General features: G+C 34.1%; 57 protein-coding genes and 1 pseudogene (2 of these 58 running past the window's edge). 44 read left to right on the top strand and 14 right to left on the bottom strand.

What is annotated here, in order from left to right:
- From LBU54_RS05300 to LBU54_RS05160, 29 genes and pseudogenes are all read left to right on the top strand, one after another.
- Window positions 1-2,037: the 3' portion of an exopolysaccharide transport family protein gene (locus LBU54_RS05300; protein ID WP_224526833.1), read on the top strand. 444 nt of this gene lie to the left of the window's left edge; only the last 2,037 of its 2,481 coding nucleotides appear in the window; the start codon falls outside the window, past its left edge; its stop codon occupies window positions 2,035-2,037.
- A 6-nt stretch (window positions 2,038-2,043) separates the two neighbouring features.
- Window positions 2,044-2,634, top strand: coding sequence for a sugar transferase (locus LBU54_RS05295; protein ID WP_224526831.1), 591 nt, complete (start codon window positions 2,044-2,046; stop codon window positions 2,632-2,634).
- The gene (locus tag LBU54_RS05290) at window positions 2,631-3,926 is read left to right on the top strand and encodes a nucleotide sugar dehydrogenase (protein WP_224526829.1); all 1,296 of its coding nucleotides are present in this window, start codon (window positions 2,631-2,633) and stop codon (window positions 3,924-3,926) included. Before LBU54_RS05295 ends, LBU54_RS05290 begins: the two co-directional genes overlap by 4 nt.
- Before the next feature lie 11 nt (window positions 3,927-3,937).
- Window positions 3,938-4,918: pseudogene (locus LBU54_RS05285) on the top strand (SDR family oxidoreductase).
- Window positions 4,919-5,027: 109 nt separating this feature from the next.
- Window positions 5,028-6,089 (top strand): glycosyltransferase, encoded by a 1,062-nt coding sequence (locus LBU54_RS05280; RefSeq protein ID WP_224526827.1) that lies wholly within the window; start codon window positions 5,028-5,030, stop codon window positions 6,087-6,089.
- A gap of 63 nt (window positions 6,090-6,152) precedes the next feature.
- Window positions 6,153-7,019, top strand: coding sequence for an ABC transporter permease (locus tag LBU54_RS05275; RefSeq protein ID WP_224526825.1), 867 nt, complete (start codon window positions 6,153-6,155; stop codon window positions 7,017-7,019).
- A 2-nt stretch (window positions 7,020-7,021) separates the two neighbouring features.
- Window positions 7,022-8,278, top strand: a complete 1,257-nt coding sequence (locus tag LBU54_RS05270) for an ABC transporter ATP-binding protein (protein WP_224526823.1) — start codon at window positions 7,022-7,024, stop codon at window positions 8,276-8,278.
- Window positions 8,279-8,327: 49 nt separating this feature from the next.
- On the top strand, window positions 8,328-9,137 hold the full coding sequence (locus LBU54_RS05265; RefSeq protein ID WP_224526821.1) for an FkbM family methyltransferase: 810 nt from the start codon (window positions 8,328-8,330) through the stop codon (window positions 9,135-9,137).
- Between the two features lie 42 nt (window positions 9,138-9,179).
- The gene (locus tag LBU54_RS05260) at window positions 9,180-9,896 is read left to right on the top strand and encodes a class I SAM-dependent methyltransferase (protein ID WP_224526818.1); all 717 of its coding nucleotides are present in this window, start codon (window positions 9,180-9,182) and stop codon (window positions 9,894-9,896) included.
- Window position 9,897: 1 nt separating this feature from the next.
- On the top strand, window positions 9,898-10,701 hold the full coding sequence (locus LBU54_RS05255; RefSeq protein WP_224526816.1) for a glycosyltransferase family 2 protein: 804 nt from the start codon (window positions 9,898-9,900) through the stop codon (window positions 10,699-10,701).
- A 3-nt stretch (window positions 10,702-10,704) separates the two neighbouring features.
- Window positions 10,705-11,559 carry a glycosyltransferase family 2 protein gene (locus tag LBU54_RS05250; protein ID WP_224526815.1) on the top strand — a complete coding sequence of 285 codons (855 nt, stop codon included), beginning with the start codon at window positions 10,705-10,707 and terminating at the stop codon, window positions 11,557-11,559.
- The gene (locus LBU54_RS05245; RefSeq protein ID WP_224526813.1) at window positions 11,556-12,485 is read left to right on the top strand and encodes a glycosyltransferase family 2 protein; all 930 of its coding nucleotides are present in this window, start codon (window positions 11,556-11,558) and stop codon (window positions 12,483-12,485) included. The genes LBU54_RS05250 and LBU54_RS05245 overlap by 4 nt, the downstream gene beginning before the upstream one ends.
- 6 nt (window positions 12,486-12,491) lie before the next feature.
- Window positions 12,492-13,724, top strand: a complete 1,233-nt coding sequence (locus tag LBU54_RS05240; protein WP_224526810.1) for a glycosyltransferase — start codon at window positions 12,492-12,494, stop codon at window positions 13,722-13,724.
- Window positions 13,725-13,728: 4 nt separating this feature from the next.
- Window positions 13,729-14,742, top strand: a complete 1,014-nt coding sequence (locus LBU54_RS05235) for a glycosyltransferase family 2 protein (RefSeq protein WP_224526808.1) — start codon at window positions 13,729-13,731, stop codon at window positions 14,740-14,742.
- 30 nt (window positions 14,743-14,772) lie between these two features.
- Window positions 14,773-15,570 (top strand): hypothetical protein, encoded by a 798-nt coding sequence (locus LBU54_RS05230; protein WP_224526806.1) that lies wholly within the window; start codon window positions 14,773-14,775, stop codon window positions 15,568-15,570.
- Between the two features lie 7 nt (window positions 15,571-15,577).
- Window positions 15,578-16,420 (top strand): glycosyltransferase family 2 protein, encoded by an 843-nt coding sequence (locus tag LBU54_RS05225; protein ID WP_224526804.1) that lies wholly within the window; start codon window positions 15,578-15,580, stop codon window positions 16,418-16,420.
- The gene (locus LBU54_RS05220) at window positions 16,420-17,589 is read left to right on the top strand and encodes a glycosyltransferase family 4 protein (protein ID WP_224526802.1); all 1,170 of its coding nucleotides are present in this window, start codon (window positions 16,420-16,422) and stop codon (window positions 17,587-17,589) included. Before LBU54_RS05225 ends, LBU54_RS05220 begins: the two co-directional genes overlap by 1 nt.
- A 26-nt stretch (window positions 17,590-17,615) precedes the next feature.
- Window positions 17,616-18,740, top strand: coding sequence for a glycosyltransferase family 4 protein (locus LBU54_RS05215; protein ID WP_224526800.1), 1,125 nt, complete (start codon window positions 17,616-17,618; stop codon window positions 18,738-18,740).
- A gap of 4 nt (window positions 18,741-18,744) precedes the next feature.
- On the top strand, window positions 18,745-19,740 hold the full coding sequence (locus tag LBU54_RS05210) for a glycosyltransferase (RefSeq protein ID WP_224526798.1): 996 nt from the start codon (window positions 18,745-18,747) through the stop codon (window positions 19,738-19,740).
- Window positions 19,727-20,404, top strand: a complete 678-nt coding sequence (locus tag LBU54_RS05205) for an acylneuraminate cytidylyltransferase family protein (RefSeq protein ID WP_224526797.1) — start codon at window positions 19,727-19,729, stop codon at window positions 20,402-20,404. The genes LBU54_RS05210 and LBU54_RS05205 overlap by 14 nt, the downstream gene beginning before the upstream one ends.
- Complete coding sequence (neuB, locus tag LBU54_RS05200; RefSeq protein ID WP_224526794.1) at window positions 20,397-21,443, top strand: N-acetylneuraminate synthase; 1,047 nt, start codon at window positions 20,397-20,399, stop codon at window positions 21,441-21,443. The genes LBU54_RS05205 and neuB overlap by 8 nt, the downstream gene beginning before the upstream one ends.
- A gap of 11 nt (window positions 21,444-21,454) precedes the next feature.
- The gene (gene neuC / locus LBU54_RS05195; protein ID WP_224526791.1) at window positions 21,455-22,588 is read left to right on the top strand and encodes a UDP-N-acetylglucosamine 2-epimerase; all 1,134 of its coding nucleotides are present in this window, start codon (window positions 21,455-21,457) and stop codon (window positions 22,586-22,588) included.
- Complete coding sequence (locus tag LBU54_RS05190) at window positions 22,578-23,966, top strand: hypothetical protein (RefSeq protein WP_224526787.1); 1,389 nt, start codon at window positions 22,578-22,580, stop codon at window positions 23,964-23,966. The genes neuC and LBU54_RS05190 overlap by 11 nt, the downstream gene beginning before the upstream one ends.
- Complete coding sequence (locus tag LBU54_RS05185) at window positions 23,966-25,099, top strand: glycosyltransferase family 4 protein (RefSeq protein ID WP_224526785.1); 1,134 nt, start codon at window positions 23,966-23,968, stop codon at window positions 25,097-25,099. Before LBU54_RS05190 ends, LBU54_RS05185 begins: the two co-directional genes overlap by 1 nt.
- Before the next feature lies 1 nt (window position 25,100).
- Entirely contained in the window at window positions 25,101-26,219 is a 1,119-nt protein-coding gene (locus LBU54_RS05180) for a glycosyltransferase (protein ID WP_224526782.1), read from the top strand.
- On the top strand, window positions 26,216-27,286 hold the full coding sequence (locus tag LBU54_RS05175) for a glycosyltransferase (RefSeq protein ID WP_224526780.1): 1,071 nt from the start codon (window positions 26,216-26,218) through the stop codon (window positions 27,284-27,286). The genes LBU54_RS05180 and LBU54_RS05175 overlap by 4 nt, the downstream gene beginning before the upstream one ends.
- Entirely contained in the window at window positions 27,276-28,691 is a 1,416-nt protein-coding gene (locus LBU54_RS05170) for an O-antigen ligase family protein (RefSeq protein ID WP_224526777.1), read from the top strand. The genes LBU54_RS05175 and LBU54_RS05170 overlap by 11 nt, the downstream gene beginning before the upstream one ends.
- A complete protein-coding gene (locus LBU54_RS05165; protein WP_224526776.1) occupies window positions 28,645-29,661 on the top strand; it encodes a glycosyltransferase family 4 protein in 1,017 nt (338 codons plus the stop codon). The genes LBU54_RS05170 and LBU54_RS05165 overlap by 47 nt, the downstream gene beginning before the upstream one ends.
- A gap of 44 nt (window positions 29,662-29,705) precedes the next feature.
- The gene (locus LBU54_RS05160; protein ID WP_224526774.1) at window positions 29,706-31,100 is read left to right on the top strand and encodes a sugar transferase; all 1,395 of its coding nucleotides are present in this window, start codon (window positions 29,706-29,708) and stop codon (window positions 31,098-31,100) included.
- Window positions 31,101-31,105: 5 nt separating this feature from the next.
- On the opposite strand, the gene LBU54_RS05155 is transcribed toward LBU54_RS05160, so the two are convergent.
- Together LBU54_RS05155 and LBU54_RS05150 are read right to left on the bottom strand one after the other, a co-directional pair.
- Window positions 31,106-32,266: a lipoprotein N-acyltransferase Lnb domain-containing protein gene (locus tag LBU54_RS05155; RefSeq protein ID WP_224526772.1), complete on the bottom strand. Its 1,161-nt coding sequence runs from the start codon at window positions 32,264-32,266 to the stop codon at window positions 31,106-31,108.
- 2 nt (window positions 32,267-32,268) lie between these two features.
- A complete protein-coding gene (locus tag LBU54_RS05150; RefSeq protein ID WP_224526771.1) occupies window positions 32,269-33,339 on the bottom strand; it encodes a putative type IX sorting system protein PorV2 in 1,071 nt (356 codons plus the stop codon).
- A 141-nt stretch (window positions 33,340-33,480) separates the two neighbouring features.
- Here LBU54_RS05150 and LBU54_RS05145 point away from each other — a divergent pair, with 141 nt between their 5' ends.
- Entirely contained in the window at window positions 33,481-34,257 is a 777-nt protein-coding gene (locus LBU54_RS05145) for a CDP-alcohol phosphatidyltransferase family protein (RefSeq protein ID WP_224526769.1), read from the top strand.
- Between the two features lie 9 nt (window positions 34,258-34,266).
- Window positions 34,267-35,151, top strand: a complete 885-nt coding sequence (locus LBU54_RS05140; RefSeq protein ID WP_224526767.1) for a DUF808 domain-containing protein — start codon at window positions 34,267-34,269, stop codon at window positions 35,149-35,151.
- Between the two features lie 15 nt (window positions 35,152-35,166).
- Here the strand turns inward: LBU54_RS05140 and lptB are convergent, their stop codons facing one another.
- From lptB to LBU54_RS05120, 4 genes are all read right to left on the bottom strand, one after another.
- Window positions 35,167-35,907 carry an LPS export ABC transporter ATP-binding protein gene (gene lptB / locus LBU54_RS05135; RefSeq protein ID WP_224526765.1) on the bottom strand — a complete coding sequence of 247 codons (741 nt, stop codon included), beginning with the start codon at window positions 35,905-35,907 and terminating at the stop codon, window positions 35,167-35,169.
- Between the two features lie 74 nt (window positions 35,908-35,981).
- Window positions 35,982-36,329: a carboxymuconolactone decarboxylase family protein gene (locus LBU54_RS05130; protein WP_224526762.1), complete on the bottom strand. Its 348-nt coding sequence runs from the start codon at window positions 36,327-36,329 to the stop codon at window positions 35,982-35,984.
- Window positions 36,322-37,146 (bottom strand): twin-arginine translocase subunit TatC, encoded by an 825-nt coding sequence (gene tatC / locus LBU54_RS05125; RefSeq protein WP_224526760.1) that lies wholly within the window; start codon window positions 37,144-37,146, stop codon window positions 36,322-36,324. The genes LBU54_RS05130 and tatC overlap by 8 nt, the downstream gene beginning before the upstream one ends.
- Window positions 37,146-38,111 carry a KpsF/GutQ family sugar-phosphate isomerase gene (locus LBU54_RS05120; protein WP_224526758.1) on the bottom strand — a complete coding sequence of 322 codons (966 nt, stop codon included), beginning with the start codon at window positions 38,109-38,111 and terminating at the stop codon, window positions 37,146-37,148. The genes tatC and LBU54_RS05120 overlap by 1 nt, the downstream gene beginning before the upstream one ends.
- Before the next feature lie 88 nt (window positions 38,112-38,199).
- On the opposite strand from LBU54_RS05120, the gene recQ reads away from it, so the two are divergent.
- Entirely contained in the window at window positions 38,200-40,401 is a 2,202-nt protein-coding gene (gene recQ / locus LBU54_RS05115) for a DNA helicase RecQ (protein ID WP_224526756.1), read from the top strand.
- Here the strand turns inward: recQ and LBU54_RS05110 are convergent, their stop codons facing one another.
- A complete protein-coding gene (locus LBU54_RS05110) occupies window positions 40,402-40,857 on the bottom strand; it encodes a hypothetical protein (RefSeq protein WP_224526753.1) in 456 nt (151 codons plus the stop codon).
- A gap of 113 nt (window positions 40,858-40,970) precedes the next feature.
- Here LBU54_RS05110 and LBU54_RS05105 point away from each other — a divergent pair, with 113 nt between their 5' ends.
- From LBU54_RS05105 to LBU54_RS05090, 4 genes are all read left to right on the top strand, one after another.
- The gene (locus LBU54_RS05105; protein WP_224526750.1) at window positions 40,971-41,903 is read left to right on the top strand and encodes a peptidylprolyl isomerase; all 933 of its coding nucleotides are present in this window, start codon (window positions 40,971-40,973) and stop codon (window positions 41,901-41,903) included.
- 83 nt (window positions 41,904-41,986) lie between these two features.
- Complete coding sequence (locus tag LBU54_RS05100) at window positions 41,987-42,694, top strand: tetratricopeptide repeat protein (RefSeq protein ID WP_224526746.1); 708 nt, start codon at window positions 41,987-41,989, stop codon at window positions 42,692-42,694.
- A 114-nt stretch (window positions 42,695-42,808) separates the two neighbouring features.
- Complete coding sequence (locus tag LBU54_RS05095; protein WP_224526744.1) at window positions 42,809-43,258, top strand: hypothetical protein; 450 nt, start codon at window positions 42,809-42,811, stop codon at window positions 43,256-43,258.
- Window positions 43,258-43,458, top strand: coding sequence for a helix-turn-helix transcriptional regulator (locus LBU54_RS05090; RefSeq protein WP_224526741.1), 201 nt, complete (start codon window positions 43,258-43,260; stop codon window positions 43,456-43,458). The genes LBU54_RS05095 and LBU54_RS05090 overlap by 1 nt, the downstream gene beginning before the upstream one ends.
- On the opposite strand, the gene LBU54_RS05085 is transcribed toward LBU54_RS05090, so the two are convergent.
- Window positions 43,455-44,132, bottom strand: coding sequence for an SIR2 family NAD-dependent protein deacylase (locus LBU54_RS05085; RefSeq protein WP_224526738.1), 678 nt, complete (start codon window positions 44,130-44,132; stop codon window positions 43,455-43,457). The genes LBU54_RS05090 and LBU54_RS05085 overlap by 4 nt on opposite strands.
- 25 nt (window positions 44,133-44,157) lie before the next feature.
- On the opposite strand from LBU54_RS05085, the gene LBU54_RS05080 reads away from it, so the two are divergent.
- The 3 genes from LBU54_RS05080 to LBU54_RS05070 are packed head-to-tail and all read left to right on the top strand — an operon-like array spanning window position 44,158 to window position 45,758.
- Window positions 44,158-44,814 carry a TrmH family RNA methyltransferase gene (locus LBU54_RS05080; protein WP_224526735.1) on the top strand — a complete coding sequence of 219 codons (657 nt, stop codon included), beginning with the start codon at window positions 44,158-44,160 and terminating at the stop codon, window positions 44,812-44,814.
- A gap of 43 nt (window positions 44,815-44,857) precedes the next feature.
- A complete protein-coding gene (locus LBU54_RS05075; protein ID WP_224526732.1) occupies window positions 44,858-45,385 on the top strand; it encodes an SRPBCC family protein in 528 nt (175 codons plus the stop codon).
- A gap of 10 nt (window positions 45,386-45,395) precedes the next feature.
- Window positions 45,396-45,758 carry a VOC family protein gene (locus tag LBU54_RS05070; protein ID WP_224526730.1) on the top strand — a complete coding sequence of 121 codons (363 nt, stop codon included), beginning with the start codon at window positions 45,396-45,398 and terminating at the stop codon, window positions 45,756-45,758.
- Between the two features lie 4 nt (window positions 45,759-45,762).
- Here LBU54_RS05070 and LBU54_RS05065 read toward each other — a convergent pair whose 3' ends face one another.
- Complete coding sequence (locus LBU54_RS05065; protein WP_224526728.1) at window positions 45,763-46,575, bottom strand: carboxypeptidase-like regulatory domain-containing protein; 813 nt, start codon at window positions 46,573-46,575, stop codon at window positions 45,763-45,765.
- 205 nt (window positions 46,576-46,780) lie between these two features.
- Between LBU54_RS05065 and LBU54_RS05060 the strand changes: the two genes are divergently transcribed.
- Window positions 46,781-49,162 carry a T9SS type B sorting domain-containing protein gene (locus LBU54_RS05060; protein WP_224526725.1) on the top strand — a complete coding sequence of 794 codons (2,382 nt, stop codon included), beginning with the start codon at window positions 46,781-46,783 and terminating at the stop codon, window positions 49,160-49,162.
- An 11-nt stretch (window positions 49,163-49,173) separates the two neighbouring features.
- Here LBU54_RS05060 and LBU54_RS05055 read toward each other — a convergent pair whose 3' ends face one another.
- Together LBU54_RS05055 and LBU54_RS05050 are read right to left on the bottom strand one after the other, a co-directional pair.
- Complete coding sequence (locus tag LBU54_RS05055) at window positions 49,174-50,955, bottom strand: DEAD/DEAH box helicase (RefSeq protein WP_224526723.1); 1,782 nt, start codon at window positions 50,953-50,955, stop codon at window positions 49,174-49,176.
- A gap of 241 nt (window positions 50,956-51,196) precedes the next feature.
- Window positions 51,197-51,778, bottom strand: a complete 582-nt coding sequence (locus tag LBU54_RS05050) for a non-canonical purine NTP diphosphatase (protein WP_224526721.1) — start codon at window positions 51,776-51,778, stop codon at window positions 51,197-51,199.
- A gap of 145 nt (window positions 51,779-51,923) precedes the next feature.
- Here LBU54_RS05050 and LBU54_RS05045 point away from each other — a divergent pair, with 145 nt between their 5' ends.
- Together LBU54_RS05045 and LBU54_RS05040 are read left to right on the top strand one after the other, a co-directional pair.
- Window positions 51,924-53,663 (top strand): glycoside hydrolase family 2 TIM barrel-domain containing protein, encoded by a 1,740-nt coding sequence (locus LBU54_RS05045; protein WP_224526719.1) that lies wholly within the window; start codon window positions 51,924-51,926, stop codon window positions 53,661-53,663.
- A gap of 90 nt (window positions 53,664-53,753) precedes the next feature.
- Complete coding sequence (locus LBU54_RS05040) at window positions 53,754-54,053, top strand: HPF/RaiA family ribosome-associated protein (protein WP_224526717.1); 300 nt, start codon at window positions 53,754-53,756, stop codon at window positions 54,051-54,053.
- A 48-nt stretch (window positions 54,054-54,101) separates the two neighbouring features.
- On the opposite strand, the gene rlmH is transcribed toward LBU54_RS05040, so the two are convergent.
- On the bottom strand, window positions 54,102-54,575 hold the full coding sequence (gene rlmH / locus LBU54_RS05035) for a 23S rRNA (pseudouridine(1915)-N(3))-methyltransferase RlmH (protein WP_224526714.1): 474 nt from the start codon (window positions 54,573-54,575) through the stop codon (window positions 54,102-54,104).
- Window positions 54,576-54,664: 89 nt separating this feature from the next.
- Between rlmH and nadC the strand changes: the two genes are divergently transcribed.
- Both nadC and LBU54_RS05025 read left to right on the top strand, forming a co-directional pair.
- Window positions 54,665-55,522, top strand: a complete 858-nt coding sequence (gene nadC, locus LBU54_RS05030) for a carboxylating nicotinate-nucleotide diphosphorylase (RefSeq protein WP_224526711.1) — start codon at window positions 54,665-54,667, stop codon at window positions 55,520-55,522.
- 9 nt (window positions 55,523-55,531) lie between these two features.
- Complete coding sequence (locus LBU54_RS05025; protein WP_224526708.1) at window positions 55,532-56,470, top strand: YihY/virulence factor BrkB family protein; 939 nt, start codon at window positions 55,532-55,534, stop codon at window positions 56,468-56,470.
- A 7-nt stretch (window positions 56,471-56,477) separates the two neighbouring features.
- On the opposite strand, the gene LBU54_RS05020 is transcribed toward LBU54_RS05025, so the two are convergent.
- Together LBU54_RS05020 and LBU54_RS05015 are read right to left on the bottom strand one after the other, a co-directional pair.
- Window positions 56,478-57,215, bottom strand: coding sequence for a LytR/AlgR family response regulator transcription factor (locus LBU54_RS05020; RefSeq protein ID WP_224526706.1), 738 nt, complete (start codon window positions 57,213-57,215; stop codon window positions 56,478-56,480).
- Between the two features lie 3 nt (window positions 57,216-57,218).
- Window positions 57,219-57,671, bottom strand: partial view of a tetratricopeptide repeat protein gene (locus tag LBU54_RS05015; protein ID WP_224526705.1) — the end only. It continues 1,638 nt past the right edge of the window; 453 of the gene's 2,091 nt are visible here — the last part of the coding sequence; the start codon falls outside the window, past its right edge; the stop codon is at window positions 57,219-57,221.

Genomic DNA, 57,671 nt, shown 5'->3' with positions numbered 1-57,671 from the left:
GAAATAAAACCTATTGACGATGTCAACTTTGAGCTCAGTATTGATTTTGGTGAGGCGACATCCGTGGCTTGCCAGAACTATATTACAAGACAAATAGAATCTGTCGTTCTTAATACAAATAGTGTATCCCAAAAATACGCCTATGGTGATAAAATTGAATTACCATTTTTAAATGTTGTAGTTAAGCGGAACAACAACGTAGGGTTTGTCCAAGATTCAAAACATTATTTGAGATTTTTAAATTTTGATTCTGTTGTAAATCAGTATCAAAATGCAGTAAGGGCAACGCCAAAATCAAGAGATGCATCTTCGATTTTGCGAATGATTATGACAGGTAACAACAAGGCTAGAATTGTTGATTATTTAAATGCTACTGTAGAGATACTAGCTAGAACGGAACTTGCGCGTAAAAATTTATATGCTACAAACACGATTAAATTTATAGATAGTAGTCTTGCTGAGGTAGACGCAATTTTAAAGGCTGGTACAATTGAAATGAGCGATTTTAGAAAGCGTAACAAAGTCTTTGATGTTACCGAAGAGCTTTCTCTTGTTTCAGATAATTTAAAAGGACTTGATAATTCTAGGGAAGTGGAGCGATCTAAATTACAATACTTAAATTCTTTAGAACAATATCTTTTGACGCAGAAAGATTACACAAAGATTGTGGCGCCAACTTCAGTTGGAATTACCGAAACTAACATAATTGCTAGTGTTCAAAATATTACTGCACTCGCAATTGAAAGGCAAAATCTCGAATATACAACACAACCTGGTAATGTCTTATTTGATGATCTAGATAGAAAGATTGACGCTGAAAAGAATGTTTTGCTCGAAACCATTACCGCAACAAAACGGACTATAAATTATCAGCTGAATGAAGTAAATAATAAGATTGCAAAATTAGAAGCAGAACTCAGAAATTTACCAGAGGATCAGCAAGAGTTCTTAAAGATTCAAAGAAAATTAGATATAAGTATTGAGACTTACAATGTTTATCAAAGTAAATTGAGTGAAGCAAAAATTATTAAGGCGGCAAATGTATCTGATATAACATTTATAGACAAGGCCAAAGATGTTGGTGGAGGAAAAATAGGGCCAAACACATCTCTAAATTATATAATGGCTTCCTTGTTAGGTCTTGGTTTACCAATTCTGCTTGTTTTTATATTATATCTTTTAGATAACAATATTCACAATACCAATGAGGTTGAAAAACTATCCAAAATCCCAATATTGGGATTAATTGGAAAGTTTAACCATCCAAATAATCTTGTTGTTTATGAAAAACCAAAATCAACAGTCTCAGAATCTTTTAGAGCTTTAAGATCTAGCCTGCAGTTTATCTACAGACAACAAGATGATTCAAAACAACGAGGTAAAACTTTAATGGTTACATCTTCAATAAGCGGTGAGGGGAAAACGTTTTGTTCTATTAATATTGCAACTGTTTATGCTTTATCTGGTAAAAAAACTATTTTACTTGGTTTAGACCTTAGAAAACCAAAAATATTTGGTGATTTTAATCTTAAAAACGAAAAGGGAATTGTTAATTACTTAATCAGTGAGGAAAAATTAGAAGATACTATCGCTTCTACTCATATAGAAAATTTAGATTTAATTTCTTCGGGTCCTATTCCACCAAATCCGTCTGAGTTATTGATGAGTGAAAAATTAAAAGATGCTATACTTAAATTGCGGGAAGTTTATGACTTTATTGTATTGGACACTCCACCTTTAGGATTGGTTGCAGATGCTTTAGAACTTTCACATTACGCCGATGCGACAATTTACATGATTCGATTCGATTATACTAAAAAAGGTATGCTTCAACTCGTTAATGCAAAATATAGAAACGGTGAAGTTAAAAATATAAGTTTTGTACTTAATTTCTATAAGTACAAAGCCAGATACGGCTATGGTTATGGCTATGGATACGGCTATGGTTATGGTAGTTATGGAAATGCATATCACAAAAACGACAAAGAATCCTTCTGGGAAAGGGGAAAACGACTCCTGAAAAGGAAAAAGAAATAAATTAGTTTGATTACACGTTCTCAATTAAGAGTAAAACGTTATTTTGATTTGTTTTTGGCATTAATTCTTTTGCCAATACTCCTTTTACCAATAGTAATACTAATCATCGCTTGTACTATCGATACAAAAATGTGGGGTCTATTTAAGCAAAAAAGAGTAGGTCAAAGCGCTAAATTGTTCAATATTTATAAATTAAGAACTTTAAAAAAAGAACATCACCAATTAGGAGAATTGGATAGAAGTGCAACCAGACTAGGAAAATTTTTAAGAAGCACCAAGTTAGACGAACTTCCTCAACTTTTCAATGTAATTAAGGGCGAAATGAGTTTTGTTGGACCAAGACCTGATGTTCAGGGGTTTGCAGACGTTTTGGAAGGGGAAGACCGAAAAATATTAATAGTTAAACCAGGTATTACAGGACCTGCAACATTAAAATATAAGGACGAAGAACGTGTATTAGAACGACAAAAAGATCCCGACCACTACAATAGAAATATTATTTGGGTAGATAAAGTGAAAATAAATAAAAATTATGTAGAGAATTACAGTTTTTATTTAGATTTGAAGTTCATTATAAAATCTACTTTAAACCTATGAGTTCTACCAATGAAAAAATTGCCATAATAGGTTTAGGTTATGTCGGTTTGCCCCTCGCTGTTGAGTTTGCCAAGAAATTTTTTGTTGTTGGATTTGATATCAACAAACAACGTATAAATGAATTAAATTCTGGGGTTGATTCTACTTTAGAAGTTGAAAATGAAAATCTTCAGTCAGTTTTGACAACTAGTTTAGACTCTGACAAGGGATTATACATAACTGACAGTATTAAAGCTTTAACACGTCCAAATATTTATATTGTTACGGTTCCAACACCAACAGATGCGTTAAATAAACCTGTGTTTACACCATTGATAAAAGCAAGCGAATCTGTGGGTGGCGCGTTGTCTAAGGGTGATATTGTTGTGTACGAATCAACAGTATATCCTGGAGCAACAGAGGATATTTGCATACCTATTTTAGAAAAAGTATCCGGATTGACCTACAATAAAGATTTTTTTGCAGGATATTCTCCTGAACGAATTAATCCAGGCGATAAGGAGCACACGGTCACCAAAATACTTAAAGTTACTTCTGGATCAACACCAGAAATTGCAAAAAAAATAGATAATTTATATAAAAAGGTAATCACAGCTGGTACTCATATGGCACCATCAATGAAAGTGGCTGAAGCGGCTAAGGTTATCGAAAATTCACAACGTGATATCAATATTGCTTTTGTAAACGAATTATCCAAGATATTTAGAATATTGGATATTGATACTAAGGCCGTATTAGAAGCTGCTGGTACTAAGTGGAATTTTTTGAAATTTACGCCAGGGCTAGTTGGTGGTCACTGTATAGGTGTTGATCCCTACTATTTGGCACAAAAAGCTATAGAATCTGGGTACAACCCAGAAATAATTCTAGCAGGTAGAAAGATGAATGACAGTATGGGTAGTTACGTCGCTACTGAAACAGTCAAGATGATGATAAATAAGGGTGTAACTATAAAAGGATCTAAAGCTTTATTACTGGGTATTACATTTAAAGAAAACTGCCCTGATATCAGAAATTCTAGAGTCATTGATATAATCGAGGAATTAAAATCTTACCACGTCAATGTCGATGTTTATGATCCTTGGGCCTCTCAAGAAGAAGTAGCGCACGAATATGGGTTGGACTTAATCACAAATAAAGAAAAATTAAGGTCAGATTATGAAGCGATTATTTTAGCAGTCTCTCATAAAGAGTTTTTGGAAATAGATATAAATAAATTGAAATCCAATAACTGCGTTACATTTGATGTAAAATCCCTTTTACCGAGTGGTACATTTGATGCACGTCTTTAAATTCTTGAATTATTTATCTAAATCAATACTACTCTGAAGATATTTCAAAACTTAATTTTTTAATCACCGGTGGAGGTGGTTTTATCGGTTCAAATTTAGTTGAGTATCTTTTGAAGTATAATGCCAAAAAAGTTAGAGTTTTAGATGATTTTTCTAATGGTTATAGAGAAAACTTAACAGAATTTATGTCTAATCCCGCTTTTGAACTTATCGGAGGTGATATCAGGGATTTGGATACTTGCAAGCGAGCTATGGATGATATGGATTATGTATCTCATCAGGCAGCTTTAGGGTCAGTGCCTCGTTCAATAAATGATCCAGCCACAACAAACGAAGTTAATATTTCAGGCTTCTTAAATATGATGATTGCCCTGAAGGACAGTAATACAGTAAAGCGTATGGTATATGCTGCCTCCAGTTCTACTTATGGAGACAGTAAATCTCTGCCAAAGGTCGAAGATAAAATAGGCAAACCATTGTCACCTTATGCGGTAACAAAATTTGTAAATGAACTATATGCAGATGTTTTCGGTACAACGTATAATACCGATGTAATAGGTTTAACATATTTTAATGTTTTTGGGCCAAAGCAAAGTCCAAATGGTGCTTATGCTGCTGTTATACCTCTCTTTATGAAAGCCTTAAAAGAAAATAAACCTTGTAAAATTAATGGCGATGGCGAGCAAACTAGAGATTTTACATTTATAGACAATGTAGTCCAAGCTAACATAAAAAGTTTCTTTGCATCAAGCGATGCTAAGAATGAAGTTTTTAATGTAGCTTGTGGAGAGCGTATTACTGTCAACTATTTATGGGATTCGTGACGTTCTGCAGCCGGTTCGAATTTGCAAGCTGTTTATGGCCCTCCGAGGTTAGGTGATGTTAGAGATTCTCTCGCAGATATATCTAAGGCCGAAAAATTGTTAGGATATAAACCACAATTTACAGTTAGAGAAGGACTAAAGATTACATGGGATTATTTTAATCCGTAATCCTTTTTAAAAATAGACTCTTTTATTCGAGCAGTCAACGAAATTAAATCTTCAATATTTAAAGAAATATACCTAATTTTCAGAATACATTGTTTATTAATGTGAATTGATGAAGGTAAGGCAGTTATTATTAAAATTAAAGTCGTCACTTAAGGGATTTTACCTCATTGCCATATACGGTAGAAAAGTTAGCTCCGAAGCAAAGTGTTTTTTAATAGAATTACCTCAAAATAAATTTAATAGATATCTCTATCCCTTGATCTATATGATTGTAGAACAGGGTTACATCCCTATATTGAATCTTAGCTTTTCAGAGATTGCTCATTTAACCCATGACCCTTATCAAAAGTTAATTATACATAATCAACTATTGTATCTTAAACATCGAAGAAACAATATTATCAAGCACATAACTTTAGATCCAAATTACTTCTGCGCTATTAAAAATACATCTTTAAGAACTAGCATTTTACCAATAAGTATGCACCCCTTAATTTACGGAGAACATGATAAAGAAACAGGAATTTCTCAAGGTGAAAATAAATCCATTTTATTTGCTGGTACAACTGAAGGTCAAGGACATAGTAAAAATCAAATATTTGAAGGTGTTATACCTAGATTTAAAATTATAGAGTTCATTAAAACATTGAAAAATATAAGAGAAGTAAAAAACAAAAAAGAATACGATGTTTTCGAACCAGCCCAATCAGAATCTGAATTTGTAATATTTGAGAGACATAATTTTAATCTTACACAGGATCAACTTTTCAAAGAATATCGAAGACATAGTTTTTTTCTTGCTTTACCTGGAAGAGGTATGCCTTTATGCCATAATTTGGTAGAAGCTATGTTTTGCGGAAGCATACCCATTTTACAAGATGTGTATTCCAAGATGATGCCTGTAACACTAGGCCATGGTTTAAACTGTTTTGTATATAAGAACGAAGAAGATTTAAAGGCAATTTCGTCGTTAATTCAAAATTTAAGCTTGAGTGAAATTGCCAAAATGAAAAGCAAAGTTTTAGATTATTATGAATCGAATTTATCATCTAAGGCAGTTGTAGAAAAACTTTTAAACAGAAAAAAAACTAAGTTTTATTTACAGGCCGAAGGTTATAGTATAAAATTATTTCAGCAATTGCGAAAGGATGAAGCAAAGGATAACATTTGAGTTTTTAAGGGACTAGAAATCATGTCTATTTCTTATATTCGCTTTTGTTAAAAAAAGGACTTATTGAAAGTATCTGACCAAAATTGGCTTTACACTATTTCTTCCAAACAGAAATTAATTGATTTTAATTTTAAGGAAATCTGGAGGTATAGGGATCTTCTTACTCTTTTTGTAAAGAGAGATGTAATAACAGTATACAAGCAAACTATTTTAGGGCCTTTATGGTACATTATACAACCTTTGTTTACCTCAATAATATTTACACTTATTTTTAATAATCTTGCAAGCATACCCACAGGTGATGGTGTACCTGCATTTTTGTTTAACCTCGCAGGTATTACCGCATGGAATTATTTTAAGGCCTGTCTTACTGGTACTTCAGATACCTTTACCAAGAACCAAGGTATTTTTGGTAAGGTCTATTTTCCTCGCGTAATTATGCCTTTGTCTTCGGTAGTATCAAACCTATTAAAATTTGGAATTCAACTATTAGTTTTTGCTGCCTTTTACCTCTTCTTCGTTTTTGGTAAAGGTGCGACGGCGAGTCCCAATATGGGATTGGTTTTTCTCCCATTGCTAATTCTTACTATGGCAATGTTAGGACTGGGATTTGGAATGGTTATATCTTCTTTAACTACAAAATATAGAGATCTTAGTTTTTTAGTTCAGTTTGGTGTTCAATTATTAATGTATGGATCTGCTGTAATGTATCCCTTATCCTATTTTGACGAAAAACTACCAGAATATTCATGGTTGGTAGAGCACAATCCAATTGCCATTGTAATAGAAACATTCAGACATGTAGCACTGGGTGTAGACTCGCTTTATCCTTCTAAATTAATTTATGCTATTATATTCAGTGTATTGGTATTCTTAGCAGGACTTATAGTGTTTAACAAAACCGAAAAAAGTTTTATAGATACAGTCTAGACATGAGCGATATTATTTTACAAGTTGAGAATATTAGTAAGCAATACCGCTTAGGTTTAGTAGGTACGGGAACTCTCAGTCATGATTTAAATCGTTGGTGGCATAAAGTAAGAGGTAAGGAAGACCCTTATTTAAAGGTTGGCGACATAAATGACAGAAGTAAAAAAGCATTAAGTGATTATGTTTGGGCACTTAAAAATATATCATTTGAGGTAAGAAGGGGAGAAGTTTTGGGTATTATTGGGAAAAATGGCGCCGGTAAATCAACCCTTTTAAAGATTCTATCTCGAGTTACTAGCCCAACTACAGGAGAAATAAAAACAAAGGGACGAATAGCTTCTTTGTTAGAGGTAGGGACGGGTTTTCATCCAGAAATGACTGGACGTGAAAATGTATTTCTTAATGGTGCTATTTTAGGAATGACAAAAAATGAAATCCGCAATAAATTAAATGAGATTATAGCATTCTCAGGTTGTGAACGTTATATTGATACACCAGTTAAACGCTATTCTTCTGGAATGAAGGTAAGATTGGCATTTGCAGTTGCAGCGCATTTAGAACCAGACATACTTGTGGTAGATGAAGTGTTGGCTGTTGGAGATATTGAGTTTCAAAAAAAGGCTATAGGCAAAATGCAAGATATAAGTAAAGGCGAAGGACGTACTGTATTATTTGTTAGCCATGATTTGAGCGCAATCAGTACGCTAGCCCAAAAAACAATAGTACTCTCAAACGGTGAGATTGCCGCAATAGAAAATACAGATAAGGCTATAGCCATATATTCTAATATGGAAAGCCAAGCAGCTGTTTTTAATCAAGAACCATTAAAGAATGTTCCTTCTGTAACAAGAGTTGAAATTGTAACTTCGGAAGGCGGTGTATTACAGGCCAATTATAAACCGTTTAAGTTAAATTTTGATATTAATGTACCAGAAGCAGATTACAAAAACCTGTCCGTTTCATTTCAGGTGTTTAATAATTTAAATAAGGCCATGCTTTTCTCTTATATTTTTGATATTGATCAACCAATATGTCGTAAAAAAGGCATCAATAACTTGAGTTATGTATTTGAAAATCTAAGGTTATATAAAGGTAATTATTATATAAAGGTGCATTTGGCCAACTCTAAAACACGGCAAAAATTTCAAGAATTTGATTGTTGTAGTTTTGAAGTTGAGATGTTAAATCTAAAAGAACCAGAATGGGGCTGGCAACAAAACGTTTGCCAATACATTGATGACGGTAAATGGGTTTATTAGAAGGAGATAAAAAATATATTTTTAGACCTATACATTTGATAAAAGCTATATGATTCAGAAGCTAAAAAAAATTTATAGAATTCTATTTCCGAAAAAAATAGACGCCCAAAGGCTATTTGAATATAGGTTAAAAACAAACCCACTAATAAGCACTTTTCTTAAAAAAGAACAGATATACAATCTAAAGTTAAATTCTGGTTTAAACCTTAACATAAGAGGTCATAACCATAGTGACTACAATGTTTTTCAGCAGATTTTCAATAATGAAGAATATCAAATAGTAGTTGACATTTTTAAATTGAATGATTTTGATAAAAAAGGCAGGGTTTTGATAGATGCCGGAGCAAATATTGGCTTTACAAGCATTTATTTTTTATCTCATTTTAACAATCTAAAATTAATCTTTGTAGAACCTTCAGACGAGAATATGAATCTTTGTCTTTCCAATGTTAAGCGCAACTTTGACCAAAATGATGTTGTTCCTTACCATAATGCTTTAAGCGAAAACAACAATACAAAGTTTAAGGTGCATAGGGATTTCAGAGATAGTTTAGATTGGTCAATTTCGACTACACAAGATGAAAACGGAACTATTCATGGGATTACTCTAAATGAAATTGTTAAACAGAATAATTTAGAGGAAATTTCAATATTGAAAATAGATATCGAAGGCGCCGAACGGTTTATCTTCAAAGATGGTAATGATTTGAGGTTTTTGTCTATTACTAGAGTCATTGCCATGGAGATTCATGATGAATTTGAGATTCGAAAATCGATTAATCAAATATTAGTTAATAACAACTTTTTTATTTTTAACTATGGAGAATTAACTATTGGTGTAAATAAAGACTTTATATAAAGGAAAGAATGGTTATTAAGCTTTCTCATAAGTATTTTTAAAATGAGTAGAGAGGTAAATTTAAAGCGATTAGATAATCTAAAGCATATCAATACTTCAAGTAATGATTACTTGGCCTACTTGACTTTTTCGCGAGACTTGCAAAATGCTGTTAATGAATACGCAAAAGGTGAATTGCTTGACATTGGCTGTGGTAACAAACCTTACGAAGAATGGTTTAACGGCTTAACAAGTAATTATATGGGTTGCGATGTGGTTCAATCAAGCAGTAAAAAAGTTGACATTATTTGCAAGGCAAATAACATACCGCTTGATGACAATAGTTTTGATACTATTTTCTCTACTCAGGTTATAGAGCATGTGGAGGATATTCAAGGAATGCTTAATGAAGCTTATAGATTGTTAAGGCCTGAAGGTATAGCAATTATTTCTGGTCCTATGTATTGGTATTTACATGAAGAACCGTATGATTTCTACAGATTTACAAAGTATGGTTTTAAACATATATTTAATAAATCTGGATTTGAAATACTAATGATTAAGGAAAACGGTGGAGCGTGGTCTACCTTGGGTTTAATGATGAACCATACGTTTAGTTTTCAAAATCCAAAGGCAAATTGGGTAGCAAGAGGAATAAAATTCATTTATAGAAAACTGAGGTTAAGGGTATTAGTTAATAAGGTATTTGCCTATTTGGACAAGAAAGATTACAATACTATTAATACCATGAATTATGTTGTTGTAGCAAAAAAGAATTAAGATGAAACCACTTCTAAGTATCGTAATACCTTGTTACAAATCAGAATTCACCCTTCAAGAGACTTTAGAATCTGTAGTTAACCAAGACTTTGATTCCTGGGAAGCACTCATAATTAATGACGGTTCACCGGATAACCTTGAGACTATTGCCTTAAAATGGGTACAAAAAGACACTAGGTTTAAATACTTCAAAAAAGAAAATGAGGGTTTAGGAAAAACCAGAAATTATGGTATTAAAAAGGCCCAAGGGGATATTATTTTACCCTTGGATTCTGATAATAAAATAAGGCCAAATTTTGTGAAAGAAAACATCAAAAAATTTGATAGTGATTCTAAAATTGGAGTAATATACGGTAATGCTGAGTATTTCGGAGAGAAAGAAGGTGCCTGGATAGTTGGTACTTTTGATAAGCACAGACTACTATACCATAATTACATCGATGCTTGTGCCTTGATTAGAAAAAGCGTCTTGGAACAAGTAAATTGTTTTGAAGAGAATTTACCATTTCAAGGGCACGAAGATTGGGACTTGTGGCTCAAGATTATGGCATCGAAGTTTGATTTTTTGTATGTAGATAAAATAACTTTTGATTATCGTGTAACGCATAACTCAATGATTAAAAGTTTTGATGATGATATGTTAAATGCCAATATCTCATTTATCAAAAACAAGCACAGTAATCTGTATATTCAAGCTATGAGCGAGCTATATGAAGAGAATGTATTATTGAAATACGAATTAAAGAACAGTAAAAAAATTAGGTTTTTACAAAAACTGAGAAATATTAAAAAAAGACTATCTTAAGTTTTGAATCCGTTAATCTCTATATGTATTCCTACATGTAATGGCGCCACCTTTATTGAAGAAGCCATGATTTCTGCTATAAATCAAACTTATAAAAATATTGAGATTATTGTATCTGATGATGGGTCAAAAGACGAAACTTTGAAAATCGTAAATTCCTTTATTTCAAATACAAGAGTACCTATCAAGATTTATAATCATGATGCTAATGGCATTGGCGCAAACTGGAATAATACTGTAAAAAAGGCAAGTGGCGAATTTATTAAATTCTTATTTCAAGATGATGTTTTAGCTCCAACTTGTGTCGAAAAATTGGTTGGTACAGCAACCCAAGAAGAAGAAATTGGATTGGTATATTGTAAAAGGGAAATTCTTTATGACAAAACGAATGAAGGTCATTTATTATGGCTAAATAAATATGAATCCTTGCATAATCATTGGGAAAAATTAGATGTGACTATAAACAAAGTAGTTTCCGGACGGCATTATATGTGGGATTACCATTTACTTGATGAACCTTTAAATAAGATAGGAGAACCCACAGCGACACTAATCTCGAAGGTGTGTTTTGATAAATTGGGTTTTTTCAATGAATCCCTAAAGCAAGCTTTGGATATCGAATATTGGTATAGAATAATGAGGCATTTCAAGATTGGCTTTGTAGATGAAGAACTTGTTTCTTTTAGGTTGCATGATAAACAAGCCTCTAATCTCAACCAAAATAATAACTTAGACGAAGTTTCTGTGGTTATTTCAAGTGTTTACAGAAATTATTTTTCATATCTACACCCAAGATTGAAGTTGAGAAAAATAGTAAAGGCTATAAGGAGTAGGATTATTCAAATATTCGTTAGATGACGTTTAAAACAGCAACCATTATAGCTACTTACAACGGAATGCAGTGGATTGAAGAATGCATTGAATCCGTTATTGAGGATACTCAAGTAATAGTTGTAGATAATAAATCCACAGATGGTACAGTAGAATTTATTAAGAAAAATTTTACTGAGGTCATTTTAATAGAGCAAAATCAAAATCTTGGTTTTGGCAAGGCCAATAATATTGGCATTTCCTATGCCATAAATAATGATGCTCAGTATGTTTTATTATTAAATCAAGATGCTAAAATTCAATCAGGAAGTATAGACAAACTTATTGAGGCATCAAAAAACAATAAAGATTTTGGCATTTTAAGTCCAATACATTGTGATTGGGAGGGTCACTATTTAGAGTCTTCTTTTGCAGATTATATATCCTATCATAAGAATAAAGATTTTTATTCTGACTTTGTCTTGGCTAAATCTTTGAAAGAAGTTTACGAGGTACCGTTTGTTGCGGCAGCGTGTTGGTTTATACGTGCAGACGCTATTAAAGCTGTAGGTGGTTTTGATCCAATATTTAAACATTTAGGAGAAGATGTTAATCTTTCACAACGATTTAGATTTCATGGCTTCAAAATAGGTGTTTTGCCTAATTGTATTGTAATGCATGACACCAAGGAGAGGATATATGAAAAGATTGAGAAATTTTCGGATGCATATTACTACAAATTTGATTATAGAAGTAAAATGAAATATGCAAATTTGAATATTCCTAATTGGGAAGAAAAGCTGAGTTATGACAAAAACCAACTTTGGAAAGAATTGATTCTGTGCCTGATAAGATTACGAATAAAAGACGCCAAAGGTTATTTCAAACAAATCAAGTATATTGAAGATATCAAATCTCATTGTGCATCAAGTAGGGCCTTAAATGAGGTAAAAGGAAGTCATTACTTAAATTAAATTGAAATGCGTAAAAAAATTGTGCATGTAATTAATGATTTCCCTTCAAAATCGGAAACTTTTATTGTTAACCATATTGTTGAGACTATTAAAAGAGGATATGACCCAATACTATTGGTGAATAATTTAAAGCCTCTAAATTTTGCATCTCAAGAAAAATTGTTTGAAGATTACAATCTTTATGAACGGGCTATTTCTTTTAATTCAAAATTACCAAGCAGTAAAATTTTAAAGGTAATTAAGGCGTTTGCCATTTTGATAAAAAATATTGGATACGCCTCAGTTTTGTTCAGAACATTAAATAAAAAATATGGTAAAAAGTCGAGATCGCTAAAAATGTGGTTTCAAGCTGCATCCTTCTTAAACTATAAGGATGCCAATTGTTTTCATGCACATTTTGGAATATGTGGAAAACTAGTTGCTGAGATGATAGAGGTAGGAGCTATAAAAACAAATCTTATAACTACATTCTATGGCATCGATACCTTTTCAACTGAAGAAAACAGGGAGTCTTTGGCAAAAGCTTATTCGAACTTATTTCATTTTTCAAATAGAATAATTACCAGTTCAAATTACTTGGCAAATAATTTAAGGCTGTTAAATGCTCCTTCAGAAAAACTTGTTGTAAATCCAGTTGGTGTAGATGTGAATAAATTCAAATTTCAACATAGAAAAATTCATGACGAGCTAAATTTGGTCACAGTGGGGCGATTAATTAAATTGAAGGGACAACATTTGGGAATAAGAGCCGTAAAAATATTGGTAGACAGAGGGTATAAAATAAACTATACCATCGTTGGGACAGGCGATACTTATAATAACCTGAAAAATTTGATTAAGCATTTGGAGCTAGAAGATTTCATAACGCTAAAACAAAGTAAATCACAGAATGAAGTAATTGACATTTTAAATAGATCACATTTATTTCTTATGACATCAACAACTGACTATTTTGGTAGGGCAGAAGGTCAAGGTCTGGTAACTGCCGAAGCACAAGCCACAGGTATTCCCGCGGTTGGTTTTAACTTTGGTGGTGTGCCTGAAACCATATTACATGGCAAAACAGGTTTTATTGTATCCAAAGCCAATGAGGTAAATCTTGCAAATAGCATTGAAAAGTTCATAAAAGCGCCTGCTTTAATTTGCCAAATGGGTGAGAAGGCTAGAGAACTGGTTGAAAGAAATTTTAATAGTGAGATACAGAGTAAAAGAATAATAGATTTATACAACGCCAATTGAAACATTGCAACCTTTAATATCCATAATAATTCCAACGTATAATCGAGAAAAGATATTGATTGAAACATTGGACAGTATTCTTTTACAAACCTATCGTAACTGGGAATGTATAATTGTAGATGACCATAGTACGGATAGTACGGAATCAACTATAAAATCTTTTGTAGACATTGATTCTAGATTTCAATACTTTAAAAGATCAATTGAGAGACCCAAAGGTGCTAATGCGTGCCGTAATTTTGGATTTGAAAAATCAAAGGGCGACTTTATAAACTGGTTTGATAGTGATGATGTAATGCACCCAGATTTTTTAATGAAAAGAGTGTCGGAGCTAATAAGTGATACGACGTTAGACTTTTGTTGTTGTGTATACTCGACTTTTACAGATAAAACAGAAAAAAAAGACTACTCTGAGAAGGCCATAAAACCCTTAATCTTTCAATCTGAAAATTACATAGAGGATTATTTGTTAAATGGATTGTCTTTTATCACAGATTCTGTTTTGTGGCGTCGAAAGTTTATTTCAGATAAAGAATTGTTTGATGAAACACTGCATCGCGCTCAAGAGTGGGATTTTCATTTAAGGATGCTTACTTACAAGCCAAAATATAAGTATCTAAAAGATGTCCTGTTTTATTTAAGACAAGGAAATGAGAGCATAACAAAAAATGCGTCATTTAGTTTAAAAGCTCAGACTTCGATTTTCAAATTTTTTGATAATGCTTTTAATATTGTTCGAAAAAGTAAATTGAAGCATAGTAAGCAATTGAAACAATATATTTTTTATAGGCAGTGTGTAAATTATTACAATATAAATGTGTTATCAAGTGGCATCAAAGAGCGTTTTATGTTCTTTAAAAGACTTGGTGTTAATATTTTTGATTATACTTTTAATTCAGGACTAAAATTCCAAATAAAAATAAGAGTACTTTTAGGCCTATTGGTCTTGCTGTTTTTTAATAAAGGATATAAACTATTGTATAATCCAAAACTAGATTATAGATCTTACACAAGATAAACCGATTTACCCATTTTATAATTTCAAAGAATGATTGAAAGAATTAAAAGGAGAATAAGAAGAATATTGAATAATCCATATAAGCTATATTCCAACAACGAAGAACTAAAATCTTTGTTTTCAGGCTACAAACAGGCAGTGATCTTTGGCTCTTCGGGTTCTATAAAAAAACTAAATTTAACATCGTTTGCCAATGACTTTGGAATTACTGTTGGGAATTTCTTTGAACATCCGGACATTCAAAAAATAAATCCAAAAATTCACATTTTCGCAGCCTCACATCCACCCATAACTAAAGGGGTTTTAAAAGATTGGTGGACACGTTGTAACCATATATTACCAAAAAATGTACCATTACTTATTGAGAAAAGAGACAAAGAAATGGCAGATCTGGTTTTTGATAATCGTAAGGTGTATTACTATTCCTATGGAGGCCAATTGCCAATAGACTTTACCAAACCGGTTATTTCACCTTGGAGTGTTACACTTATTGCACTGCAGCTAGCAATATATTGCGAAATACCTAGAATAGGGATTTTTGGTGTTAATCACGATTGGCAATGCATTAAGCCATATACTCATTTTTACGATCATGATAAGCCTTCACTAGAATTTTATCTTCACAAGGCCGGAATTGAAATCGCATATGAGAAACAAAAGCAACCATTTCCCAAAGAAAGGCTTTACAAAGAATATGAGTTGTACCAGCAATATGAAACCTTAAAACTCGAAGCGGAGAAAAACGGAATTAAAATTTATAATTATGATCCTTTTTCAGATTTTGACGTGTTTGAATTTGATAAAAAACTAGAAATAATAAAAAAGTGATTCTCGTATGTCATGCGATCTCTTATCTATAATTACAATAAACTACAATAATGCCTTAGGTTTAAAAAAAACTATGGAAAGTTTAGGATCACAAAGCTCTAGGGATTTTGAACATATAATTATTGATGGTAATTCAACTGATGATAGTTTAAATGTTATAAAATCTTTCAACTACAAAAATTTAAATTTTGTGAGTGAACGGGATTCCGGTATTTACAACGCTATGAATAAAGGTATAAAGATGGCAAAGGGTAAATATATATTGTTTTTAAATAGTGGTGATTATCTTGAAAATAAGAAGGTGATTTCACACGTATTACCTTATCTAAAGAACGATTACGGCGTATTATCTGGTAGTTTAATATTCGACGAAGATTCAGGTCCAAGACTGCGAGAACATCCTGAAAAAATGACATTCTCCTATCTAGTGGGTAATGCTATTTCTCATCCATCTACCTTTATAAAAAGAGAATTATTTTCTAAATATGGATTATACGATGAGTCGCTCAAAATTGTATCGGATTGGGCTTTTTTCATAAAAGTTTTAGGTTTAAATAATGAGTCATTTGCAAAGATTCCGCTCACAATTTCTGTGTTTGATACCAAAGGTGTGTCGTCAAACGAGAATAATTATGATTATGTTTACAAGGAGCGAAGAAAAGTATTAGAGACCTATTTTCCACTTATTTTTAATAACGAAAATGACACGTACATATTCGAAAAATTCTTAAAAACTAATAAAAGATTTAGGTATTTGAAAATTGTAGACAAATCACCTTTTTTTAGAAAGATAGCAACAGTACATCTTGGTGTTAGTGCTAAACTTTTAAGATTATTCGGCGTAAGATAATGAGCAAAATATTGATTTTTGGACCTCTAGGTGACCATGGCGGTAGGGAACTTGAAACAGGCTTTATTGCTCATGCACTTTCTAAAGATTTTGAAGTTGAAATTTTGTCTTCAGGAAATTTAACGTTTAAATCTCAGCTTTTTGATTTTGTTCCTTTTGAAAAGGTATTTACTTTAAATCAACTTATTTACAACAAAAGTTTTTGGTTTAGATTATTGTCTGTACTAAGTTCTATTAGGTCCAAGAAAAAATTAGATAAATATGCTTTTGTGAGTAATTCTGTCGCCAAATCAAGTGGTTATAGAAAATTTGCACTGAGTCAGATTCATTCTGAAATAGATAAATGCGATTTAGTGTTGCTTTGTGCACAGATTACCAGTAATTATGTTGGAGAGATTGTTGATTACGCAAAGCGCAATTCAATACCAGTTGTATTCCGGCCCTCTACAACGATACATGAAGAAAACCTTATTCATCGAGACTGGTTAAATGATATAAATTTGTATTTACATCATTCTACATCAAATGCCAATAAGTTAAATTCCTTAAATCAACATAGGTTTGAGATTATAGATCAATGTGCTTACAATGAGGCTAAATTACTTAAGTTAGATGTTACAAACAAAGCCGAGAATTTACTTTACGCAGGCCGAATTTCAGAGGAGAAGGGCATTCTAGATTTTACCCAAGAATTCATGAAATTAAAAACCAATTTAAGGTTAAGGGTAGTAGGAGATGGTCCACAAATGAATAAACTAGAATCTGTTGCAGAATCTTTCTCGAAAATACATGTACTTGGATTTTTAGATCAAGATAATCTTGTTAAGGAAATAGAAAAATCTGATATTGTTGTTATTCCTAGTTTTGAAGAGTCAGGACCCTTAATTGGTCTTGAGGCAATGGCATCAGGAAGAATTATTTTATCTACCAAAGTAGGTGCTATGCCAGAGCGATTAGAAAATCTTAAAAATCAATTTTGGTTTCGAGTGGGTGATATGGAATCTTTAAAAAGTAACTTAGTCAAAATTCAATGTTTAAAAGCAGAGGAGATTGAGAAAATAGCATACCAAAATAGAGAGTGTTATCTTCAGAAATATACCGTTGAGCAAATTAAAAGTCAATATAAAAATGCTATTTTTAAGGCATTAAAATCTTATGAGCTACAGTAAAAAACACCCTAGAATTTTACATTAAAATGGATGCAGAGGTTATTTTAATTTCAGGACTAGCCTTGCCATTTCATAAAGTGGCTAGCTGGACTAACATGTATGGCTATTTGTTAGAGAAAAAAAAGCATCCTTTTAACTATATTATTTGTCCTGAACCAGAGGTTAAGTCACCTCATATAAAATACCAATTCTTAAGAAAAGTTTCTGTTTTTGATAAGGTGAAGAATAAATTGCCTTCGCAAAGTTCTCATGGCAATTATATCGAAGCAATAGACAAAATCATTGAGCCCAATAAAAAATATATAATTCAAATTATTGATAATAGCGGTATCGTTATTCCAATTGATAGGTACCTCAATGAAAAACATAATAGAGCAGATTTTTACATCCAATATTATTTCCAAGGATTTGCACCAATTGTTTCTAGAAAAAAAGGGAAGAGTTTTTTGTATGCCATAGATGAGTTTTTCTTTCTTTCACATTTATCGTATAAGGCCTATCTCGAATTTTATGATGATTGCCCATTCAAGGCAAGAATTTTATATAATGCGGTAGAGCTTAATAAATTTTATACGGTTGATGAAAATGAAAGAAATAGTTTAAGAACCAATCTAGATATTGAAAAGGACGACATATTATTTATGTGGTGCTCTCAAGATAGACCTAAAAAAGGATTGCACATTGCTTTAGAAGCTTTTGAAAAAGTACATAGTAAAAACAAAAACACAAAACTTATAGTAGTGGGTATTAATAGAGCGATAAATCAAAATGGTGTTATAAATATTGGGCGCGTTCCAAATATAGAATTAGCTAAATATTACCAAATGTCAGATATATACCTTTTTCCTACCCTTTGGAAGGAAGGTTTCGGGATTGTGCTTGCAGAAGCCATGCACTGTGGATGCTATATTATCGCATCAGAACAAGGTAGTGTCAAAGAGGTATTAGGAAATGGGAAATATGGCGTGCTCATAGAATATCCTAATCTAGTAAATGAATGGGTAATCGCTATGCAAAATGCAATTGAAGAGATTAGTCAAAAAGGGAATATATTTAGGGATAAGGTTCCAAAAGATCTTTACAGCTTGGATAAATGGTGCGAACAGATGAATGCAATTGTTCATGAAGCAAAACAGAAATTAAAGGATTAGTCAGATGAGAGTTGGAATGAATCCTCAAAAGCAAACTAATCAAATTGAGCTCGAATTTCAACATCGTCTCATAATTTTAGTATTTATTCCATCTTTGGAGGGCTATTACAAAAATGTACTTGAAGTATTTAAACTATGTTTAGATTCTGCGATTACCACAACCAATGCCAATTGTGCAATAACCGTTGTAAATAATGCATCATGTAAGGATGTTAAAGAGATATTAGATCAAAAATTAGCTAATGAAACAATTGATAGTGTAATACATCATACTAAAAATATTGGAAAAATTGATGCTCTAATCGGTGCCGCAAGGGCTAGTAGAGAACCAATTATTACACTTGCTGATGTTGATATTTTATTTAAATATGGTTGGCAATCTGAGGTCGAAAAGATATTTCAGAATATAAAAAATGTGGGTTCGGTTTCACCTATACCATGCAGAAATTTTAAGAATTACGAAACCTCTTCAACTTTAAGTAAAATTGTTTTTAGAAGGGTAAAATTTAATTACCAATCCATTCCAGAAAATCATGACGATCACAATAAATATCTTGATAGCTTTCATTGGGAATTGGAGAATGATAAAAATGCTAAATGGCCAGTTATTGAGTTAAATGACACAAAGGCAATCGTAGGTAGTGGGCATCAAATATTGAGTATGCGAAGAGAGCTATTCTTTTCTACAGTTCCAGAGGAACCATCATTAATTTTGGTTGGTAATAACTCTGAGTTTTTATATTGTGATCAGCCCATAAATTATGCAAAAGGAATGCGACTTTCAACTTATAATAATTATGCTTATCATATGGGTAATACAGTTGAAGCATGGATGAATGCCGTACAGGATGAGAACAGAAATAAAGCTAGAGATGGTAAGCAAAACTCATATGATTTAAAATTGCCTAATTTTAGACCAAGGCCAGTTAACTTTTGGGTTTACAAACTAAAGAAGCGTATCATTCATCGATTATTTAACTTAATGTATGGCAAAGGCTAAATCAATAATTATAATACCGGCTCGAGGAGGCTCAAAACGATTGCCAGGGAAGAATTTAAAATTACTATCAGGCAAACCACTTATTGAGTATAGTCTAAATTATGCCAGAGCTAATTCTGATGATAATACAGAAATTGTGGTCACCACAAACGATGAGGATATCAAGAATTTTGTATTGAAAAAAGGTATCGAGGTTATAGATAGACCAGAAGCCATTTCAAAGGATGACTCAACCACAGTTTCCGCACTAAAACATGTACTTGAGACTATGGGAGAATCTTATGAATATGTTATCCTACTTCAACCTACAAATCCATTTAGACCTAATACATTATTAAACGAAACGGTTGGTGTTTTCAAAAATGGAAATTATGATAGTCTAATGACCGTATCACTGAACGACAAAAAACTAGGCAAAATAAAAGATGATCGATTTATACCATATACATATAAAATGGGTCAGAGAAGTCAAGATTTAGAGCCATTATATTTTGAGAACGGATTGCTATATATCTCAAAAACCGAATTAATACTAAATAATCAAATTTTAGGTCATAAGAATTACCCCTTCATAGTAAATCATCCATTTGCGTCTGTTGATATTGACACGCAAGAAGACTTAAACTACGCAGAATTCGTGGCCAAAACCTACTCAGATGAATAATCCATCAATTACAATTGCAGGAAGAAAAATAGGACCAGATTACCCACCTTTGGTAATTGCAGAAATTGGTATTAACCATGAAGGTTCCCTGGATGTGGCAAAACAAATGGTCGATGCTGCTAAACGAGCTGGTGTTGAAGTTGTAAAACATCAAACTCATATTGTTGAAGATGAAATGAGTGGTGCAGCCAAAACTGTAATACCAGGAAATGCCGATACATCAATTTATGATATCATGGAACGATGTGCACTCAGCGAAGAAGATGAGATTGCATTAAAAAATTATGTAGAGGATAAAGGTATGATTTTCATATCTACTCCATTTTCTCGAGCAGCATCAAATCGCTTAAATAAAATGAATGTGGCTGCCTATAAAATCGGATCTGGAGAATGTAATAACTATCCCTTATTAGAGCATATTGCAAAATTTGGTAAACCGGTAATCATGAGTACAGGCATGAATACAATTGAAAGTGTGTCTAAAGCCGTAGCAATATTCGATAAATATGAAGTTCCGGTTGCTTTACTACATACCACTAATTTGTATCCTACTCCGAGTCACCTTGTGCGATTTGGAGCCATGACGCAATTGCATCTGGCTTTTCCCGATAAGGTATTTGGATTAAGCGATCATACTCTAAATAATAATGCATGTATTGGTGCAGTTGCTTTAGGGGCGTCTATTCTCGAACGTCATTTTACGGATCATATGGATCGAACAGGTCCAGATATTGTTTGTAGTATGGATGAAGACGAAACTAAAGCATTAATAACAGCAAGCAGAGAAGTCTGGTCAATGCGTGGTGGTACCAAAGAACCGGCTAAAGAGGAACAAGTGACTATCGATTTTGCATTTGCCACCGTTTGTACCATACAAGATATTAAGCAAGGAGAAGTATTTACAGAAGAGAATATTTGGGTAAAACGTCCAGGTACTGGAGAAATTTTGGCTGAGCATTACAAAGACATATTGGGGAAAACCGCTACTAGAGCAATTAAACAAGACCAACAAATTTCGTGGGAGGATATAAAACAATAATACTTTAGTAAATGAGTAGTAGAAAAATTGTTTTTTTAACCGGAACGCGTGCTGACTTTGGTAAAATAAAAGGATTAATTGCCATTTTGGAAGAAGCAAAAGCGTTTGAGCCCTATATCTTTGTTACTGGAATGCATCTTATGGAAGCCTATGGTTATACCTTGTTAGAAGTGGAGCGCTGTGGTTTTAAGCATATTCACACTTTTAGTAATCATACACATGAAACCACAATGGATCTCACTTTAGCAAAGACTATTGAAGGATTTTCAGAATATGTTAAAGCTATTCAACCTGACTTAATTGTGGTTCATGGCGATAGAGTAGAAGCTTTAGCTGGTGCCATAGTAGGTAGCCTTAACAATATTTTAGTGGCACATATTGAAGGTGGTGAAATATCGGGTACCATAGATGAGTTAATTCGGCATTCTGTTTCAAAATTGAGTCATATACATTATACCTCAAATGACGAAGCCAAGAATAGATTAATTCAAATGGGAGAATTGCCCGAGTCCATTCATACCATTGGCTCACCGGATATAGATGTCATGTTTTCGGACAGTTTGCCCTCAATAGAGGAGGTAAAATCTTACTACGAGATTCCATTCGATGATTATGCTGTGGCTATGTATCATCCCGTAACAACAGAAGTAGATCATGTTAAAGATGATGCCAAAAAATTTGTTAAGGCATTGAAAGATAGCATGAAAAACTATGTCGTAATTTTTCCTAATAATGATTTAGGAAGTCAATTTATAATTGAGGCTTATGCATCATTGAAAGAAAATGGAAGTTTCAGAATTTTTCCTTCCATCCGATTTGAATATTTTCTGACGTTACTAAAACATTCACAGTTTATGATTGGTAACAGTAGTGCAGGAGTCCGAGAAGCACCTTATTATGGGATTCCTAGTATAGATATTGGTACACGTCAAAGAAACAGAGTAAAAGTTCCGAGTGTTATAAACTGTGATTGTATTGTAGATAACATTGTTAATGCTATCCATAATATTGATGAAGTTCAATCAGAAAAAATGCAGATATTTGGTTTTGGTGATAGTGCTTCCTTGTTCTTGAAAAGTCTAAAGTCAGGTGCTGTTTGGAGCATAGATCATCAAAAACAATTTAAAGATATTGATGGCTCTTAAATCTCATGTTGTAATTATTGTTCCAGATGGTGTTGGAATTAAAAACTACCTCTATTCCAACTTATTAAGTTATCTTGACAAAACATCTATAATCACAATATGGTCACCTTTGGATGAAGGTACCTTTGAAGAAGTAAAAAAATGTCATCCAAATATTGCCCTGCAATACAGAAATCTGAAGTTATTTAAAGAACCAATTAAAACAAGACTTTACAGGGAAGCAGCAACTTATGCTCGTCTTCATTTTTTTACCAAAAAAACCAAAAACAAGACATTACTTTTAAACTGGCGTAAGCCTAAGACTAATTTCAAATTAAGAGTTTTATATGCTATTTCAGAGTTTATTGGTAATAAGGCAAAATCAGATTACCAACGTATTAAATCCCTCGAAAAAAGAAGTAAGTTAAACTGGACAACTTCAATAATAGATTATTATAAATCAGAATTGAGTGAATTGAAGGCCGACCATTTGTTCATTACGCATCAGCGAGTTGCGGGATTAATGCCCATATGTATCGCTTCAAATTCTATGGGAGTTAAAAGCACTACAGCTATCTTTTCTTGGGATAATTTACCCAAAGCTCGTCTTTGCGTCGAGACAGATTTTTATGCCTTATGGAGTGATTGGATGAAAAAGGATATGAATCTGTTCTATCCAGAAATTTTAGATTCTCAGTTAAAAATTGTAGGGACACCACAGTTTGAATTTTATAAAAACCAAAAACAGATTAAAACTAGAGAGGAATTCGCTCAATCCCATGGTTTAGATTCAAATAAACTATGGATATGTTTCAGTGGTGATGATGAATTAACCTCACCATACGATCCAAAGTATCTGCAAGATATTGCTGAGACAATTTCAAGGCATTTTGATAATATACAGTTGATTTTTAGACGGTGTCCTGTGGATTTTTCAGATCGCTATGATAAGGTACTTCAAGATTATAGAGCTGTTATCGTGCCAATAGATCCTGTTTGGGATGTAGCATCAAAGTCATGGGTTGGATATTTTTCAAAAATTGAGGATATAAGCCTACAGGTCAATCTCGCTTATCATTGTCTTGGCGTGATTAATCTTGGAAGTACAATGGCATTGGATTTTGCGTCTTTGGATAAACCTTGCTTTTATATTAATTATGATAGTGTAATAGACCCTAGTTGGAGTACTAATCTTATTTATAAATACCATCATTTTGGTACACTGGACAACTTGAATCCGGTTGGTTGGATAAACAGTAAAGAGGAAATAAAAAAAGCGCTAGAGAGATTATTAAATGGAATTGATGATATGTCGGTTGATACAAAAAAATGGATGGAACGTATCGTCTTATTCCCAATTGAAAGTAATTCTGAAAAACTATCTAAGATTTTAACGTAATGCACATTTGTTTTATATCAAGTGAATATCCTTTATGGAAATCTGGTGGAGTAGGTACTTTTCTCCAGACTTTTGGACGTGCATTAGTAAGGGAAGGCCATAAGGTATCAATAGTAGGTCTCGGAAATTCGTATGAAGAGCAATTGATCGATAAAGGTATTAAGATATATAGGCTACCACGATCAACTGTTCCAGTTGGTAAGTTTTTCTTCAATACAAGATGTATTGCAAGCAAAATCGCGATGTTGCATAGCCAAGAAAAAATTGATATTGTTGAATCAGCTGAATTGGGTTTAGCATTCCTAAAAAAGAATTCAGAAATAAAATATGTAATACGATTGCATGGTGGTCACCACTTTTTTGCTGAAAGTGAGAACCGAGATGTACACTGGTGGCAAGCCTTAAAAGAAAGACTATCATTTAAGAAAGCAGACGGCTTTGTTGCCGTTTCAAACTACGTAAGGGAGCATACGTCAAGGTTCTTATCATACCATGACAAGCCTATAGATATAATTTATAGTCCGATTAATACGGAGTTATTTAAACCGAATGCTCATCAAGAAATAGAGCCATTAAATATAACTTTTGTAGGTACGATTTGTGAAAAGAAAGGTGTACGACAACTAATTATGGCTATGGAAATTATTTGTAAAAAATATTCTAAAGCTCATCTAAATATCTACGGCAGAGAATGGTTTTATAAAGACGGACGCTCCTATACTGATATGTTACATGCTGAATATGGAGATATTATAGATAAATGTGTCACGATACACGGTGTTGTACCTTACGAAAAGCTTCCAAGCCGTTATGGTTTAGCTCAAATCTGTGTATTTCCGTCACACATGGAAACACAAGGATTGGTTGCTCAAGAAGCAATGGCAATGGAAAAACCTGTGATATTTTCAAAATTAGGACCCGGTCCGGAGACTATAGTAGAATATAAAACTGGTTTACTTTGTGACCCCTTAAATGTTAATGATATCGCTTATAAGATTATATGGTCGTTTGAAAATATGGATAGGGTAAAAGAAATGGGAAAAAATGCACGAGAATACGTGCTAAATACTTTTAATATTAAAACAAATCTTTCCAAGAATTTGGATTTTTATAGAACGTTGATTGAAGCTTAAAATGACATTTGCAATATTCACATTGGTTCAACATAAAAAACACCGTAACAAATACTATGGCTATGCACCTTATGTTCGTGAGATGGATATTTGGAATTCACATTTTGACCATGTAATTGTTGTTGCGCCCATATCTAGTTCAAATCGAATAGATAGTATTGATATAGCTTATAAAAATCAGAATATCACTTTTTTTGAAGTTCCTGTTTTAAACGTGAAATCTTTATCTGGAATTTTAAAAGTATTAGTTAAAATACCTAGCATCTTATTTAGGATGTTCAATGTTATGCGAAAGGCAGACCATCTACATTTTAGATGTCCAAGTAATATTGCTGCCATGGCTTCATTGGTGCAGCTTTTTTTTCCAAAGAAGAAAAAAACGATGCGTTATGCTGGTAATTGGGACCCGAAAAGTGTTCAGCCATTCGGGTATAGATTTCAAAAGTTCATTTTTTCAAACACATTACTGACACGAAATATAACCACCTTGGTTTATGGTGATTGGCCGAAACCTACAAAAAGTATGCGTACTTTTTTTGCAGCAACCTTTCATGAACAAGACAAAGTTGATTATAAGCCAAAGAATTATAGGGATTGTTTAAACTTTACCTTTATCGGAGCGTTAGTGCCAGGAAAACAACCATTAATGGCAATTAAAATAATGCAGCTATTAAATACTAAAGGTGTAAAATGTAAACTCAATATTTTTGGTGACGGTATTTTAAAGGATGAATTAATTAATTACATTAGGGAAAACGAGATTGAGCATATGATTAAAATAAATGGAAATGTCACTAAAAAAGAATTAATGACGAGTTTACAAAGTGCTCATTTCAATATTTTGCCTTCAAAAAGTGAAGGCTGGCCTAAGGCCATAGCTGAAGGGATGTTTTTTGGGGTGATTCCTATTTCTACAAATGTCTCCTGTGTGGAATGGATGCTAGATTATGGTAAAAGAGGAATAATAATAGAAAACAATGTTAAACTAGCAGTTGAGGATATTAGAGAGGTCATTTCTTCGAGAGATCTTAATGTAATGGCTAAAGAGGCTCAAGATTGGTCGCAAAAATACACGATTGAAAAACAATCCGAAGAAATTAATGATATTCTATCTACATGATTAGGGCAATACAGCTCATAGATTCTTTGGATGCCGGAGGTGCAGAACGATTGGCGGTTACCTATGCAAATTTGCTTGTTAGTGAAATAGATGGTTCGTTTTTGTGTGCTACACGACAAGAAGGATTACTAAAGGATTCAATAGGCAAAGGAGTTAAATATCTTTTCTTGCAAAAAAAATCGAGTATAGATTTAAATGCTGTAATAAGATTTAAAAAGTATCTCAAAACAAACGATATTAGTATAATTCATGCTCATGCAACATCCTTTTTTTTCGCCACACTAACCAAACTCTTTTATCCTCGAATTAAAATATTTTGGCATGACCACTATGGAAAAAGTGAGGAACTGAAAAAAAGACCAAAATTTATTTTACAATTTTGTTCGCTTTTTTTTCATCAAATTTTCAGTGTAAATCAAAAGCTCCTTACATGGGCAAGTAAAAATCTTTTTTGTAGTAAGGTTCAGTACTTACCAAATGTTGTGATGCTTAACGATTTAGATCAGGAAACAAACCTTTTTGGAGAAGATAACAAGCGCATATTATGTCTGGCAAATTTAAGACCACAAAAAGATCATTTGAATCTTTTTAAGGCTTTTCAATTAATCTTAAAAACATATCCAGATTGGACATTACACTGTGTGGGTAAAGATTTTGAGGATGACTATTCAAGGTCTATAAAAGAGTTTGTGTCTAAAAATAGTTTAGAAGATTCTATTTATTTTTATAATAGTAAACCAGATATAAAACATATAATTAGCCAATGCGAAATTGGTGTTTTGTCATCAAAATCCGAAGGATTGCCATTAGCTTTGCTCGAGTATGGATTGGGTGAACTTGCCAGTGTGGTAACAAATGTTGGAGATTGTGGGTTGGTATTAAGTTCAACAAATCTAGGTCAATTAGTTGAAGCTCAAGACCCATCGGGATTAGCCGAAGCTTTAACAGCATGTATTGCTAAAACGGATTATAGAAAAGAAGTAGGTTTAAACCTAAAACAAAAAGTAGAACAATCATTTTCTTGTCACTCAATAATTAAGAAGCTTAAAGATGCGTATGAAGGGTAAGAGAGGCGAATTGCATTATAAAAACTTGAAGTCTAATTATAATAAGAATAACAAGGAGAATTATCTTACCTTGGTTTTACTCCATGTAGGTTTTGCCTTTTTAATTGCCCTTATTCCTATTTTTTCAAAGATTTATTTTATTGCCTTAATCTTGTTTTTTCTTCATAGAATTTTCAATGCTCCAGAGAAGGAAAAGCACAAGGAGGTTATAATGGCATGTTGCTATGTTGTGGGGTCTGAGGTTTTGTTTAGAATGACTTCAGGTGCTTTCTTCTATGAGGGTTCAAAATATTTGGTCATTTTGTTTGCAATAATTGGTTTGTTCTATAACGGTTTCTCCAATAAAGCCTATCCTTATTTCATTTATCTTATCCTCTTAATACCCTCTATTATCGTAGCTTATATGACAATAGGTTATGATTCAAATTTTAGAACAAATATTGCTTTTGTTCTTAGTGGACCTGTTTGTTTAGGAATTTCCGCGCTATACCTTCTCAACAAAAAGCTTTATATGAACGATTTTTTAAAGGCGCTCCTATACCTAAGCTTACCAATAATTACAATGACTGTATATCTTTTTTTATACAGTCCAAGTATTAAAGACATATTAAAGGGCACACAATCTAATTTTGCAGCGTCAGGAGGATTTGGACCAAATCAGGTTGCAACAGTTTTGGGATTGGGAATGTTTGCACTTACGGTTCGGTTTTTTATGAAATCCCCAACACTTACATTAAAAATATTTAATGGAGTTCTTCTTGGTCTTATAAGCTTTAGGGGCATTGTGACTTTTAGTAGGGGAGGTATAATTACCGCTGTTTTAATTATTATACCATTTCTGTATTTATTGTTTTTTAAGTCTACCAAACAAATGAAGGGTAGGATTATATATACGTTGATACTTTTTAGCGTTTTAGGAGTAGCTGTTTGGTTTATCAGTTCTAATCAAACCATGGGATTGATTGATAAACGATATGCAAATCAAGATGTTTCGGGAAGAGACAAAGAAGATTTGTCCACAGGGCGCGTTACTCTTTTTATGGACGATCTTCAAGGATTTATCGAAAATCCTTTGCTGGGTGTAGGTGCTAATGGTGCCAAAGAGTTAAGATTAAAAAAAGGTCAAGGACTAAAAGCATCGCATAATGAACTAAGTCGATTGTTTTCAGAGCACGGGACTTTAGCTTTTTTTATATTATTGATATTAATTTTTGTTCCACTATTATATCGATTAGAAAACAAACGAAATATCTTTTTTTATTCCATGCTTGGCTTTTGGTTTGCTACTATAAACCATTCTGCAATGCGAATCGCTGCACCAGGCTTCATTTATGCTTTGGCATTACTAAATGTATATTATGACAAACGTCCTTTATGTAGGAAACGCCTTATCAAAAAAGGGTAGAACACAAACTACAATTGATACATTGGGTTACAATTTGAAAGAATTTTGTAATGTCAGAATTGTTTCTAAAAAAAGAAATAAGATACTAAGATTAATAGATATGGTTTGGGCTGTCTTCCGGTACAGAACCAAAACAGACTTCGTATTAATAGACACCTATAGCACCATGAATTTTTACTATGCATTGGTCGTGAGTCAGTGCTGTAGACTTCTGAATAAGAACTATATTACCATTTTACATGGTGGAAACCTTGAAAATAGACTAAAAAACAATCCAAAAATTTGCCAATTAATTTTTAATAACGCATTTAAATTAGTTACTCCTTCTTTGTTCTTAAAAACTATTTTTGAAAATTATAACTATACTAATCTTGTCTATATTCCCAATTCCATAGAAATAGAAAATTATACATTTCAAAGACATAAGATTGAGAATATAAACTTGTTATGGGTACGCTCTTTTTCTTCAATTTACAACCCTAAGTTAGCTGTAGATGTCCTGGTAGATTTAAAAAATAAAGGTCATGATGCAACCTTAACTATGATAGGACCTGAGGTTGATGGTTCTCTTGAAAAAGTCAAGTCATATGCAACGCATAAAAAAGTAGATGTAGAATTTACGGGAAAGCTGGAAAAGTCAGAATGGATCAAAAAATCCAAGAATAAGAATGTATTTATTAATACAACAAATATTGATAATACACCTATAAGTGTTATTGAGGCCATGGCTCTTGGTTTGCCAGTTGTTTCAACAAATGTCGGCGGACTCCCATTTTTAGTCCAAGATGGTAAAGAGGGATTATTGGTAGAGCCTAATAATAGTGAGGCTATGAGTCATGCCATTTTAAAGCTATTCCAAAACGAAGAGTTTGTTACGTTGCTAACTGAAAATGCTCGCAAAAAAGTCGAAGATTTTGATTGGACCCTAATAAAATTGAAATGGCAACTTCTGTTGCAATATAATTGTTAAATGCTTTAGACTTTTTATCTTTACATAACCCGCCAGATTAAATCATGAAGCATAAAAAAGGTATTCACTTTGAAGTATCTGAACGCAAGATTCTTTTAAGAATCATGGATCTAGTAATGGTTTATCTTGGTATTTATTGTCTTAATACTTTTACGGATTTTGATTATCTTTTATTTGTCATAGATAATATCATCCCCTTAATCTTATTGGGTATTTATGTTACAATATTTGGAACAGTATTTGAACTTTACGATCTTCAACAAGCCAGTAAATTAGACATTACCGCTCGAAACTTAACATTGGCGATTTCTGTTTTAGTGTTGTTTTATTTATTGACACCTTTTATCTCACCAGTCTTACCAGAAGAACGTATTCAAATTTTATACTTCTATTTTACGCTTATTACAGCAATATTCTTGTGGCGCATTGCCTACACCCAGTTAATTGAATCTCCTAGGTTTTACAAGAGAATACTCTTGGTTGGTGATGTTTCAAATATCGAAGGTTTAGTCAAATCACTAGACACTTCTGACCCAAACTACAAGATAGTAGGGTTTTTAAATAGTGAAGAATCCGATAGTGAACCTATAAAATATAAAGGCCTCAAAGAGTTTCCTGCAAAAGATTTTCTAGAGGTTTTACAACGGGAAAATATCTCTGAAGTTTTGGTCGCCAGCTTCAATACAGAGGCTATGGTTACTGAGGTATACCATGATTTAATACTTCTTTTAGAACGAGGATTTAAAATAAGAGATTATACTCAAGTTTATGAGGAAATGTTACAAAGGGTACCGATACAATTTGTAGGTAAAGATTTTTATAAATATTTTCCGTATAGTAGAAGTAACGAAAACAAACTTTACCGTTTTTTTCAGCGTACGTTTGATATTATATTCTCATTGTGTGGTTTGATATTTGGACTAATAATCTTACCCTTGGTTTATGTTGGAAACCTTATGGGAAATAAAGGGCCAATATTTTACATTCAAGAACGAATTGGCAGAAATAGTAAACCATTCAAAATTTATAAGCTCAGAACTATGGTCGTCAATGCTGAAGAGGATGGCGTAAAATGGGCAGAAAAAGGAGATAAAAGGATTACTCGATTTGGTCGATTTTTAAGAGGCAGTAGGTTGGATGAGATACCACAATTTTTTAATGTTCTTAAAGGCGATATGAGCATTATTGGTCCCAGACCAGAACGGCCGTTTTTTGTCAATGAACTCTCGCGAATTATTCCGTTTTATGAAATGCGACATATCATCAAACCAGGCCTTACAGGCTGGGCGCAAGTTAATGCAAGATATGGGTCTTCAATAGACGATAGTTTAACCAAGTTGCAATATGATCTGTATTACATAAAGCACAGAAGCTTGTTCATAGATTTTAGCATTATTATTAAAACTTTGAGCACGGTATTATACTATCGTGGACAGTAGTAAGTTCAGAAGGTTCTAACTAAATAAACATATCTCAAAAATAAAGCTAATAAAAGTGGTATTAATCCGATAGCAAATACTTGAACTCCAATAAACCAGTGTAGTGTCATAAGGCAAAGCATAATGATTAAAAACTTAAGATAACCCTTTACCCATGATTTCATTTTAGGCTTTAGCATCTGTCTAATTAATATAAAGTTAAGAGGAAATGCCCATAGTAAATTATAGTTATTGGCCGTAGCACTGTGATCTGTTGCAAACCAAAGTAAGAAAAGAATCAAACCAACAATACCTGTTAAGCAGAATAAGGAAACATCTAACCATTTACTTCGACTTTGATTTTTGTAATCTTTGTAGGTAATGAAAAGAATTAAAGCTGAAATCAATCCGATTACGAACAAAGGACTTATCAAGAAATTGAAAGAGGCCTCTTCTGGTCTACTTTTGTAGATTATTTTAGAACGATTAACCAAAGAGTTCATTCCATCATAGGTGGAATTTTCAAAGTAGGAATTAATGTATTTTGGTAAAAACATGTATTCATTTGGGGTGGCATTTTGATCAATAACAGAACCTAATGCTAGGTCTATGCCAAAACTGCCCCAGCTATTTTTATTCACGTGCTCGTAAATTAATTCCCTAAATGTTTTTTGAGCTAAATCATCAGGACTGTTAAATTTTATTTTATTGTTTGTAACGGTTTGTGAAACATCTCTTATCCGTGTAGCACAATTATCATAAAAGAAGTCATAGAGATAACGTCTGTTTTCAGGCTTGTAGTTGTTTTCTAGATAATCAAATAATGCTTGTTTTTCGGTTGGATCAAAATTCAGAATTTGTTCCTTAACCGTTCTATTATAACGTACATAATGTCTGTAAAAATCATCATAATTATGTCTACTGATTAAATAATTTAGCTTCCCTTGCGCAAATTTGAGATAAAAATTAGGTGCATCAAAGTCATATTCGCCGTAGCCATAGGTTACATCGATACCTCTCGATACGTCTTTAATTCTAAAGGCATTATGACCAAAAGCATCATTCAAGGATTTTCCGGGCCCAACTGTAAGAACAGAAACCTCTGCATTTGGAGTTAATGTTATTTGTTGACCAAATCCATATACAAAAATTAATAAACCAACTAGAAAAGATAATTTAAATCTCATAATTATCTGAAGACACCAAAGTCAATTTTTAATGAAAATACATTTGAATATAGCGCTGCACTTTGATCTCCTATATCTGTGAAAGCATAGTCTATTTGGAAACCTTTATATTTAAAACCAACTCCAAAATTTGGTTGAAAGGTTAGGTTTTCAGAATTATCGATTTGCAATTCGTTTTGAAAATTACCAACGCCTCCTCGAAGGAAGACAAGGTCGGTATAACCAAACTCAAATCCCAAAGCCGGATTTATACTTGCAAAAGATGTTGAAATAATATCATTATTTTCTTCAAATCTAGCAATAAGATTTGTTGCAGCTAGAAAAGAATAGTCATAATTGAAAATCCACTTTTTTGAAATGCCAAATTGAAGTTTTGGAATTGTTATTTCTGTTGTTTCTGGCAATTCTTGATTTTGACCTTCAACAGCGCCACTTATTTGTTCAAATTTTTCTTCATTTATAGACCAAGCATTAAAAGTCGTTGTTATATCTCTGGCCATTAGGCCAAATTTCCAGTCATTATCCGTCTGAAATTGAATTCCAGCATCGAGACCAAAACCCCAAGATGAGGCAAAATCGCCAATAATACGACGAATAACTTTTGCATTAACTCCAAAATTCAGACCATCTAAAGGAAGCTTTCTTGCATAAGAAAATGTCAGGCCATAATCTGCAGTAGAAAACGTATTGATTCTGTCATAATTAATATTTCCTTGGTCATCAATTAATTGCGTAGTGTCTAGAATATCGTCCACTCCAAATCGAATTAAAGATACTCCAACCGCACTTCTGTCATCAAGAGGCATTGCGAAAGCTATGTAATTGTAGTTTGCTATGTTAGCAAAATAGCTAGAGTGCATCAATGCCACTTGTTTATCTTCGACGTGTACAAGTCCTGCTGGATTCCAATAACCAGAATTTACGTCTGCCGTCTGGGACACTACTGCGTTGCTCATACCCAAGGAAGCGGCATCAACACCAATATTCATAAATTCATTTGAATATTTTCTAGCAGTCTGTCCAGCAATAGCAAAAGTGGTAAGCGTTAAGAGAATTACTAAGTAATTTTTCAACAGCAAAAATTTTTTACAAAGATGCACATTATTTTCTATCTATTAAACTTCAAATAGTGGTTCTTATTGTGTGTTTTTATAAATTGCAACATATATCTGACAGCAGTAAAATAGTTTTATATTTTTACCCAAAGATCAATAATGAACATTAAAAAACATATACCAAATACAATTACACTTCTTAATTTATTATGTGGTTGTATTGCCCTGATTTTTGCAGTTTATGGAAATTTTGTGGTGGCTTCACTTTTTGTATTTCTAGGTATCTTTTTTGATTTTTTTGATGGTTTGGTTGCAAGGAAACTTAATGTACAGAGTCCTTTAGGTATTCAGCTAGATTCACTGGCAGATTTGGTTACTAGTGGAGTTGTACCAGGCATTGTAATGTTTAAGCTGATTTCATTGACCGTAGATGCACCAAGTTTTGAGAATTATACAAACGAATGGAATTCTGTTTTTCATTGGCAAGGGTTTAAACTGTCAGCACTTCCATTAATAGGGCTTTTAATACCTTTAGCCTCAGCTTACAGGTTAGCAAAATTTAATTTAGACGAAGAGCAACAGACCTTTTTTAAAGGATTGCCAGTACCAGCAAATACGCTACTCATTCTATCCTTTCCGCTTATATTGGAGTATCAAAATAGCGATATTATGAACTCTATAATAGTTAATAAATGGTTTCTTATTGCAGTTACACTTTTAAGTTGCTATTTATTGAATTCTAAAATCAAATTATTTGCGCTAAAATTCAAAGATTGGCAGTTTAAAACTAATGCTACGCGATACATTTTTCTAATCATAAGTCTGGTAGCGCTAATTGTACTGCAATTTGCCTCAATTCCCATAATAATTGTACTTTATATAATTATATCATTGCTTGACCAGAAACAGATTAAAAAATACAAAACCTTTAATTAAATACTATTAATGGCCTCAGGATTATTTGCCTTATTAGATGATATAGCAACCTTAATGGACGATGTTGCTACAATGACAAAAGTATCCACTCAAAAAACAGCTGGTATACTAGGAGATGATTTGGCGGTCAATGCGGAGAAGGCATCTGGTTTTAGTCCATCGCGAGAATTACCTGTTTTATGGGCTATTTCTAAGGGGTCTTTTATAAACAAGGTTATTATTTTACCACTTGCTTTTTTAATGAGTGCATTTGTGCCTAAAATGGTGATTGTAGTTTTGGTTTTAGGTGGTTTGTATTTGGCATACGAAGGTGCTGAAAAGATCTATGAATTTTTATTTCATAGAAAAACAGAAAAAGTAGTAGTAGCAAAACAAAATATATCCGCTCAAGAATTACTTAAGATTGAAAAATCAAAAATTAAATCTGCGATTATAACAGATTTTATACTTTCTGTGGAGATTGTCATAATTGCACTAGGCGCTGTGGTAAATGAAAATCTTACCACTCAGATTATTGTTGTATCTATTGTTGCGCTAATAGCAACAGTAGGAGTATATAGTATCGTTGCACTAATTGTGCGCATGGATGACTTTGGTTTTAGACTCATTCAAAATAGTAATTCCAAGAGAGGGTTCGTTTATAATATAGGCCTTTTACTAACTAAGGCTTTACCCTGGGTCATAAAATCACTATCGGTAATTGGTACGCTGGCCTTGCTTCTTGTTTCAGGTGGTATCTTTGTACATAATATAGAACAGCTTCATCATGTACTTGAGGGAATTCCAGGAGTATTAAGGGATTTTTTGATCGGTCTTGCCGTCGGAATTTTATGCCTTTTGGTGGTCAAACTCACTAAGTCCATCATCCCTAGCCAGAAACCAAGAACAGAATAACTTTAGTTTGGTGTTTTAAAATTCCAATTTCTTTTTACGAAGCTCAAAGTTTTGTCCTAAGTATACTTTGCGGACCATTTCGTCGCTTGCAAGTTCTTCAGGGATACCTGCTTTAAGTATACCGCCTTCAAACATAAGATAGGTCCTGTCAGTTATGGCCAAAGTTTCTTGTACGTTGTGATCTGTTATTAATATACCAATGTTCTTTTTAGTAAGTTTTGCCACGATACGTTGAATATCCTCTACGGCAACTGGATCAACACCTGCAAAAGGTTCATCTAACAAAATAAAATTTGGGTCTGTTGCCAAGGCACGCGCTATTTCTGTTCTTCTCCTCTCGCCACCAGAAAGCAAATCACCTCTATTTGTTCTAATATGCCCTAGGCCAAATTCCTCTATGAGCGATTCCATTTTTTCGTGCTGTTCTTTTTTACTCAGTTTTGTGAGTTGCAAAACACTCAAAATATTGTCCTCGATGCTGAGTTTTCTGAAAACTGAAGCTTCCTGAGCCAAATATCCAATACCATTTTGAGCACGTTTGTACATTGGAAATTTGGTAATGTCAGTATTATCTAAATATATTTTACCACCATTTGGTTTTATGATACCAACTATCATGTAAAATGACGTTGTTTTACCAGCTCCATTTGGTCCTAGTAATCCTACGATCTCTCCTTGATTAACTTCCAAGGATACATCCTTTACAACTTTGCGTCCGCCATAGGACTTCATTAAATTTTCAGCTCGTAACTTCATTTGTTTTCCAATTACGCTAAAAATAGCAAATTCATATAGACTACTATAAAATGAGTTTTGGTTTTATTAAAAGTTTAACCTTGATTCTCTATTGCCTCCCAATATTCATGAGCTCTTCTTAAGTGTGGTATTACGATAGTGCCACCAATTAAGGTAGCTATGCCTAAAGCTTCACTCACTTCTTCCTTAGTTACACCTTCCTTGTATGAGGCTTCTAGGTGGTATTTTACACAATCATCACATCGTAATACTGCAGATGCCACTAATCCTATTAATTCTTTAGTCTTTTTGTCTAAAACACCTTCATTGAAGGCATTGGTATCTAAGTTGAAAATCCGTTTTACAATTTTATTGTTATCTGCTAGGATTTTATCATTCATCTTAGAACGATATTCATTGAATTCTTTTACGATATCAGACATTTTTCATTTTTCTTTTTTGATTTCTTACAACAACTGCAGAAATGTAAATACTTACTTGATATAAAATTAAAATTGGTATTGCCACGATAACTTGACTTGCAATATCTGGAGGTGTAATCACCGCAGCCAAAATTAAGACTATTACAAGTGCAAACTTTCGGTATTTTTTTAGAAATTGAGGTGTTACAAGCCCTGCTTTTGTAAGGAAATAAATTATTATTGGCAATTCGAATACAAATCCAGACGCAATAGCAGAACTTCTTACAATTGCAATGACAGAACTTACGTCAAACTCATTTAATATCTTATCACTAATTGTATAATTAGCCAAGAAATTAATAGACAATGGTGTTACAATATAGTATCCAAATAAGACGCCGATGAAGAAAAGAATGGATGCTGTAAACAAAAAGCCTCTTGAGTTTTTCCGTTCGTTCTCTTTAAGTCCAGGACTAATAAAGCTCCATAATTGATATAAGACATAAGGAAATGCAATTATAAAACCTGCATAAATAGAAGTCCATATGTGTGCGGAAAACTGACCAGCAACAGTACGATTTTGAATTACAAATGGAAATTTATCTGCACAAAAAGTGGTATCATTTAAACCTATTAATTTAGACATACTACAAAGCCCCTTGTAAGTTGGGAAACTCATATCTGTTGGTCCAAAAATAATAACATCAAAAATGAATTTTTTGAAAATAAAAGCTAAGGTACCAGCTATAACTATACCTAAGGTTGCTCTAATTAAATGCCATCTTAGATCCTCGAGATGGTCTAAAAAAGACATTTCATCAATATTCTTATTCGCCATTATAAAATGCCCTCTTTTATTAAATCGTGAAGATGAACTACACCGGCATATTTGCCATCTTGTTCAACCAGTAATTGGGAAATTTCGTGCGCTTCCATAAGCTCTTTAGCATCAACTGCCATGGCATCCTCCGCTATTCGTCTAGGATTGTTGCTCATTATATCTTTTGCAGTAAGATTTGCAATGTTATCGCTTTTGCTTAACATACGGCGTAAATCACCATCTGTTATGATCCCTACAATTGTATTATTTTCAACAACTGCCGTCACACCTAACATTTTTTCAGTTATCTCTACGATTACCTCTTTTATTGTTGCATTTAGTCCTACTTGTGGTTTTAAATTTTGAGAGGACAAATCATTAACTCTTAAATACAGGCGTTTTCCTAGTGAACCTCCTGGATGATATTTTGCAAAATCCCTACTTGAAAACCCTCTTAATTCTAACAAGCAAACCGCTAGGGCATCGCCCAAAACTAGTTGTGCTGTAGTACTTGTTGTAGGTGCTAAATTATTGGGACAGGCTTCCTGTTCAACGTATGCATTTAAAACAAAGTCTGCTTGCTGTCCTAAATAAGAATCTTTATTACCCGTAATGGCAATCATTTTGTTTTTAGCATTTTTAATCAGAGGTACCAAAACTTTAATTTCTGGAGTATTACCACTTTTTGAAATGCAAATAACCACATCGTCTTCGAGGATTAGTCCTAAATCACCATGGATAGCGTCTGCGGCATGCATGAAAACCGCAGGTGTGCCTGTTGAGTTTAGAGTCGCTACAATTTTTGTAGCTATTATGGCGCTTTTGCCAATTCCGGTAATGATAACTCTACCCTTGGAATTATAGATTAATTCTACTGCTTCGGCAAACTCGTCGTTTAATAATTCAGATAAGTTCTCAATAGCCTTACTTTCTATCTCTATAGTACTTTTCGCAGTACTTAAAATGGACTGTTTTGTGTTCAAAACTAATTAATATTGCTTTTTTATGTTTTAAAGAATTGTGTTATCTTTAAACATATTGCAAAAATAGATAAAATACTAATAGGGATTAATGAGTATTGCAGAAATTGACTTACACTCCGCATTAAAAAAATACTTTGGTTTTTCTGGGTTTAAGGGTCTTCAAGAAGAAGTTATAAAAAATGTAATAGAAGGTAATAATACCTTTGTAATTATGCCAACAGGTGGAGGTAAATCACTCTGCTATCAATTGCCTGCATTGATAAAGGAAGGGACTGCTATTGTGGTTTCACCATTAATTGCCTTAATGAAAAATCAGGTGGATGCGATAAGAGCTGTTTCGGATAATGATGGTGTAGCTCATGTGTTGAATTCTTCTCTAAATAAAACGGAAATCAAACGTGTTAAAGATGATATTCTCAATGGCATTACAAAGCTTTTATATGTTGCACCAGAATCTCTTACCAAAGAGGAATACGTTGATTTTCTGAGGTCCGTGCAGATTTCTTTTATGGCTGTAGATGAAGCCCATTGTATAAGCGAATGGGGACATGATTTTAGACCAGAATACCGTAACTTAAGACATATCTTAAAACGTATTGGTGACGATATTCCTATTATAGGATTAACTGCAACAGCAACACCAAAGGTGCAAGAAGATATTTTGAAGAGCTTGGGAATGACTGATGCTGTTACATTTAAAGCGTCTTTTAATAGACCAAATTTGTTCTATGAAGTAAGACCAAAAACAAAAAATGTAGACGCTGATATTATTCGATTTATTAAACAGAACGAAGGTAAATCTGGTATTGTTTACTGTCTTAGTAGAAAACGTGTTGAAGAATTAGCTCAAGTATTACAGGTTAATGGAATTAAAGCTGTTCCATACCATGCAGGTTTGGATGCCAAAACACGTGTAAAACACCAGGACATGTTCCTGATGGAAGATTGTGATGTTGTTGTGGCTACCATAGCCTTTGGAATGGGTATTGATAAACCAGACGTTCGTTTTGTAATTCACCATGATATTCCAAAAAGTATAGAAAGTTATTACCAAGAAACAGGTAGAGCAGGACGTGATGGAGGCGAAGGGCATTGTTTGGCCTTTTACGCCTATAAGGATATAGAAAAGCTCGAAAAGTTTATGTCAGGTAAGCCAGTTGCAGAGCAGGAAATTGGTCATGCATTGTTGCAAGAGGTTGTTGCCTTTGCGGAAACATCGATATCGCGTCGAAAATTCATTTTGCATTATTTTGGTGAAGCGTTTGATAACGAAACAGGTGAGGGTGGTGATATGGATGACAATGTCCGTAACCCTAAAAAGCAGGTCGAAGCTAAAGATGAAGTAAAAACCCTGTTAGAGACCGTAAAAAACACAAATGAAAAGTATAAATCAAAAGATTTAGTACAGGTAATTATTGGTAAATCAAATGCGCTTATATCGTCCCATAAAACAGATACATTGCCATTTTTTGGAATTGGAAAGAACAAGGAGCAACGTTTTTGGATGGCACTAATCAGACAAGTTTTAGTTGCTGGACTCTTAAAAAAAGATATCGAGACTTATGGTGTGCTAAGACTTACTAAAATGGGTAAGGATTTTATTAATAATCCAAACTCATTTATGATGGCCGAAGATCATGTTTATGATGAGGAATCAGATGCTGGTATAATAACAAATGCTAAAAGCTCAGGTGCTTCTGCTGACGAAAAGTTAATGACCATGCTCAAGGATTTACGTAAACGCAATGCCAAACGACTTGGTGTACCGCCTTTTGTAATTTTTCAGGATCCTTCCTTAGAGGATATGGCATTGAAATATCCAATTACCTTGGAAGAATTGGGCAATGTGCATGGCGTTGGTGAAGGTAAGGCCAAAAAATATGGCAAAGACTTCGTGGCTTTGATTGCAGATTATGTTGAAGAGAATGACATTGTAAGGCCAGATGATATGGTTGTGAAGTCAACAGGTTCTAATTCTGCATTGAAGCTTTATATTATTCAGAATGTAGATCGCAAATTACCATTAGATGATATTGCCTCGGCTAAGGGCATGGAAATGCCAGATTTTATAAAGGAAATGGAGTCAATAGTGTATTCGGGTACCAAACTTAACATCAGCTATTGGATTGACGAAATTTTGGACGAAGACCAACAAGAAGAAATCCATGAGTATTTTATGGAGTCCGAAAGTGATAAAATCTCAGATGCTGTCGAGGAATTTGAAGGTGATTATGAAGATGAAGAATTAAGACTCTATCGTATTAAATTTATTAGTGAAGTAGCCAACTAATTATTCTTCTTCCTCAGTTTGTCCAACATATTTGGTAAAACTAATATCCCCTTTATTAGTTTTTAATATAATTTGAGTAATCCGTTTACTCTGCGGTTTATTAATGTCAGATTCTTCAATCTGAAAATCAATTTTCGTAATAAAACGCTTGGATACTTGTGTTGGTTCAGATTCCAATTCAACTGTATCAGAATCCAATTCTATCTCAAAATCATTAGACTTCATTATTAATTTGGCACCATCAAAAGTTTTGAACTTAAAGTTGCCTACAACTACCGTCTGAAAAAAGTAATAGCCACCAAGTTCATTCAGACCGGCAAATAGAACATTAGATTCGCTTAGACCAAAGGGTGTATTTTCAACTTCAGCTATTATTTTTTCTGTAGTATCAACAGGTTTATTAGGTTTAGATTCACCGCCAAATGCCGCCTTTAGTTTAGAAAATGAAAATCCCATAACACAAATTTTGGCAAAACTAACCTTAATATAGGACTTCTCAAATAATCCACCAGAATTCGTAAATCATAAATCATTGACTATCTTTGCAACCTTAAATAAATGACAATACAATGCAAGACGGATTATACGCAAAATTCACAACAACAAAAGGAGAAATACTAGTAAATCTAGAATTTGAAAAAACACCTGGTACGGTAGGTAACTTCGTGGCCTTGGCTGAGGGTAATTTAGAGAATTCTGCCAAACCACAAGGAACACCTTATTACGACGGCCTTAAGTTTCATAGGGTAATTCCTGACTTTATGATTCAAGGTGGTTGTCCATTAGGAACAGGAACTGGAAATCCAGGTTACAAATTTGACGATGAAATTCATCCAGATTTAAAGCACGATGCACCTGGTAAATTATCTATGGCCAACGCTGGCCCTGGCACCAACGGTAGTCAATTTTTTATTACACATGTCGAAACACCATGGTTAGACGGTAAACATACAGTTTTTGGTAATGTAGTTGATGGCCAAGATATTGTTGATGCTGTTGCTCAAGGTGATATTATGGATAAAGTGGAAATCCTAAGAGTTGGAGATGCGGCGGAAAAATTCAATGCCATCGAAGCATTTAGAACTTTTGAAGGTGAACGGGAAAAGCGTGTAGCAGCAGAACGTGAAGCAGTAAAAGCTGAGCTGGACAAGTTAGCTGCTGGATTTGATGAAACAGAATCCGGTTTACGCTATAAAGTAATTCAAAAAGGAGATGGTAAAAAGGCTGAGAAAGGTAATATGGTTTCTGTTCACTATAAAGGTCAGTTAGCTGATGGAACTGTTTTCGATTCATCTTATAAAAGAAACCAACCGTTAGATTTTCAAGTTGGAGTTGGTCAGGTTATTCCTGGGTGGGACGAAGGCATTTGTCTATTGAGTGTTGGAGACAAAGCACGATTGGTAATTCCTAGTGATCTTGCTTACGGTGCTGCAGGAGCAGGTGGTGTTATTCCTCCTAACGCTACTCTGGTTTTTGATGTAGAGTTAATGGGAGTTAAATAAACGGCAACCGTAACAATTTTAATTTGAAATCGTCTCACTTTTAGTGAGACTTTTTTATTTTAACCAATCAAATCAACAATCAAATGAAATTCAAGATAAATTTTTATGTTCTGGTTTTAGTCCTTTTGACGTTAGGCTGTTCCGGGACTATTGAGTTTAGTGATGAATTTAAGAAGGAAACAGCAGGGAAATACCAATACAATGAAGACGAACTCATCTTGGTGTACTATAAGGATGACAAGTTAATGCTAAATTGGAAGGAAGGTGTCTTTCAACCTGTGGTCACGGATAGTAATGAAATATTTGTTGCAGACATGTATAAAAAGCTTCGTTTTGTTAAGAAGCCAGGAACTGCTGAGCGCTATCTTTCGATTGTTTCAGAAGAAAATCCAGACTCAGTTTCGTATGATTATTTAAAAGTGCCTGATTCTTATAAGACACCAAGTACGCATTTAAAGGAGGGTAATTATGAAGAAGCTCTTGCAGGGTTTTTAAAGATTAAGGAAAAAGACTCAACGAGTTCATACATACGAGAGTGGGATTTCAACAGAAAAGGTTATACGCAAATGAGAGAAAAGGAGTATGACAAGGCCATTGAAATTTTTAAGTTAAATTTGGCATTACATCCTACAAGCGCTAATGTTTACGATAGTTTAGCAGATGCTTACCTTAAAAGTGGTGACAGCCTCAATGCATATATAAATTACAAAGAGGCATATAAACGCAATTCGGATAATAAGAGGGCATTGAAATATGTGAATGCCTATAAATCCAAAGACTCTATACAATAGTTTGTATTAGTGATTATCTAACTGTATGATAAAATTTGGAAACTATCTAAATGTAAAGTATATTTGTCATATTGTAAAAATAAATTTACTAAATGTAAAATATATTTGTTAATTATGGGTACAGAAAAATTTGTTGAATACGAAAGGAAACGATTAAACAAAATAGCCAGTTTAAGGCTGCCAAATCAGTTCATGATAATTGGTGTAATGGTAGTTGCTATCTCTATTATTACGATGATGCTAAGAGCTTTTGCCTTGGAAGGTGATACCCAATGGTTAAAACTCTTATTGCAAAAAACGTTGTTGGTAGGTCTTTTACTAATGTCTTTATCTAAAGACAAGATTGAAGATGAGATGACTATCGGATTACGATCACAGTCTTATGCTATTGCCTTTATTATAGGTGTAATCTATGCGTTAGTAATGCCTTATGTTGAGTATGGTGTGTCTAATGTTGTTCATTCAGGTGGGGAATCTTACAAAGATTTGGGCGATTTTCAGGTCCTTCTTTTTATGTTAATGATTCAATTGTTGTTTTATCATACTTTAAAGCGCTACAGATAATGCAAAATACCATAAAAGTTGAACGTGCGATATTAGGTATTACACAAGACGAACTTGCAAAAAAGATTGGCGTATCAAGACAAACCATAAATTCTATTGAGGCTAATAGATATGTGCCGTCAACGGTTTTGGCCTTAAAACTTTCAGCAATTTTCAATAAACCCGTTAATGACTTTTTTAGGTTAACCGACCAGGATTAATTTGAAAGTAGTTTTATAAAGTCCTTCATTCCCTCAGTTGCGGTTTTGGCAATTACAGTAATATTTGGGTGGTTTACTGAAGCTGGTCTAGGGTCAATATAATATATAGGTGTTCTGCCGTCTACATAATGCATTAAACTCGCTGCAGGATAAACTTGCATACTGGTGCCAATTATTAAGAGTATATCTGCTGTAAGACAAATTTCAACGGCTTTCTCAATCATTGGAACATCCTCTCCAAACCACACGACGTGAGGTCTCAGTTGATAACCTTGCTCACAAGTATCACCAAGATTGAGATCTTCCGTCCAATATCTTATATCGTTTGGATTTCCTGTACTTCGAATTTTAAACAACTCACCATGTAAATGCACAATATTGGTGCTTCCGGCTCTTTCGTGTAAATCATCTACATTTTGAGTTACTACGGTAACTCGATATTTAGATTCAAGTTGCGCTATGGCCTTATGTGCCTCATTGGGTTGTACCGTTTTGAGTTGGCGTCGCCTTTGGTTATAGAATTCCAAAACTAATTCTGGATTCGAACTAAATCCATATGGAGAGGCAACTTTCATTACATCATGACCTTCCCAGAGACCATCGTGATCCCTGAATGTTTTTACACCACTTTCGGCACTCATACCTGCTCCCGTTAGTACAACAATGTGTTTCATACTATAAAAATACTATTTTTGGTTTATGGCCAATTTAAAACTTCTCGAATACTTAGAATCGTATCTCACGGAGCATAGACGTAACCGGTTTGCTCAGGTTTTGGCACAACGCACCAAATACTTTACGGTAGCAACAGAAGATGTATATCAATTGCACAATACCAGTGCAGTTATACGTTCTTGTGATGTATTTGGTATTCAAGAAGTTAATATTATTGAAGAAATTAATACCAAACGCATTGATAGAGAAATAGCAATGGGAGCCCAAAAATGGGTGGATTTAAACCGCTATAATACTGTGAATCAATGCATTTTAGATTTAAAAACTAAGGGCTACCAAATTGTAGCAACTACACCACATACAGAAGATTGTGATCTCATAGATTTCGACATATCAAAAAAATCGTGTTTTTTCTTTGGGCGTGAGACCGAAGGGCTCTCGCAAAAGGTGTTAGATGAAGCAGATTGTTTCTTAAAAATCCCAATGTTTGGTTTTACGGAGAGTCTCAATATTTCTGTTTCAGCGGCCATAATTTTACAACATGTAACCTCCAAACTTAGAAACTCAGATATTTCTTGGCAACTAACTGAGGAGGAGCGAATAGAAAAACGTTTTGATTGGATTAGAAAAACAATAAAGAACTACGACGCCATTGTAGAGCGCTTTCAATCTGAAGCTTAAAATTTCGTAACTTTAAAGGACTTACTATTAAATCTTATTAATTATGACAATCGCATTATATGTGGTGCTTGCTATTATTGGTATAATAGTACTACTCGCTCTAATAGCACCGAAAAGTTACAATGTTAGTAGAAGTATACAGATTAATAAACCTTTAGAAGAAGTATTTAATTACATTAAGTATATTAAAAAGCATAATGATTGGTCGCCATGGAAAAAGAAAGATCCGAATATGACTCAAGAATTTGAAGGGAACGATGGTGAAGTTGGATTTATATCACGCTGGAAAGGCAATAAAGATGTTGGTACAGGTGAACAGGAAATCACTCGTATTATAGAAAATGAGTGCATGGAGTCGCAACTTCGTTTCTTTAAACCGTGGAAATCCCAATCAAATGCCTTTATCACAGTCGACGTTGTAGATAGTGATACTACAAAGGTAACTTGGGGTTTCTCTGGTGTAAATAAACCACCATCCAATATTTTTTTCCTGTTTTTTAATATGGATAAAACCGTTGGTGCAGACTTTGAAGACGGACTAAATGATCTTAAAACAATTCTTGAATCTTAAATAGTATAATATGGTAGGTTGGTTTGAAATTCCGGTTAATGATATGGCTAGGGCAAAACTGTTTTATGAAACAGTATTTAACATAGAGATTAAAGAAGTTGATTTTGGAGGCTTTTTAATGGGATGGTTTCCTGATAATAATGGTGCTTACGGTGCTACAGGAACATTGGTAAAACAAGATAGTTATATACCAAGTCAAGAAGGAATATTGATTTATTTTATGTCCGAGGATGTTCAGAATGAATTAGATAGAGTGGAGGATGCAGGTGGCAAAATCTATCAGCCAAAAACTCAGATTTCAGAAGAACATGGGTACATGGGAGTATTTATAGATTCTGAAGGAAATAGAGTCGCACTGCACTCTAATTCTTAAAATATTAAGCTCTATTTTTCTTTTTGCCCTTGCGTTTATTGTTACGGCTAATCACCTTATATTCTTCATAGCACTCGCTTATGGCATCTAAAATTTGAAGATCATTTGCGGTATTGATAAAATCCTTGGAGTAATTACATTGATTTACAATTTCGTCTAGATCAAACTTATTTACTTGAAGTAAAACCAATAACATTTCGCGATCAAAACGCTTGGCAAGTTGATTTCTTATTTCGTCATCCTCTTTCATTTTTTTCAACTTTTTCATTTCGTTTGGTTTCTTGCCAAACATGTTATAGAGGAAGTCTGCAGGATTGAAAATTGCACCTAATACTTTTGTAGCAATATTTGGTCTGCCAGCTTCATAACCTTGTCCTGGTAAACCTGAGATGCGATATCTATTATTAGATTGAATAGGCACTTGCATCATGTCAACCTTTAAATAGCCTGTGAGCTGGAGCTGTTTTACAGTAACTTCTTCAAGCGCTAATGCGAGCTCTGTCATGGTTATTTCGGTATTCCCAAACTTAATCCAATCATTGGTAACACGTACTTTTATAGATTTATAACCTAGGTAGGAAAGCAAAAGTGTATCATTGGCTACAGCACTAATTTCAAAAACACCATCGTCGTTGGTTGAGGTTCCAACCACTTGGTTAATATTCACAATATTGACTTCACTTAAAGGCGCATTGGTAGTACTACTAATAATCGTGCCTTTAACGCGCGTACGTTCTTGAGTAGTGCTATTGTCTTGGCTATAGCTATTAACTGTAGTAAAACATAAAAGCAGTATAAGTAAGTATCTTATGTGCATAGATTTTGATGTAAATGTACTAAACAAAACGCATTTTAAAGTATGGCCGTCATAGATTTGACTTAATATTAACAAGAACTATGCCCATTAATGGTACCTCATACATATCACTCAAATGTTAATACATATTTCATTTTCTACAATTGTTTGTAATTTAGATTACTGGACAAAATGTTCAATCCAAATTGTTAAGGTTTCATAAAAATTGAAAAGGATTATTACCCAAATAGTACTAACGTGTTGTTTCATCCATAGTGTTTCTGCACAAGGTGAAGCTTCAAATTGGTTTTTTGGTGCCAATGCAGGTTTAAATTTTAGCTCGGGAAATCCCGTATTCAATTTAGATGGCCAATTGAACACAAATGAAGGTTGTGGTACAATATCAGATGCTAACGGTCAGTTGCTATTTTATACAGATGGAATTTCGATATGGGATAAAAATCACAATCAAATGCCAAATGGCTTTGGTCTATTAGGAGATCCCTCAAGCACCCAATCTGGTTTAATCGTGCCACGTCCTGGTTCTGAGACAGTATATTATGTTTTTACGGTAGATAGTTCTGCTGGCGATAATGGTTTTAGATACTCTATCGTAGACATGAGTCTTAATAATGGAAATGGAGACGTGACATTAAAAAATGAAGAACTACTAACGCCAAGTACAGAGAAAATTACAGCTGTAAAGCATGCAAATGGTATTGATTACTGGCTTATAACGCACGGATGGAGAAACAATGAATTTTTAGCATACCAAATCTCACCTCAAGGCATAAACTTAACTCCTGTTGTTTCAGCAGTAGGTACATTTCATGGTAATGATAATTTCAATGAACTCGATCAGTTTATTGCCAATACTATTGGCTATTTAAAAGTTTCTCCTGACGGAAATCGTATAGCAAGTGCCAAATTTGGTACGGAAAGCAATGTCGAAATATTTGATTTTAACGATAATACTGGCGTCATATCAAATCCGATTTTACTCGACAATCTATTTTATAATAGCTCCTCAGCCTCGGGTGCATACGGTGTAGAATTTTCTCCCAATGGAGAACTGTTATACGTTACGGACAAAAATTTTGATTTTTTTACAAATGAAGCTGGGTCAAGGCTCTTTCAGTTTGATTTAAGGTTAAACACTGCTAATGCCATTATAGATTCTATGACAATATTGTATGAAGGTGGAGATGAATTTGGTGGCTTGCAGTTGGCACTCGATGGTAAGATATATGTTTGTAATTCGGGTAAAACAGCGCTCGATGTTATCAATAATCCCAACACTTTAGGTCCTGATTGTGATTACCAAATAGGCGCTGTAGATTTGGGTGGACGAATTGTTACTTTGGGTTTACCACCATTTGTGCAATCGCTATTCAATGCTACATTTAGTATAAATAATTCATGTGTTGGTAGTGAAACAGTTTTTGAATTGGTAACTGAGGTAGATAACGCTACAGTAACATGGGATTTTGGAGATGGCAACACCTCTAACGACATGAATCCTGCGCATGTTTATACAAATCCAGGCATATATACTGTAAACGTTAGCGCGTCTGTTGTAGGACAATCACTTGAGTTAACCGATGAAATCACCATATACGAAATTCCTATAGCCAATACGCCAATGGATTTCTATCAATGCGAATCGCAAGATGATAGCGGTTTAACCACCTTTAATCTCGAAACTAAAATCAATGAGGTCTATGGAACTCAAGATGTTGATACCTTTTCTGTTTTGTTTTATGATTCTGAAGACAATGCACTGAGCGGTCTCAATCCTTTAGACTTGAATTATAATATTTCTAATACTCAAACGGTTTATGCGCGCATTCAAAACAATTTTAATCCAAGCTGTTTTGATATTACCGCATTTGAACTGGTCATTTTGGAGCGACCAGATATTATTGAAGACGAAACACTGATACTATGTGAGGACGAATCATTGATATTAAATGCTGACGAGGGTTTTGATGCTTACCTTTGGTCCACTGGAAATAGTAGTGCATCTATTGCTATTAATGAAGCTGGCACGTACACTGTTGAAGTATTTAAAAACCATAATACAGCACCGCAAATAGCTTGCAGTACCATAAAGGTGTTCAGCGTTTTGCCTTCAGGATTAGCCACAATCACTGATTTAGAAATTGAAGAATGGCAACACCTAAATAGCATTACTGTATTTGCTGAAGGCTCGGGCGACTATGAATATTCGCTTGATGATTTGGTATACCAAGATTCCAATACGTTTTCCAATGTAACCTATGGTGAATTTACGGTTTATGTTAGAGATAAAAACGGTTGTGGTGTTATATCAAAATTGGTTACTGTCTTAGGTTATCCTAAATATTTTACACCCAATAGTGACAACTTCAATCCTTATTGGACTATAAAACTCTCACCTGATGAAAATGACTTTGAGATTTTGATATTTGATAGATACGGTAAACAATTAGCCGCGCTTAATGCAGCATCACCTTTTTGGGATGGTACCTATAATGGAAAACTAATGCCTACTTCAGACTATTGGTTTATTTTAAAGCGACCCAGTAAAAATGAAACCTACACAGGTCATTTCACCCTAAAACGATAGTAGGCTATTTATTATTTGCGTCTTGAGCGTCTTGGTCTATCAGAACCAGATCCTGATCGTCTGCGATCAGATTTAGGACCTCCTGAACGTCTACCAACTCTCTCACTGCGATTACCAGAATCAGATGAGCGTCTTCCGCCACGTTTACTATCATTACGTTTTTTACCTCTGCCACTACGATCGCGTCTACCACCTCCCTTATTTTCCGTGATTTCAACATTGACAAAACGATCATTGTATTTAAAATCCGTAAAAAAGTCCAATACCCTTTTCTCCATGGATTTATCAGTGTTAAAGAACGAGAAACTGTCCTTCACATCAACCTTAAATACATCGTCTCTGCCAAGCTCTAAGACTTCTTTTATGAAGTCTTTAAGCGACATCCAGTCGTAGCCGTCCTTACGACCTACATTGATAAAGTAGCGCGTTTCATTATTAGAAGGTGCTCTGTCACCACCTTCACTCGAATCTGTGACAGCAAGATCTTTTGCTTTTTTGTAATAGTCGTAAAATCGTGAAAACTCAACTGAAAAGAATTTTTTAATCAATTCTTCTTTGCTTGTATCTTCGAAGAGTTCATTGATGCTATCTAAAAACGCGTCAATCTCATGATTTATCTCGGTATTATGCATTTTGTTTGCTAGGCTCATTAGCTGTACCTCGCAAATTTCCATGCCCGATGGCATATCCTTTTTCTCAAACTGCTTTTTTATGATGCGCTCAATACTTTTTATTTTGCGCACTTCACTTTTAGCGACAATAACCATGGATACACCTGTTTTACCAGCTCTACCTGTTCTGCCAGAACGGTGAGTGTAAGTTTCTATCTCGTCTGGTAATTGGTAATTAATCACATGGGTTATGTCATCTACATCAATACCACGTGCAGCAACATCTGTTGCAACAAGCATCTGTATCTGCTTGTTCCTAAAAGCTTTCATTACCAAATCGCGTTGGTTTTGACTGAGATCGCCATGGAGTGCACCTGCACTGTAACCATCTTCTACCAATTTTTCGGCTACTTTTTGTGTATCGCGCTTCGTTCTGCAGAATATCACCGAAAATATATCAGGATTAGCATCTGCCAAACGCTTAAGTGCCAAATATCGGTCTCTACCGTTCACCAAATAGTACTCATGCGATACCTGATTGGTACTTTCATTTCTGTTTCCTACCGTAATTTCAATAGGATCGTACATAAATTTACGCGCAATGGCTGCCACTTCTTTTGGCATTGTTGCTGAAAACAACCAGGTACTCTTGTCCTCTGGAGTGTATGATAAAATATCTGTGATATCCTCGTAGAAGCCCATGTTAAGCATCTCATCAGCCTCATCGAGTACGCTATACTCAATTTTGGATATATCTACCAATTTACGGCTAATCATATCTTTCATACGGCCAGGAGTCGCCACAATAATCTGTGCACCCTTTTTTATTTGCTTAGCTTGTTCTGTTATGCTTGCACCACCATAAACGGCAACGACGTTTAAGCCTTTGCAATATTTGCCATAAAGTTTTAGCTCGTTGGTAATTTGCAAACACAGCTCTCGCGTTGGCGATAAAATAAGGCCTTGTGTCGTTCTGCTGTTAACATCTATTTTTTGAAGCATTGGAAACCCAAAGGCGGCGGTTTTACCCGTACCTGTTTGTGCTAGCGCCACAAGGTCTCGTTCTTCGTTTAATAATGCTGGGATTGCTTTTTCTTGTACTTCACTAGGTTTTGTAAACCCTAGGTCTGTAATAGCATTTAAAAGGTCTTGGTTAAGACCCAATTCTTGGAATGTAATCATTCGTTTTGGTTAAAATATCGATTATGTTATGCAGTGTTACATAAGAAGGGAACCGACATTCTTTAACCTAAACTTCTTATAACACCTGTCCTAAACTTTTTAGGACCTCGCGCTCAATAAAGGCGCAAAGATAGACTTTTTATTGGATAAACAATTTTAGTGTATCGTTAATTGGTAATATGAATTCAGTTTTAATTGGATGATAAACGAAGTTAATTTTTCTTCTTTGGGATTTTAATACCTAACCCGACGTATTTTTAAGAAAATCTATTAGCTGTTTTACAGCCAAACCTCTGTGGCCAATCTTGTTTTTTTGCTCAAGATCAATCTCGGCAAAGGTATGCTCATAGCCTTCTGGTCTAAAAACAGGATCGTAACCAAAACCTTTATCGCCTTGTTTGCTTTTAGTAATCGCTCCTTTGCAAATACCTGTAAACTCATGATACGCACCATTGAGATGTAAAGCAATAACCGTTTTAAATTGGGCGTTTCGATTATCTTTATGTTCTAGATTTTTAAGGAGCTTATTCATGTTGTCATTGGCATTGCGTTGTGGTCCTGCATAATAGGCCGTATCGACGCCAGGTTCGCCATTTAAGGCTTCAACCTCTAGACCTGTATCGTCTGCAAAACAATCGTAACCGTAATGGATTTTGATATAGTCGGCCTTCTGCTTGGCATTGCCTGCTATGGTTCCTGTAGTCTCTGGAATCTCTTCGGTACACCCAATAGTAGCTAAGCTTAATAGCTTAATGTGTTCTGGTACCAGAGCCTGTACCTCTTTGATTTTGTTGGGATTATTGGTAGCAAAAACAAGTTGCATATAGTGGTGTATTAAGGTTGCTCAAAGGTACTTTATAATTCGTTTAAACACTAAATTATGATTAGCTTTATGGTTCTAAGACAATACCATGCGATATATCGTTTTTTGTTTGCTGTTTTCCTTTTTTTCTTTTTCTCAAACCACTGTGGAAAAGATTGATAACCAATGGATTTTAAAGGTAGATGGTGCCCCTTTTGAGATCAAAGGCGCAACTTGGGGCTATGATAAAGATGTTGCCAACTACGAGGCGTATTTTAAGGATTTACAATACTTGGGTGTGAATACCATACGCCTTTGGGCCACTGGAGAAAACACTCCCAAGCTTATGGATATAGCGCATGCCTATGGAATAAAAGTCATGGTGGGTATTTGGATGCGCCATGGCAGACCTGGTATGGAAGACGATGATAGTTTTGATTACATCAACGATAAGCAAGGTATGGAAGACCAATACAATTATGCGATGGAAGTGGTGCAACAGTTCAAAGATCATCCGGCAACTTTGGCTTGGGGCGTGGGGAATGAGGTTTACCTTAATATGGCCACAGATGAAGAAAAGTTGGTCTACTCGAAGTTTTTGGAACGTGTTTGTAGCGCTATAAAAAATACGGATAGCAATCACCCAATTTCTTCAACCGAGGCATGGACCTTTGGCATGGATTGGTGGAAGGAGCATGTACCTTCTTTAGATATTTATGGCTTAAATGTTTATGGCGCAGGAGCACATTTCCTTCAGGATGAAATGAAAAAACGCAATATTGATAAACCGTATATCATCACGGAGTTCGGCCCGATGGGCGAATGGGACGCTGTAGAAGATAAAAATGGTGTTAAGATAGAACCAAGCGATGCTCAAAAGTACGAGGCAATTGCCAAGGGTTATGGTGACTGGATAACTAATAAGAGCAATTGCTTGGGTGTATATGTATTTCATTACAGCAATGGAACCGATTTTGGCGGTGTTTGGCTCATGACCCATTTTAATGGGAGCTATAGACCTCAATATTGGGCTATTAGAGAAGCCTATACAGGAAATAAGCCAGAAAATGATGTGCCAGAAATTAAAAGTTTTACCTTACCAGATAACGCCAATAATAGTGCGTCTTGGGTTCCATTGACTTTAGAAGTAACGGATAAAGAAAATGAAGCCTTGGAGGTCAGTTTTGGTTACAACCATCGTGTTGGGAGCAGACGCTACAGGAATCAGCTATTGACGTTAAACCATAGAGGCAATTTAGAAAACGGCTTTGAGGTGCAACTTCCAAAAGTCAACGGCAGTATTAAGGTGTATGCCATGGTTAAGGATGGCTTTAATAATATGGGAATTGCATCAACCTCAATAGTAGTTAAGGATGCCGAAGCTAGCAAAAAGAAATTTTTAGTCCCTAAGGTAGCCTTGCCATTTCATGTCTACACGGATTCTATTGACATGCCTTATTTTGCTTCTGCTTATATGGGCAATTATGACGCATTAGAGATAGATTTAAACCACACTTCTGAGCACTACAGAGGAGAAACATCTATGCTCATTCACTATAAAGAACGCAGTGGCTGGTATGGTATTGGCTTGGTAGATCCTGCGAATGATTGGGGCGACATTTTAGGAGGTTATGATATCATTGGTGCCAAGCGCTTCAGCTTTTGGGCTAAGTCCGATTTTGGAGGCGTTGTTGCAAAGGTAGGTTTCGGGTTAATAGGCGAGGATAAGACCTATCCAGATTCGGCAATCGAGGCTAAAGAAATAGAACTCGATTCAAACTGGAAGCAGTTTACCATTAAGGTCAGGAAATCAGATCTGAGTTGCATACGCTCAGGATTTGTGCTGTTTGCACAGGCTTATGGTGCACCGCATAAGATTTACATTGATGATATTGTCTTTGAATAATTAGTTGTTATTTATGATATTTATCAGCTATATACGGTTTTAATAATCGTATATTAGAGTAAGGAATTATTAATTAAAACAAGTATATATATGACGGTGAATTTTCAATATGTAAATACTGATGTAAGCGAAACACTTTCAGCATTTATAACGGAAAAACTAGAGAAATTAGCGAACAAATTTGAGTTTATCATATCCGCCCAAGTTTATATTAAACATGACGATAAAGACCATAAAGCAGGTAAAATCTGTAATATCGAATTAAGTTTACCTGGTCCTCGCATTTTTGCGACATCAAATGAAAGAGAATACGAATTAGCCGCTAGTGAAACAATTAACGATTTAACGCGCCAATTAAAAAAGCGCAAGCAAGTATATAAAACACATTAATATTCATAATAACGCTTACGGCGTTTAATTATACCAGAGGGTTTACTACTATCTATGATGATAGGGTTCATTCTTTAAAATAGTAAACCCTCTGTATAGTTGTTCTATAAAAAATAAACGTACCATTTGGTGGGAAAAAGTCATTTTAGACAAACCTAGTTTACCATTTGCACGTTGATAGACCGCTTCAGAGAAACCGTAGGGTCCTCCAATAACAAAAATTAAGTTTTTTATTCCAGAATTTAGATGCTTTTGTAGGTAGTTGGCAAAAGCTACTGAATCCAGTTGTTTTCCCTTTTCATCCAATAATAGCAACACATCTGATTTTTGGGTTTTGGCCAAAATAAGCTCCCCTTCCTTGTCTTTTTGTTGACTTTCGCTGAGGTGTTTGGCATTTTTAATATCTGCAATAATCTCAAACTCAAACCTTATGTAATGCCCCAAGCGTTTTTGGTAATCGGCAATAAGGCTTTGCAGATTACTATTGTCGGTTTTACCTATAGCGAGGAGTTTAATAGTCATAATTTCAAAGTTATGCTTTTTTAGAAATAGCCATTAGCTTTTTGAAATTTTAATCTTTCAATTCCTATTTTTACGGTAAATATCTACACATGATTTCACAAAAACAATTTGATAAGGAAATAGAACTTATTATAGCCAATGCTATACGCGAAGATGTCGGTGACGGCGACCATAGTTCATTGGCTTGTATTCCAGCCTCGGCAACAGGTAAAGCAAAACTATTGGTAAAGGACAATGGTGTAATTGCAGGTGTGGAGTTTGCAAAGCAGGTTTTTGCTTATGTTGACAAGGATATGAAAGTTGAAACCTTAATAGAAGATGGAACTGAAGTCAAATATGGTGATATTGCTTTTTATGTTGAAGGTGCTTCGCAATCCATACTTAAAGCAGAACGACTGGTGCTAAATGCTATGCAGCGTATGAGCGCTATTGCAACGAAAACTAAGAAGTTTGTGGATCTGCTTGAAGGTACAGGAACCAAAATTTTAGATACCCGTAAAACAACACCTGGAATTAGAGCTTTGGAAAAATGGGCTGTTAAGATAGGTGGTGGCGAAAATCACCGATTTGCCTTGTATGACATGATCATGCTAAAGGATAACCACATCGATTTTGCAGGAGGTGTGGCTAAAGCCATCAACCTAACCAAACAATACTTGAACGATACCAATCGTGATTTAAAAATTATCGTTGAGGCTCGTGACCTTGAAGAAATCAAGGAAATATTGGATTGTGGTGGTGTATACAGAATTTTGATTGATAATTTTAATTATGAGGATACACGAAAAGCAGTAAAACTTATTGGTGAACAGTGCTTAACCGAATCCTCGGGTGGTATTAATGAGCAAACGGTGAGAAAGTATGCCGAATGTGGTGTGGATTATATTTCGTCTGGTGCCTTAACGCATTCGGTTTATAATATGGATTTGAGTCTAAAAGCGGTATAAAATTATTATATGACCAAACACATAGAAGATAAACTAGACAAAATTCCAATTATCAATATCGTTGTGCGTTTTTTTAAACAATTACGATTACCGGGTTTTGAGGGTTTATCTGTATATGACCTTTTGGAACTCTATACGATGGGTATTGTAAAAGGAGCGCTAACTACTCGAGCAAGTGCTATTGCATTTAATTTTTTTACTGCAATCTTTCCTTTTTTGTTGTTCGTTCTCATAGTAATGCCTTATATACCAATAGAAGGTTTTCCGGAAGAATTTGAACAATTCTTAAATGATTTTTTACCACCACAAACGTCTGACTTTTTCTTCTCAAATATTTTCGAAAACATTAGCGATAGTGGAGGAGCAGGATTAATATCTACCATATTTTTATTGTCCATGATACTAATGGCCAATGGTGTTAGTGCTGTATTTTCAGGGTTTGAGTATTCCTATCACGATCAGTTAACCAGAAATGTGGTACAACAGTATTTATATGCGTTTGGTGTCTCTTTAATATTGGTCTTTTTGGTGTTGCTAACGGTGGCTGTATTTGGGTATTTTCAGATATACATCATTCAGCCTATTTACGAAGGCTTAACTGGGCAAGATGCTCTTAAAACAGATTCTGGAGTAGGGTGGATTGTCTTTGCAAAGTATTTGTTTTTTGTTCTTATGGTGTACTTGGCTACAGCTACACTCTATTATTTTGGGACAAAGGAAGGTAGGCATACCCGATTTTTCTCGGTTGGTGCCTTGTTAACTACACTGTTAATTATGTTAACATCTTATTTGTTTGGTGTATATATCGAAAACTTCTCTCAGTACAACAAGTTGTACGGCTCTATCGGCGCATTGTTAATTTTATTGCTTTATTTATGGTTAAATTCTAATATTTTGTTGCTTGGTTATGAGCTAAATGCAACGCTGAGACGGTTGCGCAAAATTTAGGGATTCTCTATTTGAATAATTTTAAAAATTCTTCTTTTTTTCTAGCAGAGACATCAACAGTGTTATTATTAGACATCGTTACAAAACCTCCTTTTCCTTTTGTATACTTTTTCACATGACTAATATTTACCATATGTGAATTGTGAATTCTAAAAAAATTATCATCCTTTAAAAGGTCGTCAAAATATTTAATGGGTTTGGATACAAGCAGTTTAGAGTTTGTTGTAAAGATATGTGTATAACTGCTATCTGCTTGGCAGTGTATAATATCCTCAATGGTTATTAATTCAAATCCTTCTGAAGTTGGGATTCTTATGGTTTTATTTTGATTTTCCTTATTGAGATTATTTAATAATAGTTTTATTTGTAATTCTTGGTCTAAGGCATTTAACCGTTTGGTTAATTTATCAATTGCTTGAATAAAATCATCACTGTCAATGGGCTTTAGCAGATAATCCATAGCGCTATATTTAAAAGCCTTTATGGCATAATTGTCAAAAGCTGTGGTAAAGATGAGATGAAAGTTGTATGAACCAAGTTTTTCTAGATAATCAAAACCTGTTTTATCATGTATTTCAATATCAAGAAAAATCAGTTCAGGATCTAAAGTTTTCGTAACATCTACAGCTTCTTCCACATTATTGCAAACGGCAATAACTTTCAAATTAGGAGCATGATCAGAAATAAGTTTTAACACACGATCGCTACAGTGTTTTTCATCATCTATAATTATAGTTCGTATCATGTTTTAGAATGCTGACATTAATGGTAATTTAATTATTACTTCGGTACCTTTAGATAGGTCTACAACCTCAATACTACCATTTGTATTTTTTATTTTGTTAATGATATCTATTCTACTTTTGGTAATCTCCATACCCAAAGATTTCTTATTGCGATTTGGATTGAATTTATTAGTCTTATCTCTTCCAACGCCATTGTCTTTAACCGAACATACTAACATTTTATTTTCTTGACGGAAACTGATTGTAATAAGACCATCACCTGAAATATTGCTTAAGCCATGAATAATACTATTTTCTACGAATGGTTGAAGTATCATAGGTGGTACTTCTACGGTTTCGGGATCCAGGCTATCATTTAGTATAAATTTATAACTAAATCGGCCATTAAAACGTTTCTTTTCAATATCCATATAGGTCTTTAATATTTGAATATCCTCAGACAATAAAATTTCTTT

The sequence above is a fragment of the Winogradskyella alexanderae genome, assembly GCF_020166335.1.
GTDB lineage: Bacteria > Bacteroidota > Bacteroidia > Flavobacteriales > Flavobacteriaceae > Winogradskyella > Winogradskyella alexanderae.
Note: the sequence above shows the minus strand (reverse complement) of the source record. Positions and strands in the feature narration are given on the sequence as shown.

Coding starts and splice junctions, on each gene's coding strand:
- LBU54_RS05280 (WP_224526827.1), top strand. CDS start 5,028: ATGAAGGTAAGGCAGTTATTATTAAAATTAAAGTCGTCACTTAAGGGA.
- LBU54_RS05210 (WP_224526798.1), top strand. CDS start 18,745: ATGAGAGTTGGAATGAATCCTCAAAAGCAAACTAATCAAATTGAGCTC.
- LBU54_RS05255 (WP_224526816.1), top strand. CDS start 9,898: ATGAAACCACTTCTAAGTATCGTAATACCTTGTTACAAATCAGAATTC.
- LBU54_RS05065 (WP_224526728.1), bottom strand. CDS start 46,575: ATGCACATAAGATACTTACTTATACTGCTTTTATGTTTTACTACAGTT.
- LBU54_RS05070 (WP_224526730.1), top strand. CDS start 45,396: ATGGTAGGTTGGTTTGAAATTCCGGTTAATGATATGGCTAGGGCAAAA.
- nadC (WP_224526711.1), top strand. CDS start 54,665: ATGATTTCACAAAAACAATTTGATAAGGAAATAGAACTTATTATAGCC.
- LBU54_RS05240 (WP_224526810.1), top strand. CDS start 12,492: ATGCGTAAAAAAATTGTGCATGTAATTAATGATTTCCCTTCAAAATCG.
- LBU54_RS05205 (WP_224526797.1), top strand. CDS start 19,727: ATGGCAAAGGCTAAATCAATAATTATAATACCGGCTCGAGGAGGCTCA.
- LBU54_RS05160 (WP_224526774.1), top strand. CDS start 29,706: ATGAAGCATAAAAAAGGTATTCACTTTGAAGTATCTGAACGCAAGATT.
- rlmH (WP_224526714.1), bottom strand. CDS start 54,575: ATGACTATTAAACTCCTCGCTATAGGTAAAACCGACAATAGTAATCTG.
- tatC (WP_224526760.1), bottom strand. CDS start 37,146: ATGGCGAATAAGAATATTGATGAAATGTCTTTTTTAGACCATCTCGAG.
- LBU54_RS05215 (WP_224526800.1), top strand. CDS start 17,616: ATGGATGCAGAGGTTATTTTAATTTCAGGACTAGCCTTGCCATTTCAT.
- LBU54_RS05085 (WP_224526738.1), bottom strand. CDS start 44,132: ATGAAACACATTGTTGTACTAACGGGAGCAGGTATGAGTGCCGAAAGT.
- LBU54_RS05225 (WP_224526804.1), top strand. CDS start 15,578: ATGTCATGCGATCTCTTATCTATAATTACAATAAACTACAATAATGCC.
- LBU54_RS05020 (WP_224526706.1), bottom strand. CDS start 57,215: ATGATACGAACTATAATTATAGATGATGAAAAACACTGTAGCGATCGT.
- LBU54_RS05080 (WP_224526735.1), top strand. CDS start 44,158: ATGGCCAATTTAAAACTTCTCGAATACTTAGAATCGTATCTCACGGAG.
- LBU54_RS05260 (WP_224526818.1), top strand. CDS start 9,180: ATGAGTAGAGAGGTAAATTTAAAGCGATTAGATAATCTAAAGCATATC.
- neuC (WP_224526791.1), top strand. CDS start 21,455: ATGAGTAGTAGAAAAATTGTTTTTTTAACCGGAACGCGTGCTGACTTT.
- LBU54_RS05075 (WP_224526732.1), top strand. CDS start 44,858: ATGACAATCGCATTATATGTGGTGCTTGCTATTATTGGTATAATAGTA.
- LBU54_RS05270 (WP_224526823.1), top strand. CDS start 7,022: ATGAGCGATATTATTTTACAAGTTGAGAATATTAGTAAGCAATACCGC.
- LBU54_RS05165 (WP_224526776.1), top strand. CDS start 28,645: ATGACAAACGTCCTTTATGTAGGAAACGCCTTATCAAAAAAGGGTAGA.
- LBU54_RS05190 (WP_224526787.1), top strand. CDS start 22,578: ATGGCTCTTAAATCTCATGTTGTAATTATTGTTCCAGATGGTGTTGGA.
- LBU54_RS05170 (WP_224526777.1), top strand. CDS start 27,276: ATGAAGGGTAAGAGAGGCGAATTGCATTATAAAAACTTGAAGTCTAAT.
- LBU54_RS05180 (WP_224526782.1), top strand. CDS start 25,101: ATGACATTTGCAATATTCACATTGGTTCAACATAAAAAACACCGTAAC.
- LBU54_RS05220 (WP_224526802.1), top strand. CDS start 16,420: ATGAGCAAAATATTGATTTTTGGACCTCTAGGTGACCATGGCGGTAGG.
- recQ (WP_224526756.1), top strand. CDS start 38,200: ATGAGTATTGCAGAAATTGACTTACACTCCGCATTAAAAAAATACTTT.
- LBU54_RS05050 (WP_224526721.1), bottom strand. CDS start 51,778: ATGCAACTTGTTTTTGCTACCAATAATCCCAACAAAATCAAAGAGGTA.
- LBU54_RS05100 (WP_224526746.1), top strand. CDS start 41,987: ATGAAATTCAAGATAAATTTTTATGTTCTGGTTTTAGTCCTTTTGACG.
- LBU54_RS05110 (WP_224526753.1), bottom strand. CDS start 40,857: ATGGGATTTTCATTTTCTAAACTAAAGGCGGCATTTGGCGGTGAATCT.
- LBU54_RS05040 (WP_224526717.1), top strand. CDS start 53,754: ATGACGGTGAATTTTCAATATGTAAATACTGATGTAAGCGAAACACTT.
- LBU54_RS05095 (WP_224526744.1), top strand. CDS start 42,809: ATGGGTACAGAAAAATTTGTTGAATACGAAAGGAAACGATTAAACAAA.
- lptB (WP_224526765.1), bottom strand. CDS start 35,907: ATGAAGTTACGAGCTGAAAATTTAATGAAGTCCTATGGCGGACGCAAA.
- LBU54_RS05175 (WP_224526780.1), top strand. CDS start 26,216: ATGATTAGGGCAATACAGCTCATAGATTCTTTGGATGCCGGAGGTGCA.
- LBU54_RS05105 (WP_224526750.1), top strand. CDS start 40,971: ATGCAAGACGGATTATACGCAAAATTCACAACAACAAAAGGAGAAATA.
- LBU54_RS05140 (WP_224526767.1), top strand. CDS start 34,267: ATGGCCTCAGGATTATTTGCCTTATTAGATGATATAGCAACCTTAATG.
- LBU54_RS05265 (WP_224526821.1), top strand. CDS start 8,328: ATGATTCAGAAGCTAAAAAAAATTTATAGAATTCTATTTCCGAAAAAA.
- LBU54_RS05290 (WP_224526829.1), top strand. CDS start 2,631: ATGAGTTCTACCAATGAAAAAATTGCCATAATAGGTTTAGGTTATGTC.
- LBU54_RS05090 (WP_224526741.1), top strand. CDS start 43,258: ATGCAAAATACCATAAAAGTTGAACGTGCGATATTAGGTATTACACAA.
- LBU54_RS05155 (WP_224526772.1), bottom strand. CDS start 32,266: ATGAGATTTAAATTATCTTTTCTAGTTGGTTTATTAATTTTTGTATAT.
- LBU54_RS05025 (WP_224526708.1), top strand. CDS start 55,532: ATGACCAAACACATAGAAGATAAACTAGACAAAATTCCAATTATCAAT.
- LBU54_RS05145 (WP_224526769.1), top strand. CDS start 33,481: ATGAACATTAAAAAACATATACCAAATACAATTACACTTCTTAATTTA.
- LBU54_RS05055 (WP_224526723.1), bottom strand. CDS start 50,955: ATGATTACATTCCAAGAATTGGGTCTTAACCAAGACCTTTTAAATGCT.
- LBU54_RS05130 (WP_224526762.1), bottom strand. CDS start 36,329: ATGTCTGATATCGTAAAAGAATTCAATGAATATCGTTCTAAGATGAAT.
- LBU54_RS05245 (WP_224526813.1), top strand. CDS start 11,556: ATGACGTTTAAAACAGCAACCATTATAGCTACTTACAACGGAATGCAG.
- LBU54_RS05185 (WP_224526785.1), top strand. CDS start 23,966: ATGCACATTTGTTTTATATCAAGTGAATATCCTTTATGGAAATCTGGT.
- neuB (WP_224526794.1), top strand. CDS start 20,397: ATGAATAATCCATCAATTACAATTGCAGGAAGAAAAATAGGACCAGAT.
- LBU54_RS05230 (WP_224526806.1), top strand. CDS start 14,773: ATGATTGAAAGAATTAAAAGGAGAATAAGAAGAATATTGAATAATCCA.